At 56.7% G+C, this 57,671-nt stretch carries 53 protein-coding genes and 1 pseudogene (2 of these 54 only partly in view); 30 read left to right on the top strand and 24 right to left on the bottom strand.

The features are described from left to right. The 7 genes from K5Q35_RS05245 to K5Q35_RS05215 all read right to left on the bottom strand — a co-directional run. Positions 1-378 carry the 5' end (the start) of a DUF2182 domain-containing protein gene (locus tag K5Q35_RS05245; RefSeq protein ID WP_220798691.1) on the bottom strand. It extends 411 nt beyond the left edge of the window, so the window shows 378 of its 789 coding nt (coding positions 1-378); it begins with the start codon at positions 376-378; its stop codon lies off the left edge, out of view. Then, positions 375-728, bottom strand: coding sequence for a 2Fe-2S iron-sulfur cluster-binding protein (locus K5Q35_RS05240; protein ID WP_220798690.1), 354 nt, complete (start codon positions 726-728; stop codon positions 375-377). Before K5Q35_RS05240 ends, K5Q35_RS05245 begins: the two co-directional genes overlap by 4 nt. Before the next feature lie 60 nt (positions 729-788). Beyond that, the gene (locus K5Q35_RS05235) at positions 789-2,153 is read right to left on the bottom strand and encodes a selenium-binding family protein (RefSeq protein ID WP_013961992.1); all 1,365 of its coding nucleotides are present in this window, start codon (positions 2,151-2,153) and stop codon (positions 789-791) included. Positions 2,154-2,165: 12 nt separating this feature from the next. Then, positions 2,166-2,990, bottom strand: coding sequence for an IclR family transcriptional regulator (locus tag K5Q35_RS05230; RefSeq protein ID WP_220798689.1), 825 nt, complete (start codon positions 2,988-2,990; stop codon positions 2,166-2,168). A gap of 293 nt (positions 2,991-3,283) precedes the next feature. Continuing rightward, positions 3,284-4,324, bottom strand: coding sequence for a substrate-binding domain-containing protein (locus K5Q35_RS05225; RefSeq protein WP_220798688.1), 1,041 nt, complete (start codon positions 4,322-4,324; stop codon positions 3,284-3,286). Positions 4,325-4,349: 25 nt separating this feature from the next. Further along, positions 4,350-5,360 carry an ABC transporter permease gene (locus K5Q35_RS05220; RefSeq protein WP_220798687.1) on the bottom strand — a complete coding sequence of 337 codons (1,011 nt, stop codon included), beginning with the start codon at positions 5,358-5,360 and terminating at the stop codon, positions 4,350-4,352. Continuing rightward, positions 5,357-6,874: a sugar ABC transporter ATP-binding protein gene (locus tag K5Q35_RS05215; protein WP_220798686.1), complete on the bottom strand. Its 1,518-nt coding sequence runs from the start codon at positions 6,872-6,874 to the stop codon at positions 5,357-5,359. Before K5Q35_RS05215 ends, K5Q35_RS05220 begins: the two co-directional genes overlap by 4 nt. 132 nt (positions 6,875-7,006) lie before the next feature. Here K5Q35_RS05215 and mtnK point away from each other — a divergent pair, with 132 nt between their 5' ends. From mtnK to K5Q35_RS05200, 3 genes are read left to right on the top strand one after another with little or no spacing between them, the layout of a single operon-like run. Next, a complete protein-coding gene (gene mtnK / locus K5Q35_RS05210) occupies positions 7,007-8,266 on the top strand; it encodes an S-methyl-5-thioribose kinase (RefSeq protein ID WP_220798685.1) in 1,260 nt (419 codons plus the stop codon). Beyond that, positions 8,263-9,366: an S-methyl-5-thioribose-1-phosphate isomerase gene (gene mtnA, locus K5Q35_RS05205; RefSeq protein ID WP_220798684.1), complete on the top strand. Its 1,104-nt coding sequence runs from the start codon at positions 8,263-8,265 to the stop codon at positions 9,364-9,366. The genes mtnK and mtnA overlap by 4 nt, the downstream gene beginning before the upstream one ends. Positions 9,367-9,369: 3 nt before the next feature. Beyond that, positions 9,370-10,383, top strand: coding sequence for a sugar-binding transcriptional regulator (locus tag K5Q35_RS05200; RefSeq protein ID WP_220798683.1), 1,014 nt, complete (start codon positions 9,370-9,372; stop codon positions 10,381-10,383). 347 nt (positions 10,384-10,730) lie between these two features. On the opposite strand, the gene K5Q35_RS05195 is transcribed toward K5Q35_RS05200, so the two are convergent. From K5Q35_RS05195 to K5Q35_RS05170, 6 genes are all read right to left on the bottom strand, one after another. After that, positions 10,731-11,684, bottom strand: a complete 954-nt coding sequence (locus tag K5Q35_RS05195; RefSeq protein WP_220798682.1) for an ABC transporter ATP-binding protein — start codon at positions 11,682-11,684, stop codon at positions 10,731-10,733. Further along, positions 11,681-12,631: an ABC transporter ATP-binding protein gene (locus K5Q35_RS05190; RefSeq protein ID WP_013961983.1), complete on the bottom strand. Its 951-nt coding sequence runs from the start codon at positions 12,629-12,631 to the stop codon at positions 11,681-11,683. The genes K5Q35_RS05195 and K5Q35_RS05190 overlap by 4 nt, the downstream gene beginning before the upstream one ends. Positions 12,632-12,633: 2 nt before the next feature. Continuing rightward, positions 12,634-13,518: an ABC transporter permease gene (locus K5Q35_RS05185; RefSeq protein WP_013961982.1), complete on the bottom strand. Its 885-nt coding sequence runs from the start codon at positions 13,516-13,518 to the stop codon at positions 12,634-12,636. Then, the gene (locus tag K5Q35_RS05180; protein WP_220798681.1) at positions 13,515-14,444 is read right to left on the bottom strand and encodes an ABC transporter permease; all 930 of its coding nucleotides are present in this window, start codon (positions 14,442-14,444) and stop codon (positions 13,515-13,517) included. The genes K5Q35_RS05185 and K5Q35_RS05180 overlap by 4 nt, the downstream gene beginning before the upstream one ends. A 68-nt stretch (positions 14,445-14,512) precedes the next feature. Beyond that, positions 14,513-16,090 carry an ABC transporter substrate-binding protein gene (locus tag K5Q35_RS05175; protein ID WP_220798680.1) on the bottom strand — a complete coding sequence of 526 codons (1,578 nt, stop codon included), beginning with the start codon at positions 16,088-16,090 and terminating at the stop codon, positions 14,513-14,515. 33 nt (positions 16,091-16,123) lie between these two features. After that, complete coding sequence (locus K5Q35_RS05170) at positions 16,124-17,020, bottom strand: MurR/RpiR family transcriptional regulator (protein ID WP_013961979.1); 897 nt, start codon at positions 17,018-17,020, stop codon at positions 16,124-16,126. Positions 17,021-17,171: 151 nt separating this feature from the next. Between K5Q35_RS05170 and K5Q35_RS05165 the strand changes: the two genes are divergently transcribed. The 3 genes from K5Q35_RS05165 (at position 17,172) to K5Q35_RS05155 (ending at position 21,161) form a co-directional block, all read left to right on the top strand. Then, entirely contained in the window at positions 17,172-18,311 is a 1,140-nt protein-coding gene (locus tag K5Q35_RS05165; RefSeq protein ID WP_220798679.1) for an FAD-binding oxidoreductase, read from the top strand. Between the two features lie 285 nt (positions 18,312-18,596). Continuing rightward, the gene (locus K5Q35_RS05160; RefSeq protein WP_220798678.1) at positions 18,597-19,463 is read left to right on the top strand and encodes a DUF302 domain-containing protein; all 867 of its coding nucleotides are present in this window, start codon (positions 18,597-18,599) and stop codon (positions 19,461-19,463) included. 120 nt (positions 19,464-19,583) lie between these two features. Further along, on the top strand, positions 19,584-21,161 hold the full coding sequence (locus tag K5Q35_RS05155) for an arylsulfatase (protein ID WP_220798677.1): 1,578 nt from the start codon (positions 19,584-19,586) through the stop codon (positions 21,159-21,161). A gap of 1,110 nt (positions 21,162-22,271) precedes the next feature. Here the strand turns inward: K5Q35_RS05155 and K5Q35_RS05150 are convergent. Genes K5Q35_RS05150 through K5Q35_RS05140 form a run of 3 tightly spaced genes read right to left on the bottom strand, consistent with a single transcriptional unit; the run spans position 22,272 to position 23,452 of the window. Continuing rightward, the gene (locus tag K5Q35_RS05150) at positions 22,272-22,523 is read right to left on the bottom strand and encodes a DUF2274 domain-containing protein (protein ID WP_220798676.1); all 252 of its coding nucleotides are present in this window, start codon (positions 22,521-22,523) and stop codon (positions 22,272-22,274) included. Beyond that, positions 22,523-23,275, bottom strand: coding sequence for a TrbI/VirB10 family protein (locus K5Q35_RS05145; RefSeq protein ID WP_259650466.1), 753 nt, complete (start codon positions 23,273-23,275; stop codon positions 22,523-22,525). The genes K5Q35_RS05150 and K5Q35_RS05145 overlap by 1 nt, the downstream gene beginning before the upstream one ends. Then, a complete protein-coding gene (locus tag K5Q35_RS05140) occupies positions 23,276-23,452 on the bottom strand; it encodes a hypothetical protein (RefSeq protein ID WP_220798675.1) in 177 nt (58 codons plus the stop codon). Here K5Q35_RS05140 and K5Q35_RS05135 point away from each other — a divergent pair. After that, positions 23,451-24,041 (top strand): transposase, encoded by a 591-nt coding sequence (locus K5Q35_RS05135; RefSeq protein WP_220798674.1) that lies wholly within the window; start codon positions 23,451-23,453, stop codon positions 24,039-24,041. The two genes, K5Q35_RS05140 and K5Q35_RS05135, sit on opposite strands and share 2 nt — an antisense overlap. Before the next feature lie 171 nt (positions 24,042-24,212). Here K5Q35_RS05135 and K5Q35_RS05130 read toward each other — a convergent pair whose 3' ends face one another. Then, positions 24,213-25,016 carry a YHYH protein gene (locus K5Q35_RS05130; RefSeq protein WP_259650465.1) on the bottom strand — a complete coding sequence of 268 codons (804 nt, stop codon included), beginning with the start codon at positions 25,014-25,016 and terminating at the stop codon, positions 24,213-24,215. 507 nt (positions 25,017-25,523) lie between these two features. Between K5Q35_RS05130 and K5Q35_RS05125 the strand changes: the two genes are divergently transcribed. Both K5Q35_RS05125 and K5Q35_RS05120 read left to right on the top strand, forming a co-directional pair. Continuing rightward, positions 25,524-26,753, top strand: coding sequence for an efflux RND transporter periplasmic adaptor subunit (locus tag K5Q35_RS05125; protein ID WP_220798672.1), 1,230 nt, complete (start codon positions 25,524-25,526; stop codon positions 26,751-26,753). After that, complete coding sequence (locus K5Q35_RS05120; RefSeq protein ID WP_220798671.1) at positions 26,750-29,857, top strand: efflux RND transporter permease subunit; 3,108 nt, start codon at positions 26,750-26,752, stop codon at positions 29,855-29,857. Before K5Q35_RS05125 ends, K5Q35_RS05120 begins: the two co-directional genes overlap by 4 nt. 416 nt (positions 29,858-30,273) lie before the next feature. Here K5Q35_RS05120 and K5Q35_RS05115 read toward each other — a convergent pair whose 3' ends face one another. Beyond that, a complete protein-coding gene (locus tag K5Q35_RS05115) occupies positions 30,274-31,008 on the bottom strand; it encodes an NAD(P)H-dependent oxidoreductase (RefSeq protein WP_220798670.1) in 735 nt (244 codons plus the stop codon). A 120-nt stretch (positions 31,009-31,128) separates the two neighbouring features. Between K5Q35_RS05115 and K5Q35_RS22905 the strand changes: the two are divergent. The 14 genes and pseudogenes from K5Q35_RS22905 to K5Q35_RS05045 all read left to right on the top strand — a co-directional run. Continuing rightward, positions 31,129-31,284, top strand: a pseudogene (locus K5Q35_RS22905) (LysR family transcriptional regulator); the annotation flags it as partial. Positions 31,285-31,311: 27 nt separating this feature from the next. Further along, on the top strand, positions 31,312-31,980 hold the full coding sequence (locus K5Q35_RS05105) for a LysR family transcriptional regulator (protein WP_220798669.1): 669 nt from the start codon (positions 31,312-31,314) through the stop codon (positions 31,978-31,980). Between the two features lie 915 nt (positions 31,981-32,895). Then, a complete protein-coding gene (locus K5Q35_RS05100; RefSeq protein WP_220798765.1) occupies positions 32,896-34,014 on the top strand; it encodes an MHYT domain-containing protein in 1,119 nt (372 codons plus the stop codon). A 135-nt stretch (positions 34,015-34,149) separates the two neighbouring features. Beyond that, on the top strand, positions 34,150-35,004 hold the full coding sequence (locus K5Q35_RS05095; protein ID WP_220798668.1) for a xanthine dehydrogenase family protein subunit M: 855 nt from the start codon (positions 34,150-34,152) through the stop codon (positions 35,002-35,004). Positions 35,005-35,017: 13 nt separating this feature from the next. Beyond that, positions 35,018-35,512 carry a (2Fe-2S)-binding protein gene (locus K5Q35_RS05090; RefSeq protein WP_013961671.1) on the top strand — a complete coding sequence of 165 codons (495 nt, stop codon included), beginning with the start codon at positions 35,018-35,020 and terminating at the stop codon, positions 35,510-35,512. After that, a complete protein-coding gene (locus K5Q35_RS05085; protein ID WP_220798667.1) occupies positions 35,509-37,935 on the top strand; it encodes an aerobic carbon-monoxide dehydrogenase large subunit in 2,427 nt (808 codons plus the stop codon). The genes K5Q35_RS05090 and K5Q35_RS05085 overlap by 4 nt, the downstream gene beginning before the upstream one ends. A 51-nt stretch (positions 37,936-37,986) precedes the next feature. Next, entirely contained in the window at positions 37,987-38,862 is an 876-nt protein-coding gene (locus K5Q35_RS05080; protein WP_220798666.1) for a MoxR family ATPase, read from the top strand. Then, complete coding sequence (locus K5Q35_RS05075) at positions 38,859-40,046, top strand: VWA domain-containing protein (RefSeq protein WP_220798665.1); 1,188 nt, start codon at positions 38,859-38,861, stop codon at positions 40,044-40,046. Before K5Q35_RS05080 ends, K5Q35_RS05075 begins: the two co-directional genes overlap by 4 nt. Next, positions 40,043-40,822 (top strand): XdhC family protein, encoded by a 780-nt coding sequence (locus K5Q35_RS05070; RefSeq protein WP_220798664.1) that lies wholly within the window; start codon positions 40,043-40,045, stop codon positions 40,820-40,822. Before K5Q35_RS05075 ends, K5Q35_RS05070 begins: the two co-directional genes overlap by 4 nt. Further along, positions 40,815-41,426: an NTP transferase domain-containing protein gene (locus tag K5Q35_RS05065; RefSeq protein ID WP_013961676.1), complete on the top strand. Its 612-nt coding sequence runs from the start codon at positions 40,815-40,817 to the stop codon at positions 41,424-41,426. Before K5Q35_RS05070 ends, K5Q35_RS05065 begins: the two co-directional genes overlap by 8 nt. A gap of 110 nt (positions 41,427-41,536) precedes the next feature. After that, positions 41,537-41,989 carry a CoxG family protein gene (locus tag K5Q35_RS05060; RefSeq protein WP_013961677.1) on the top strand — a complete coding sequence of 151 codons (453 nt, stop codon included), beginning with the start codon at positions 41,537-41,539 and terminating at the stop codon, positions 41,987-41,989. Further along, on the top strand, positions 41,982-42,956 hold the full coding sequence (locus K5Q35_RS05055; protein WP_259650464.1) for an XdhC family protein: 975 nt from the start codon (positions 41,982-41,984) through the stop codon (positions 42,954-42,956). Before K5Q35_RS05060 ends, K5Q35_RS05055 begins: the two co-directional genes overlap by 8 nt. Positions 42,957-43,289: 333 nt before the next feature. Beyond that, the gene (locus K5Q35_RS05050; protein ID WP_259650463.1) at positions 43,290-43,946 is read left to right on the top strand and encodes a DUF6088 family protein; all 657 of its coding nucleotides are present in this window, start codon (positions 43,290-43,292) and stop codon (positions 43,944-43,946) included. A gap of 74 nt (positions 43,947-44,020) precedes the next feature. Beyond that, positions 44,021-45,022, top strand: a complete 1,002-nt coding sequence (locus K5Q35_RS05045; protein WP_259650462.1) for a nucleotidyl transferase AbiEii/AbiGii toxin family protein — start codon at positions 44,021-44,023, stop codon at positions 45,020-45,022. A gap of 540 nt (positions 45,023-45,562) precedes the next feature. Here the strand turns inward: K5Q35_RS05045 and K5Q35_RS05040 are convergent. From K5Q35_RS05040 to K5Q35_RS05030, 3 genes are read right to left on the bottom strand one after another with little or no spacing between them, the layout of a single operon-like run. Beyond that, on the bottom strand, positions 45,563-46,117 hold the full coding sequence (locus tag K5Q35_RS05040; protein WP_220798661.1) for a YbhB/YbcL family Raf kinase inhibitor-like protein: 555 nt from the start codon (positions 46,115-46,117) through the stop codon (positions 45,563-45,565). Further along, the gene (locus K5Q35_RS05035) at positions 46,114-47,076 is read right to left on the bottom strand and encodes a YHYH protein (protein WP_220798660.1); all 963 of its coding nucleotides are present in this window, start codon (positions 47,074-47,076) and stop codon (positions 46,114-46,116) included. The genes K5Q35_RS05040 and K5Q35_RS05035 overlap by 4 nt, the downstream gene beginning before the upstream one ends. 22 nt (positions 47,077-47,098) lie before the next feature. After that, positions 47,099-47,740: a PEBP family protein gene (locus tag K5Q35_RS05030; RefSeq protein ID WP_220798659.1), complete on the bottom strand. Its 642-nt coding sequence runs from the start codon at positions 47,738-47,740 to the stop codon at positions 47,099-47,101. 293 nt (positions 47,741-48,033) lie between these two features. Between K5Q35_RS05030 and K5Q35_RS05025 the strand changes: the two genes are divergently transcribed. The 4 genes from K5Q35_RS05025 to K5Q35_RS05010 all read left to right on the top strand — a co-directional run bounded on the left by K5Q35_RS05025 (position 48,034) and on the right by K5Q35_RS05010 (position 51,618). Continuing rightward, positions 48,034-49,065 (top strand): amino acid ABC transporter substrate-binding protein, encoded by a 1,032-nt coding sequence (locus K5Q35_RS05025; RefSeq protein WP_220798658.1) that lies wholly within the window; start codon positions 48,034-48,036, stop codon positions 49,063-49,065. A 74-nt stretch (positions 49,066-49,139) separates the two neighbouring features. Beyond that, a complete protein-coding gene (locus K5Q35_RS05020; RefSeq protein ID WP_220798657.1) occupies positions 49,140-50,276 on the top strand; it encodes an ABC transporter permease subunit in 1,137 nt (378 codons plus the stop codon). Then, positions 50,277-51,356: an amino acid ABC transporter permease gene (locus tag K5Q35_RS05015; RefSeq protein ID WP_220798656.1), complete on the top strand. Its 1,080-nt coding sequence runs from the start codon at positions 50,277-50,279 to the stop codon at positions 51,354-51,356. Between the two features lie 46 nt (positions 51,357-51,402). After that, positions 51,403-51,618, top strand: coding sequence for a DUF6552 family protein (locus tag K5Q35_RS05010; RefSeq protein WP_220798655.1), 216 nt, complete (start codon positions 51,403-51,405; stop codon positions 51,616-51,618). Positions 51,619-51,667: 49 nt separating this feature from the next. Here K5Q35_RS05010 and K5Q35_RS05005 read toward each other — a convergent pair whose 3' ends face one another. Continuing rightward, positions 51,668-52,306: a VOC family protein gene (locus K5Q35_RS05005; RefSeq protein ID WP_220798654.1), complete on the bottom strand. Its 639-nt coding sequence runs from the start codon at positions 52,304-52,306 to the stop codon at positions 51,668-51,670. A 3-nt stretch (positions 52,307-52,309) separates the two neighbouring features. Continuing rightward, positions 52,310-53,494: a cystathionine beta-lyase gene (metC, locus tag K5Q35_RS05000; RefSeq protein WP_220798653.1), complete on the bottom strand. Its 1,185-nt coding sequence runs from the start codon at positions 53,492-53,494 to the stop codon at positions 52,310-52,312. Between the two features lie 109 nt (positions 53,495-53,603). Here metC and K5Q35_RS04995 point away from each other — a divergent pair, with 109 nt between their 5' ends. Beyond that, positions 53,604-55,898, top strand: a complete 2,295-nt coding sequence (locus K5Q35_RS04995) for a molybdopterin-dependent oxidoreductase (RefSeq protein WP_259650461.1) — start codon at positions 53,604-53,606, stop codon at positions 55,896-55,898. A 16-nt stretch (positions 55,899-55,914) separates the two neighbouring features. Continuing rightward, the gene (locus tag K5Q35_RS04990; protein WP_220798651.1) at positions 55,915-56,703 is read left to right on the top strand and encodes an IclR family transcriptional regulator; all 789 of its coding nucleotides are present in this window, start codon (positions 55,915-55,917) and stop codon (positions 56,701-56,703) included. On the opposite strand, the gene K5Q35_RS04985 is transcribed toward K5Q35_RS04990, so the two are convergent. After that, on the bottom strand, positions 56,700-57,104 hold the full coding sequence (locus tag K5Q35_RS04985) for a rhodanese-like domain-containing protein (protein WP_220798650.1): 405 nt from the start codon (positions 57,102-57,104) through the stop codon (positions 56,700-56,702). The two genes, K5Q35_RS04990 and K5Q35_RS04985, sit on opposite strands and share 4 nt — an antisense overlap. A 111-nt stretch (positions 57,105-57,215) precedes the next feature. Here K5Q35_RS04985 and K5Q35_RS04980 point away from each other — a divergent pair, with 111 nt between their 5' ends. Beyond that, positions 57,216-57,671, top strand: partial view of an FAD-binding oxidoreductase gene (locus K5Q35_RS04980; protein ID WP_220798649.1) — the 5' portion only. It continues 819 nt past the right edge of the window; 456 of the gene's 1,275 nt are visible here — the first part of the coding sequence; it begins with the start codon at positions 57,216-57,218; its stop codon lies beyond the right edge, outside the window.

Below are 57,671 nucleotides of genomic sequence, written 5' to 3'. Positions count from 1 at the left end.
ATAGCCCGCAACTCCCGAACATCTGTGCGGATGGCTCGCCGAGGGGCCGCGCACAAGAAGAACCGGCACCATCATGGCACAGATCATGCCCAGCCACATGGCTGCCGCCTTGAGGACATCATGAACGCCCCAGTTACCGGTGCTGGCAGCGCAGAAGGAAAGCGCGGTTTCAAAAGCAAATGGGTCGCCAAACAACTGTGCCTTGATATGGGCGAAAACCGCCATCCCCGGACCGGCCTGCGCGAGCGATCCGGGCGTGTCCAGCGTCAGCACCTGCGCCAGTGCATAGATCCAGCCAAGTGCGATCAGAGCAAAGATCAGCCTCTCCGACCGGCGCCCGGCATGAATGCCGATGGGGATGTCTGGCAGCGTTGTCATTCTGTGTTTGCGCGGGCCAATTGACTGGCTGCCGCAGCACTGGCGAATGGGTTTTGATAGAGCGTTGTATGGCTTTCAACACCGACGTCAAACACGCAATCCGCCGTCGGGCGCGCCACACAAAGCAGCACATAACCCGCCTCTGACTGACGTTTGTTCAGCGCGGTGCCTTTTGGTTGGCGCACAGAGCCAGAGATCATCCGTGCAGCACAGGTGATACAGCCGCCGTACCGGCAGGCGATAGGCAGCACATGGCCTGCGGCCTCCACAACGTCGATGATCGCCTCGTCTTCGCCCACCTCAAAAGACAGGTTATCGCGGTTTCGCAATGTTACCTTGTGTTTTCGCATGAGCCCCCCCGCTGAGACCCCGGCCCAAAGTGTCAGGCCGGGGCAGGTGTCATCGCTGGGTCAGACCCAGATGTCAGATGAGCAATCACCGCCGGGATAGCGCGTTTCATGCGCGCGGGCAGGGCCGTGCGGCTCGTCATTGAAATCGACGATGAAGTCGTCGCGGATCGTCATGCCGCCATTTTCATTGTCGCAATCCACAATCAGCATGATCCCGCCCTTGTCTTTCATCGAGGGGTAGAACTGGTTGTCCCATGTCGAGAACAGCGAGGTGGTGACATAGAGCCGTTTGCCATCCAGCGACAACTGGATCATCTGCGGCGCGCCATCCACGGTGCGTCCGTTGACCTCGGGTGCCTTGCCCAAAAGCCCGCCGATCCAGACTTGACCGGTCAGTTTGGGGTTGGCCGGATCAGAGATGTCATATTGCCTCAAATCCCCGTGCAGCCAGTTGGAGAAGTAGAGGTATTTATCATCCATCGACACCAGAATATCGGTGATCAGGCTGGGCATCGGGACGGGGAAACCTTCGACATCCACGGTGGGCACGTCGATGATCTTGTTGATCTCGATCTTGCCGTTGTCCTTGTGATAATGAAAGATATTCGAAGCCAGCGCCGCGCCGACAAAGCCATGGGTGCTGTCGGGATTGTGATGAAAACGCGCCTCCAGCGGGATCATGCCTTCGGGCCCCAGATCAATGCTCTGCTCGACCTTGCGGTTCTCGAAGTCCCAGAAATGGACGTGCTGGCCGTAATTGCCACGGGCCACATCCTCAAGGTCAAACCCCGGCATGAAGGTGTTGGGTGAGCCCCATTCGGTCGAAATCATCATGTTGTGGCGCGGTTGATACCAGAAATCATAGTTGTATTTCATGTCACCCAGATCGTTTTCCCAACGTCCGATGATGTTGAATTCCTTGTCCAGATGCAGGAAGCCACCCGGTCCGTTGCCATCGGCATCGCCCAGCATCGACACGATGATATCCGCGCCAAGACAATGCACCGTGTGGGGTGCAGACAGGTTGGTCTTGGCCTTGATCTCCTCGCCATCAATCGTCTTGAACAGCGTTGGTTTGCGCGGGTCGGTTGCGGTGTCTACGATGTAGAAATTCGTCGTGCGCACGCCCGGAATGATCAGATATTTCCGCTCCATGCTGCCGTCGGTGTTGCAGGACGAACAGGCGTTCCAACCCATGTGGTGAAGCTCATCACCGATCACGGGCATTTCCGTGCGGTGAATGACCTCGCCGTAGGTCGGGCTGTCTTCGTCCACATCAATGGTGGCAAGGTAGTCGGGTTTCTCGATCCCCGTACCGGTGTAAATGCAAATCGTATAGACGACCTTTTCGCGTGGTGCCTTTATGGCGTCTTCTGGTGATGCATAGCCGGGGCCTGCACAGCAGCTTCCGTTTGTCTCTGTCATGGTCTCGCTCCCTTAGTGGTGGTTTGGCAGTTGTTTTGCCTTCTGTTGTGGTTCTGTTGGTCTTGGCATGTCTGCACTCTCACCCTGCGACACAGCACATAGCTGGATCGCGGCACCGAGTTTTGCAGAAATAGCGATGAGGTCTTCGCCCAACCTCTTGCGGTATTGCTTTGTGAAGCGGCGCACGGGGCCGACAGCGCCCACGCTGAATGTCGTGCCAATCTTGCCCACGAGCACGGGGGCCGCGACGCTGGAAACACCGATGTCGATTTCCTCGTGGCATTCAGCATAGCCTTGCTGCACAATTCTGGCGAACTCCGTTTCGAGCTGTGCCCGCGTTGTTTTTGTGTGCGGCGTGTAAGCGTTAAACATACCCGAGAGTATGTTTTCCTGAAAGCTCTCCTTGGCAAAGGCGGCAATCGCCTTGGAGCAGGAGCAGGCATGCATCGGGCGGACGCCAAACCCGGGATGGATGAAACCGCGTGTGGAGTTGCTCGGGGTCTCGACGTGGATGATTTCAACATCGCTGCTGCGCAACCGTGCAAGAAACACGCTGTCTTCAAGGTTCAACGCAGCTTCACGCAGCACAGGCGCGCACACACGCCGGACGTCGATGTCAGATTGCCCAAGCAATGCGATCCCGATCAAACGTTCACCGATCACATAGCGCGAAGACCCCTCCGGATCGTCGATCAACCTGTTTTCAGCGAGGGTCTGCAATAGCCGATAGCACGTTGGCCTTGGCAATCCAGTCGCTTTCTGCACCTCAACCGCCGTGAGGCCACGGCCTGCCATCGCGATGAGTTCAAGAATTGTAACAAGGCGGTCCAGATGCAATTTTGTCTCGTATTCTGTGATTCTGTCTCATTATACGAACATTCCTGAGCGTATGGATACATTTTTCAACTGGCCACGGATTTGGGCGGTATCAGGCTATCAAGAATGCCGCCAGCACAAGCACCCAACGTGGGAACAATGCGTGCTACCAAGCATATTATATACAGTAATGTCAGAGGTTTAGATTCGGATGACAATGATCCGGTTGTGCGCAGGGCTTTGCCGATTTGGCGGGCGCGCTTTTGTCTTGTAAGTCTCCCGGCCCCAAGGTGATGGGGCCGGGAGGATCAGCTTTACCGCGCGGGCAGGGGCATCCAGTCGGACATCGCCACATCTGCGTGCTGGAACTGGGGCATCTTCACGCCCAGATCTTCCATATTGCGGATGTTGTTGTCGTTCAGGAAAGACTGCGTGATCAGGGTCGGCGGCACGATGACCGAAGCGCCGGGATCTTCGCCCACCAGCATCAGGGCCAGCGCGCGCACTGAAACTTCGCCGACCACGGCAGGGTTCGTGGCCACGGTGGCTTTCCACGCGCTGTCGGCTTCGCGCATCAGGGCAATGTCGGCCGTTGAGATATCGGCAGAATAGATGGACATGTTCGTGCTGACGCCCAATTCGTCCGCGGCAATCTTAACGCCTTTTGCGAACTCGTTGTAAGGTGCAAAAAAGACCGAAATACCGGGGTTGGCCTGAAGCGCCGCGCGCGCCTGATTGGCGTTGGCATTGGCAATCGGGTTGTCGAGCGTGCCGATGCGTGCGGCCTCGGTAATGCCGGAATTTGCGGCCTTCACCTCTTCCCAGGCGACGTGACGACGATCAAGCGGCGCGATTCCCGGCACATAGACGTAGCCTGCGGAGAAGCTGTCGCCATTGTCCTTGATCGCCTGTTCCAGCGCCAGTTTGCCCAGCAGGTAATCGGATTGCTCAATCTGCGGAATGGCATCGTTTTCGACATTCACGTCAAAGGCAACCACCTTGATGCCAGCATCCACAGCCCGCTGTGCCGCCTCGCGCATGGATTCCGTCAACCCGTGCTGGATGATGATGCCGTCCACACCAAGGGCGATGGCTTGTTCCACCATATCGGCCTGAAGCGCAGCGTCCTGACGGCTGTCGAGCACGCGCAGATTGACGCCAAGGGCGGCGGCCTGCGTTTCGACACCGGACAGATAGGCCTGAAAGAAATCCCCCGTGGAGAGATAGCGCACAAGTGCGATTGTAACGTCCTCTGGATTGTCCAGAGGGGCAGGGGCGTCCTGCGCCCCGGCGACGCCCGCGCCAAGCGCGAGACCTGCCACGCTTGCAAGGGCCATGAAGTGACGTTTCAGCATATATAGTCCTCCCTATTGCTGATGATCAATGCCCCGTGCCGGTGCGGCGCGAGGATAGGTAAAATGTGAACACAAGGGCTGCGACCAGAACGGCGCCCTTGACGAAATCCTGCGTGTAATAGGGCGCGTTCATCATCGTCATGCCCTGCAGCAAGATGCCGACAAAGAGCGCGCCCATGGCGGTGCCAAAAGCGTTCGGCCGCGCGGCGCCCAGCACGGCAAACCCGATCAGTGCTGCTGCAACACTGTCCAGCAACAGGTTGTTTCCACTGGCGATATCCCCGCGCCCCAGCCGCGCGGCCAACAGGATTCCGCCGACAGAGGCCGTGACGCCGGATATCATATAGGCGATGACCTTATACCGGTTGACGGGCGTGCCTACGAGGCTGGCGGCGCGCGCGTTCGAGCCAATGGCATACATCAGCCGTCCGTGACGGGTAAATCCGAGGAACAGCCAGATCAGAACTGCGATCACCACGAAAATCACCACAGGCATGGGCAACAGGCGTTCGATGATCACATCAAAGCGGTGACGACCCAGCCAGAGGAAAGCGGCGGAAAAAGTGCCCTCCGCCACGGTGCCGCCTGACAGCGTCATACCGGTTGAGATTGAATTGCCCTGCGTCGGGATGCGTTGCAGACCGATGAGCAAAAACATCATGCCCAGCGTCGCCAACAGATCCGGCACGCGGAACTTTACGATCAGCAGCCCGTTTATCAAACCCACGAGCGCGCCCATGACGAGACACAGTGCCACCGCAACGATCGCGGGATGTTCGAGGATCACCATGGAATAGGCCGACAGCATCAGCGCCGATGTGGCCACAGCACCGATTGACAGATCAAACCCGCCCACAACCAGCGTGCAGGTCACGCCAAGCGCAAGGATGCCCGTGATGGCAACCGATTGCAGCACAAAGGCCGCCGACAAGGGGCCAAAAAACCCCGGTGCGGCGAGGCTGAAATAGACGATCAGCCCGACAAGAAGGATCAAAAAGCCATACCGAATGGCAAAGTCGAGAATGCGGTCGTTCATGCGGATATGCCTGTTGCCTTTGATGTTGTTCCTGTGACGTCTGCGATCAGCGCGGCAAGGTCGACATCCTTGTTCACATGTTCGCCAACAAGGGTGCCCTCGCTCATCACGAGAATACGGTCGGCGATCTCCAGCGCTTCGTCGATCTCGGCGAGGAACACCAGTGTCGCGCGCCCTTTCGCCGTGCTGCGGATATGCCGCCCGATGTCGCGCCGCGCGCCGATATCCACGCCCTGAAACGGCTCATCCAGCAAGAGCACCTTCGCAGGTTCCAGCAGCCAACGCGCGATCATGACCTTTTGCTGGTTGCCGCCCGACAGGGTGCCAATGCCGTCATTTGCCGATTGGCAGACAATGCCCAATTGATCCACCATGTGATCGGTGCGGTTTCGCTGTGCGCGCGATTTCAGGAAGGGTCCGGCGCTCAGACCCCGCAGAAAGGGCAGGGTCATATTATCGGCGATGTCAAAGGCAGGGATCACCGCATTACTGCTGCGATCCTTGGGCGACATGAACACGCCCTGTGCCACCGCATCCTCAACGGAACGGGGGGTGTAGGTGTCTCCATTTATGCGGATCTGGCCCTGCGCGGGGTGTGCGATGCCAAAAAGGATATCGGCCAATCGGCTTTTGCCGCTGCCCAGAAGGCCCACGAGTGCGACGACTTCCCCGTCCCGCACGGTCAGATTGAAAGGGTCTGTCCCTTCAGAAAGGCAAAGATCGGACACGTCCAGCACCGGCGCGGTCCCGGTTTGAACGGTGACATCCACATCCGTCATGCGGTGCCCCAGCATGGCGGTGACGGCGGCGTTGTAATCAAGCGGCGCGCTTTCAAAAAGCCCGGAAATCGCGCCGTCCCGCATCACCACAATCCGGTCCGCAATGCGTCGGATATCGGACATGCGGTGCGAGATATACAGGATCGCGACACCTTGGGCGCGCAGCCGATCAATCAGATCAAAGAGCCGCTCGGCCTCCGAGGCGGAAAGCGAGGATGTCGGCTCGTCCAGGATCAGCACTTTGGGCGCGCGCGCCATGGCCCGGGCGATGGCGATCATCTGGCGGTCGGCAACCGACAGATCCGACACCCGTGCGCGCAGATCGACATGAATGCCCATGGCGGCAGCGACTTTGGCGGCCTCGGCGCGCAGGTGGCGTTCGCGGACGAAAAACCCGTGGCCGCGTTCGACCAAACGGTCCAGCATAAGGTTGTTGGCCACGTCCAGATCGGGAATGACGCCGTCATTGATGGATTGGTGCACGGTCACCACCCCCTTGCGGATGGCGTCTGCCTCGTCCACAGGATCAAAAGGCGTTCCGGTCAGGGTCACCGTGCCACCATCCGCGGGGTGATGGCCGCAAATCACCTTGACCAGCGTGGATTTCCCGGCGCCATTCGCCCCCATCAGAACCGTCACGGACCCCGGTGACAGGGTCAGGTCAATGCCGCGTAAGACGTTATTTTTGCCGAACGATTTTTGCAGACCGTTCACGTTGAGCGCGTCGCCAGCCACTCACTTCCTCCCCTTGGTGGCCTGACGATAGGCAGGGTGAAATACTTTTGTCAAACAGTTTGACATAAGTATAAATCGCCAAGTATGTCATTGAGGCAAAGCGCTGCTTTGAGCATGAGAGGGAGGCTAGGCATGAATTCAAACACGTCGTATGAGGCCCTGAGCGTCGATACGCTGCCGCAGCGGTTGAAAGATGTGCCTGCGCTTGTGCAACACGTCGGACCGGATGCGTCGGGATGGCACGTGCAGGAGGTCGGGGACGGCAATCTCAACCTCGTCTTCATCGTGAGTGGATCGGTCGGCAAGGTCATCGTCAAACAGGCTTTGCCTTATGTGCGCCTCGTGGGGGACAGTTGGCCCTTGCCGCTTTACCGCGCGTTTTATGAGTATCACGCGCTGACCCGTCAGGCTGCGCGCGATCCCGGCGCGGTGCCGGAGATTTACCATTTTGACGAAGCGCAGGCGCTGATCGTGATGGCGTTCCTCGCGCCTCATGTGATCTTGCGCCGCAAACTGATCGCCGGGGAAAAGGTCGCAGGGCTGGCCGATTTTCTGGGCCGGTTCTGCGCGCGGACGGCCTTTCGTGGGTCCGAGCTTTCGATGCCAAGCCCCGACAAGAAAGCGGATGTGGCGCTTTTTGCAGGTAACGTCGAAATCCCCGCGATCACCGAGGCGCTGGTTTTCACCGACCCTTACTTTGATGCGGAGATGAACAGCCACACCGATGGATTAGGGCCTGTCATTGCCCAATTGCGCGGGGATGCGGCGCTGAAAATCAAGGTGCAGAAGATGCTGCAACGCTTTGTGTCTAATACGGAAACCATGGTGCACGGCGATCTGCATTCCGGCTCCATCATGTCGACGGAGAGCGACAGCAGGGTGATTGACCCGGAATTCGTTCAATATGGCCCGATGGGTTTTGACATCGGCATGCTCTGTGCGAACTTCCTGATGGCCTATTTCAGCCAGCCTGCGCATCGCGGTGCGGATCTGTCTGGGTATCAGGAGTGGATACTGCAGGTCATCGCAGACACCGCGCGCAGCTTTGAGGCAGAGTTTCGCCATCTGTGGGCAACCGAGCGGACGGGCATCCTGTACCCGGCGTCCCTGTTCGAGGATCAGGGCCACGACAGCGCTGCCGCCTGCGATGCGGTTCTGGCCGGGATTTGGCATGATGCATGGGCGGTCTGCGGGATCGAGATGCACCGGCGGTGTCTGTCCCTCGCGCACAACGCGGATTTCGAAGAGATCGCGGATGTCGCTCTGCGCGCGCGGCTTGAGGCGCGAAACCTGAGCATGGGCGCGGAATTGATCCACACCTCCGACACAATTGCGGATGCGCAGGCGGTTTGCGCGCTCGCGCGGAATTTTAACCGAAAGGACGTTCTATGAAGATCGACGGCACGCACTACCGATCCTTATGGTGGAACAGCGAAAACAACGTTCTGGAGATCATCGACCAACGCTGGTTGCCGCATGAATTTCGCGTCATCCCCGTGGCGGCGATGCAGGATTTTGCCGATGCCATCTATGAGATGCGGGTGCGCGGTGCGCCCTTGATCGGGGCCACGGCGGCCTATGGTATGGCATTGGCGATGGCCGAGGATGCATCGGACGCAAATATGGATGCGGCCTGGACCTTTCTGGAAAAAACCCGCCCGACTGCGATCAACCTGCGGTGGGCGCTGGATCGGTGCCGCGCGGCATTGCGCCCCTTGCCGGAAGCTGACCGCGCCGCTGCTGCCCTGACGCTGGCCCATGAGATCGCTGACGAGGACGTGGAGATCAACCGCCGCATCGGCGAGAATGGTCTGGCGCTGATCCGCGAAATCGCGGCGCGCAAACCGGCGGGCGAACCTGTCCGATTGCTTACGCATTGCAACGCCGGGTGGCTGGCGACCGTCGATTGGGGCACCGCGACCAGCCCGATGTATCACGCACAGGACGCGGGCATCCCGCTGCACGTCTGGGTGGATGAGACGCGCCCGCGCAATCAGGGTGCCCTGACCGCGTGGGAGTTGGGCAAGCACGGCGTGCCCCACACCTATATTACTGACAATGCGGGCGGGCATCTGATGCAGCACGGCATGGTCGATATGGTCATCACCGGAACCGACCGCACGACGCGGCGCGGTGATGTGTGCAACAAGATCGGCACGTACCTCAAGGCGTTGGCCGCGCATGATAATGGCGTGCCGTTCTACGTCGCACTGCCATCCCCGACCATTGACTGGACGGTGAGCGATGGCGTGGCTGAAATCCCCATCGAGGAACGTGATGCGCGAGAAGTCACCCATGTGCAGGGGCTGACCGACGGTGGTGGGTTTGGCACCGTGCAGGTCACGCCGACGGGGACGCAAGGGGGCAACCCGGCCTTTGATGTGACGCCGAACCGACTGGTTACGGGTCTGATCACCGAACGCGGGGTTTGCGATGCCTCTGAGGCCGGGTTGTCCGACCTGTTTCCCGACTTTGCGAAGGCGGCAGAATAGAACGTGTCGCTGCCGGCAGGGTCCACGGGCAAGGCCAAAAGTGCCGCACCTGATCTGGCGCGGTTCCCCGCGCGCGATGACGCGCTTTATGTTGAGGCCGCGTGGCTTTATTACCACGACGGGTTGAACCAGAACGAGATTGCGGCGCGCATGCGGATCAGCCGTGCGTCGGTGGTGAACTACCTCAATGAGGTGCGCGCGCGGGACTGGGTCCGGGTGCATCTGGATAGTGACGTATTTCGGGGGCATCGCTTGGCGGCGCAACTCTGCGCCAAATACGGGCTGGCCGAGGCTTTGGTGGTGCCTGAGGGCTCGCCCGATCACGACGCGGCTGCCGCGAGCGTCGCGCGGGTGACACGGGCTGCTGCGGATTGGTTGCCCCGCTTGCTGGAACCGGGCGACAGCTTGGGCGTGTCCTGGGGCGCAACCGTCTATCAAATGGCCCAGCAGGTCCCTTACACGCCAGTGCCGGATCTGACGGTGATCCAGCTGTTGGGGTCGCGCCCCGCCGCACTCGGTTTCGAGGCGGAGGCCTGTACGTCGATGCTGGCGCATCGTCTGGATGGGCAGTGCATAAACCTGCATGTGCCACTGGTGCTGTCGAGCAAAAAACTGCGCGATGCGCTCTGCGAGGAACCGGTGGTGCGTGACCAGCTTGGGGCATTGGCGACCTGCAACAAGACCGTCTTGGCCTGTGGCACCTGCGACGCGGATGCCCATGTCGTGCGCAGCGGCATCCTGAGCGCGGAGAGTATCGCCAGATATCGCGAAAAAGGGGCGGCGGGCGTGATTTGCGGCCGCCTGATTGATGCCGAGGGGCGGCCCATGGTCGCCGATGTCGAAGAGCGGATGATCGGCGTCTCGCTGAACCAGATGCGGGGTAAAGATATGGCGCTTCTGGTTGCTGCCGGGTCCGGGCGCGCGGGACCAGCGCAGGCCGCGATCAAGGGGGGATTCGTGACCCATCTTGCGACCAGCACGCGGGTTGCAAAAGAGCTGCTGGCAATGAGTGCGTAGCGCCTGCAAGCCTACGTCCAGATACGATCAGGACCGTGCCGAGCGTTGATGGACGTCAGCCCTGATCGTATAAGCACCCTTGCGAGCTTCAAGAGCATGCGCCACATCGGGCCAATGTCAGTGCCCCGAGCAATCGCGCGTCGCGAAAGGGGTGATGGGCACGGGTGTGATGTCGCGCGTAATGCTGTGATCGCAATTCAGCAGTGTGCTGGCCAATTGTGCGGAGTTCCACATGCGGCTGGACCATCCGATACAAAAAGTAATTGATACCAGTCGGGTGCATGCTGAGCGCATAGCTTTTGGTCGAAGTTTCTGCGGACAGAAGATGAAAGGCCACTGGCTTGTCTCTACAATGGATTGTGGCAGGCCACCGCATGGCCGCCGCGTGCAGACAGGACAGGTGTCTCACTGGTGCAAATGGCCGTCGCATGCGGACAGCGATCGACAAAGGCGCAACCGGGTGGCAGATCAAACGGGCTGGGAACCTCACCTTCCAAAGGGGTAATGACACGGCGCTGGTTGGGGGTCGGGGCAAAGGTGCTGTCCATCAGCGTCTTGGTATAGGGGTGGCGCGCTGGCTGATCCGTATCAGGCAAGGCTTCGACGACGCGGCCCAGATACATCACCATGATTTCGTCGCAGAAATATCGCACAAGGCTCAGGTCGTGGCTGATGAACAGATAGGTCAGCCCAAGATCATCACGCAGTTGTTCCAGAAGGCTGATAATTTGCGCTTGCACAGATACATCCAGCGATGCAGTCGGTTCATCCAGAACCAGCAACGATGGGCGAAGCGCCAAGGCGCGTGCAATCCCGACCCGTTGCTTTTGACCACCCGAAATCTGATGCGGGAAACTCCCGGCAAGTCCAGCATTCATCCCGACCATTTCCAGCAATTCCGCAATGACGCTTTCGCGCGTCCCGGCATGTTCGCGCCCCTGAACATCGAACGGCTCCATCACGGCGCGGGCCACGGTATAGCGTGGATCAATCGCGGAGTAGGGGTCTTGAAACACCATCTGCATGTCAGCACGCAGCTTGCGCATTTCGGCGGATGTTTTTGCCAACAGATCATCCCCGTCAAACCTCAGCGTTCCTGAACTCGGTTCGATCAGCCGCAGAATAAGACGCGCCAGCGTGGACTTGCCACAGCCGCTCTCACCGACAACGCCGATCACGCGCCCCTTGGGAAGATCAAAAGACACATCGTTGACCGCGTGCATCGCGCGTGCCTTGCGGAACGGGCCGCCAGGGCTTGTGAAAACCTTGGACAGGTTGCGCACTTCAAGAAGGTTGCTCATGTGGCGGCCCCCGCAAAATGGCAGGCAGCAGCGCCACCACCCTGGGCGACAAAGGCTGGCCTGTCGATGGTGCAAACATCCTGCGCGCGTTCACACCGTGGATGAAACGGACAGCCCTTGGGGTAGTTCAATACGGTGGGAACCGTGCCGGGGATCCCGGTCAGATGCTCGTCGGCACCAAGCCCCCTCGGGATGCAGCCGATCAGCGCCTGTGTGTAGGGATGTTGTGGCGCATCAAAAATCGCGTTGACAGGCCCGTGTTCAATTACGCGGCCAGCATACATCACCACGACCTTGTCGCAGCTCTGGGCAACGACGCTCATGTCATGGGTGATCAGCACCAGCGCCAGATCGCGGTCCTTGACCAGATCATCCAGCAATCGAATGATCTGCGCCTGCACGGTCACGTCGAGCGCCGTGGTCGGCTCATCAGCGACCAGAACATCAGGATCGGCGGCCAGTGCCATGGCGATGACGATCCGCTGTTTCATGCCGCCAGACATCTGGTGCGGATAGCGGTTACAAATCAGCGCCGGTTCGGGAATACGCAACGTGCCCAGAATTTCGACGGTGCGCGCGCGGGCCTGTGTGGCCGTCATGCCCAGATGCAAAACGGCGACTGCATCAACCTGCGGGCCGATCTTTTGCAACGGGTCCAGTGACGTCATCGGGTTCTGGGTAATCAGGCCAATGCGCCCGCCGCGCAGTTTGCGATACGCAGGCTCCGCCAGTTGTGTGAGTTCCTGACCGTCGAAAACGATCGATCCCGCAGTGATCCGCCCCCCCGACAAGGGCAGCAGGCCCATCACGCTCATCGCGGTAAGGGATTTGCCTGATCCGCTTTCGCCCACGATGCCAAGCGTTTCTCCCTTGGCCAGTGAAAAGCTGACACCTGACAAGGGGGCGACAGGACCGAACGCCACTTCGAGATCGCGAACCTCCAGCATGCTCATGTCCCTCTGATCCGGTCGCGGATATTCAAGGCGCGGATCAATTCATCCCCGAACAGGTTCACTGCAATGACCGTGACGGCGACGACGACACCGGGAAAGATGATGACCCAGGGCGACAGGAACAGCTGCGCGGTGCCGCTGGACATCATCGCGCCCCAGCTTGGGGTTGGCGGCTGCGCGCCAAGGCCGAAGAAGCCCAGCGTCGCCTCCAGCACGATGCCGTCGCCGATGGCCAGCATACCAACGACGATGACAGGGGCGATGGCGTTGGGCAGCAGATGTCGAAGCAGGATATGGTGCGGTTTTGCCCCAAGGTTGATGGTCGCCTCAATGAACGTTTCGCGCTTGAGCCGGACAATCTGCGCCCGCGTGAGCCGGGTGAACTGCGCCAGATATGCAATGGCGATGGCGAAGGTGGTCGAAGTCAGGCCGGGACCGATGATGGCGACAAAGATCAAGGCAATCAGAATGTCGGGGAAAGACCACGTGAGATCGACCACGGTCATGACCGCGCGTTCGAATAATCCGCCGAAATATCCTGCTGCGGCACCCAATGTCATGCCTGCAGTGATTGAAATGGCAATCGCCGTGGCACTGACCGACAGCGACGTGCGCGCGCCGTAGATGACCCGGCTCAGAACATCGCGGCCGAACTGATCGGTGCCCAGCAGATGCGGCCACCCGGGAGGCGCGTTGCCGTTCGTCAAATCCTGAGCGGCATAGTCAAACGGCGTAATCCAAGGCGCAAAGATCGCCGTCAGAACCAGAAGAACCAAGAATCCGCCGGCAATTTTGCCAAGCCACGACCCGAAGGCGCGCCCCACGGAGGTATTGCCGAAACCGGCCATCATGCGGGCAGCGGTGCCTGTCATACTTGTCATTTTTTTGCCTCTCGGATGCGGGGGTCCATCGCGGCTTGCGCCACATCACCGATCAGCGTTCCCAGCATCACGGCAAGGGCGAGCATCAGCAAACACCCCTGAACAACAGGATAATCACGCTGCCCCAAAGCGCGGATCAGCAACGATCCGAGCCCGGGGCGGCCAAAGACGAATTCGACGGTAACGGCGCCACCCAGTATCCACCCGATCCGCAGGGCCAGGATTGTAACAACCGGCAGCATCGCATGTGGCATCAGGTGGCGGAACAGAATGGTGCGCGATGACAGACCCTTCGCATGCAGAAGCATGACAAAGTCCTCGCGGCGCACATCCAACAGGGCCACGCGTGTCACGCGGGCCACGAGCGCAACGCCCCCAAAGCCGATCGTCAGAACCGGTAGGACCAGCGATTCCCAGCTGCGCGCACCCGATACGGGGAACCACTGCAATTGCACAGCAAAGAACAGGATCATCAACAGCGCCAGCCAGAAACCCGGCACGGTTGAACCCAGCAGGATGAACCCCCGCACAATCTGTTCGACAATCGCTGACCGGGTCGTGGCGGAGATCGTACCGAGGATGATGCCTACCGTGCTCGAAAATATGAACGCGAGCGCACCTAGTTGCAGGCTATAAGGCAGGTTCTGCCCGATCAGATCGGCGACGGGGCGGCGCAGCACGATGGCCTCTCCGAAGTCGCCCTGAAACATGGCACCGACCCATCGAAAGTACTGGACAAACAAGGGCTGATCCAACCCGTATTTGACGACCAGCGCCGCGCGGTCTTCCGGCGAGGATCCAACGCGGATCAGGTTGTCTATCGGGTCACCGGGCAGCAAGTGAACGATCATGAAGATCACAACCGAGATCGAGATCGATACCGGGATCAGCATCAATGCACGAAGGAAAATGTATCGCAGCAGCATGTCAAACGTCTCCGGTTGCGCGGTGGTTGCCCACCCCCAGCGCGGGGATGGGCGATGTCGCTGGACGTTTATTCGACGACAGTCATGTCCTGCACTGTCTGCGAGCGAAACCGCGTGCCGCGCACAGGGTCAGGGACGTTCACACGGTCCGAATTATAGGCGATGTTCTGTGTCGGCTGATAGATCGGCACGAACAGATGCTGCGACAGGACGTATTCATGGTAGGCCGTGAAATTGGCGATCCGTTGGTCGGAATTCAGGCTTTCTTTCATCGCAACGTCATTCAGGCGCTGGCCTTCGACGTCACTCCACATGGACACATTCGGATAGCCCAGACGTTCACCCGAAAAGAACCAATCCAGAATGTCGGAATTGTTCCAGTCGTACCCGCGCACGGCGAGCTGGTGGCGGTTTTCCTTGTATTCGTCACGAATGGTCGAACTGTCGAACACGGTGATCACCGCCTCCATGCCGATCTCGGCCAGTTGTGCCTGCACCACTTGGGTCAAGGCTGTGAATTCTGTGCCGTTCTGGGTGAACAGCTTCACGGACAATGGCTCCCCGTCTTTCGTACGCACACCGCCATCGTCCATGATCCAACCGGCTTCATCCAGAAGCGCCATTGCGCGGTCAGGATCGTAGCTCACGTTCAGGGCCGGATCGACCTGCGCCTCGGGCAGTGACGAAATCAGAAAGTTATGCGCAGGTGCCCCGACACCATTATAGATGGATGCAACAATGGCTTCCTGATTGATCGCAAGTCCCGTCGCTTGCCGCACGAGGATATCATCAAAGGGTGGTGCGGTAACGTTAATTGGCATGTAGTTGATGCCGGTGCCGGGCATTTGTATGACCGCAATGTTGGCTTCAACCGCCAGAATTTGCAGGAAATCCGTCGGAACACCCAACAAAAGATCAATGCCGCCTGTCTTCAGTTCCAGAAAAGCAGTTGATTGATCAGGGACTTCGCGAAACGTGATTTGCGCTATATGCGCAGGGCCTTGGTTTTCGGACAGGTTCGATGCCCATGCGTAGTCGTCATTGCGCGTCAGCACCGTTTGCAGACCGATCGTAAAGCTCTCCATCCTGAAAGGTCCGGTCCCAACCGCGCCTGTCACACCAAAATCATCGCCCAATTCGTCAAACGCAGCCTGTCCCGGAATGCCCATAAATGACGACGACAGGTTGAACAGAAAGTTTGGCTCGGGACGAGACATGACGAATTTCACCGTCAGCTCATCAATCACTTCGACGGAGGCGACAGCGCCCACAAGATAGGCGTTTTCGGTGTCCGCGAAATCCGGAATCCAATCCGCGACGGATTGCGCGTTGAACGCAGTCCCGTCATGGAATGTCACGCCGTCCTTGAGCTGGAAGGTCCATGACAAACCGTCAGCGGCTTCTTCCCATGAGGTTGCCAGATGGGGATGATAGGACTGGTCTGCATCCTGCTCGACCAAGCGGTCGTAGATCAGCGATGTCGCCGAATTGAGGTTGCTTGACGTCACTGGATTATACGATGTGGCCCCCAGTTCATCCGCGGAAAAAGCGATGATGATATCTTGCGCCATTGCGGCGTTTGCAAAGAAACTGGCGGCGAGAATTGCCGTTCCTGACAGAAGTCTCGTCTTTGTCGCATAGCGCATCGGTTTCGTCCTCTAATGTGAAAATGGATCGTTTCAGCTTCGTTTCTTCGTCTCCGTCTTTCGGGTTGGGGCGCTGCCCACATGACCTGTGAATTGACCGTAGAGGACCGAAATCCGGTTCATTCGGTCTTCGACTTCGGGGCCCAACTCCATGAACACGCCGCCAACAAGCAGGTTGGCGAGGCTGGCCATCTGGGCGGTGGATTCCCAAAACAGGTTGAATTCCGTGGGGACCACGAACATCTCGGTCGCAACGTCCCGGCCCCAGTCGCAATAAGGATCGGTGATCAATGTGACGGGAATTCCAGCGGCCTTTGCCGCAACCGCCAAATCGCGCGCCAGACGGGAATACCGCCGCGCTTCAAATATCACGAGGGCTGCATCCGTCTCGTCGCGCGCCAGTACCTGCGCAAAATTACCACCGGCAAGGTCCAGAAGTTCGACACCGTCGCGCAGGTATTGCAGTTGATTGACGAAAATCTGCGCCATGCCGCGTTCCGTCTGGAACCCTGTGGCAAACACGGCTTTAGCCGTTGCCAGACGTTTCACGACAGCGGCCCATTCATCGGTGTGAGCCAGTTCGTAAACCGACACCAGCGCCGCCATCTCAAGCTCCAGTCCGCGGACAAGCTGATCTTCGCCCGCACGGTTTCGCGCCTGCAAATCCCGCAACCGGTCGCCGATAAGCCACGGCTGGTCACCCATGTCCTGACGCAAATGCGCCTTGAGGTCCTTGAAACTTCTGTATCCCAGCGTCCGGCAAAACCGCCCCACGGTCGGCTCGCTCACCGCGACCTTTTCCGCAAGGCTGGCGGCTGTCTCAAAAGGGAGCGTTGCAATCTGTGCCAACATGTAACCTGCCAACGTACGGTCGGCCTTGGATGCAGATTGGCTTGCCTCTGAAAGGCGCGTTCGCAATGGATCTGTCACGTGACTCTCCCGGTCGCAGATAATGAATTTTGTAAGAAAACTTTCATTATGTCAAATCTTTAATGTAAACTTGCAAGTGTCCCCGGTTCGGCGTTGTGTGGTGGGACCAAGCGGCGCATCGCGCGCAGCAGTGCACAAAAGGCGTCACGCGATGGTTTATGATTTTATCGTGATGGGGGCCGGGATGGCGGGCGTATCCGCCGCCTACGAGCTTTCACAAAGCGCCAGCGTCTTGATCATCGAAGCAGAAAGGCAGCCCGGTTATCATAGCAGCGGGCGATCAGCGGCCTTGTTCACCCGTAACTACGGCACAGCACTTGTGCGCAAGATCAATGCGCTCAGCGAACCGTTTTTCCAAACTCCGCCCGAAGGCTTTGCCGACGGCCCACTGCTGCGGCCGCGCGGGGCGCTGGCGGTTGCAGGGGCGAACCATGGCGACAAGATTGATGCTGTTCTTGCAGCCGCGACACCGGACCATCCGGTTCATCAAGTCACGTCGCGCGAAGCTGTGAAAATGGTTCCATTCCTGCGTCTTGAATACATCGCTCGCGCGGCGTTCGAACCCGGCGTCAGTGACATCGAAGTTTCGACATTGCTCTGGGCCTATCTGAAGGGCTTCAAGCGTCGCGGTGGTCAGATCAAAACCGGAGAACCGGTAACAGCCCTCAACCAAATTGCCAAAAATTGGGCAGTCACGACCTGCAGGGAAACCTATTACGCCAAGACGATTATCAATGCATGTGGCGCATGGGCCGATGAAGTCGGGACGCTGGCCGGGGCTGCACGCATCGGGCTGGTCGCCAAGCGGCGCACGGCGATCATCGTTGATGCCACGCCGGGATATGATGTTGCTGCCTTGCCTTGCGTCGATTTTGCCGAGAATGACGCCTACATCAAGCCCGATGCAGGCAAACTGATGGTGTCCCCGGGAGATGCGACTGCGACACCGCCGCAAGATGCGCAACCTGACGAGATGGATGTCGCTATGCTGACGGACTGGCTGGAACGTCAGACACTGATTCCCGTGCGACGTATCGCGCACAGTTGGGCGGGGCTGCGTTCTTTCGTGCCCGACGAAAACCCTGTTGTCGGCTTTGACCCGTTGGTGCCCCGATTTATTTGGCACGCCGGACAGGGCGGTTATGGCATCATGATGGCGCCAGCACTGGCAAGGGCCGTCGCATCGCTCGCACAGGACGCGAGGTTGCCCAGTGATTTTCAGGCGTACCATGTGACGTCTGATGACCTTGGACCGGTACGGTTGGCGGTCCAGCCTGACAGTACGATTTAGCATCATTGGCAACTTGCGATATACATGTGTGATGGTCAGGACAGGGCAAGAACCAGCGCCATAAGTAGAAATTGGGTGCTGCACGCGCTGCTGAGCCCCTCAATCTGGTGCTCGCACAGCTTGCATTTTCTGAACCCTGGTGGTTACTGAGCCAGCAATGGCGAAGGAAACACTGGAATGATCACCTGCCGTTCTTTCGTCCTGGTGGTGGTGATGTGCAAAATCTGTGCGCTGTGATCGCGTTGCTTGCGGTCCGGAAACAAGCATGAAGTGGATGGGAAACACATGGGGCAAGTTTGGCGTTCAATGATGCTGGTGGCGACCGTGATGTGGGCGGGTGTGGCCGCCCGCGCCGATGACGTTCAGCAGGCCGCAGTCGATCAGTCCTTCGAGGCGGTGAAAACCGCCGCTGCTGCCGCAGGGCTGACAGAGGTCATTCAGATTGATCACGCAAGGTTGGCTGCCGCCGAGGGCGTAACAATGCCACCCGCCCGGGTTCAACTGTTTTCCGATCCTGCTCTCAATGCGGTCGTCTTGGCGGACAACATCCGAGCAGGTCTGGATTTGCCATTCCGTGTATTGTCTTTTGATGACCGGGGAACGTCTGCTTTGTCCTATACGTCGTCTGCGTTTCTGGCGCAGCGTCATGGCTTAACCACGGCCTCCGCCCTTGTTGATTTCGACGACAGGCTGAATGATGTTCTATCGCAATTGACAGTGACGTCGCCACAAGCAGTCACAACAAAGGGCGTCGAGCCTGATTTTGCGGTCCTTGAGATCAAATCCAAGTATGGGGTCGATGTATCTGTCGAACGCCTCAAGCAAGCGGTCACCGCGCAATCGGATACAATCTGGTTTGGTGATATCGACTTTCAGGCAGAAGCAGCAAGCCACAATGTCTCTTTGAGGCCTGCGAGGTTGCTTTTGTTTGGCGGTCCAGCACCGGGGGGTGTGGCGATGGCAGAATTCCCGGCCATCGGTTTGGACGCATTTTGCCAGAAACTGTTGGTTTATGAAGGCGAGGATGGAAACGCCGTTTTGATATTCAACGACATAGCGGCACTCGCGCGACTTCACTATGGCCGCTCGATAGAGCCTCATGACCTGCTCAACCAAAGACTGTTCGCGACCTTTCGCGGTGCTGTGGAGTGAGGCCCGGCAGGGTTTATCCGCTGACCCAACAAAGTTAACAACGCTTTAACCTAAAGTTTCTAAATCTTGAAAAACTCTGAACGTACGCATGGAGTTGAAACGTCTGCAAAGGAGATACTGTTGCAAATTCCTTCAAGAACAGCCGGCCCACTGATTGGTGCATTGGTGACAACGATCGTCGGGATGTCTGCGGCCATAGCGCAGGAAGACCGCCCGAACATCCTCGTGATCATGGCCGACGACGTTGGATGGGCGAGCCTTGGCAGCTATCATCAGGGTATCAAGAGCATTGAAACGCCCAACCTCGACCAATTGGCAAGCGACGGCATGCGCCTGACCGACTATTATGCGGAGCCCTCCTGCACGGCCGGACGGTCTGCCTTTTTGACAGGTCAGTTTCCGGTGCGTGTCGGAATGCACACTGTCGGATTGCCCGGCGACCCAGTTGGATTGAGCGATGAGGATCCGACGATTGCCGATATGCTGAAGTCCTTGGGATATACCACAGGGCAGTTTGGCAAAAACCACCTTGGCGATCAGAACCAGTTCCTGCCCACCACAAAGGGTTTCGACGAATACTGGGGATGGCTCTATCATCTGAACGCGATGGAATACGCGTCAGACCCCGACTGGCCGGATGATCCTGAGTTCGAGGCGGAATTCGGACCGCGCAATATCATTCATTCCTATGCAATTGACGAAGCCGATGAAACCGTTGATCCGCGTTGGGGTCCTGTTGGCAAACAGCGTATCGTGGATGATGGTCCCGCCCCGCCGGAACGGCAAAAAACTCTGGACAACGAAGTCACGGCAAAGACGATTGATTTCATTGATCGCGCCGTGGAAGGAGACACACCGTTCTTTGTCTGGATGGCGCCGGCGCGTGCGCATGTCTGGACGCATTTGAGCCCCGAATACGAGGCTATGCTTGGCAACGGCCGCGGCTTGCAGGACGTTGTTATGAAAGAGCTTGACGACAATGTCGGCAAAGTTCTGGCGCGTCTGGACGAACTGGGGCAACGCGACAACACGATTGTTGTTTTCACATCAGACAATGGCCCTGAGACGATGACGTGGCCGGACGGTGGCACGACGCCATTTCGTGGTGAGAAAGGGACGACCTGGGAAGGTGGCTTCCGCGTGCCCGCGATCATCAGATGGCCGGGCAAAGTGCCCGAAGGTCGGGTTGGAAACGGTATTTTCTCAGGAATGGACTGGATGCCGACGCTTGTCGCGGCTGCCGGTGGGCCTGACAATCTGCCCGAAGAACTCCTGACGGGTTTCGAGGGTTACAGGGTGCATCTGGATGGGTACAATCAGCTCTCCTACCTGACCGGTGGCGAAGAGAGCAACCGTGATGAAATCATATATTATGAAGGCACCAACCTGCAGGCCATTCGATACAAAGACTGGAAAGCGCATTTCGTGGTTCAGCATCATGGATGGGGAGGGCCGAAAGACGAGATGAACGCGCCCTTGCTGATTAACCTGCGCCGCGATCCATATGAAAAAGCATTTGATGAGTCGGGGATGTATGTAAACTGGATGGGCAAAAAGATGTGGGCCTTTGGGCCTGCTGCGCGGCTGGTTCAAAGACACCTGAAGAGCTTTGAGGAATTTCCGCCACGTGGGTCTGTTGTGGCCAACCAAGCCGCTGTTGAAAAACAAATCTCCAGCGAAGGCGGTATGTCGCAATAAGCCTACATTCGAAAAAGCAGGCTGGTCGCGCAAAATCTGTGGGGCCAGTTTCGCCTGATGCATCGAAATGCCGGGCGGTAATTTTGTACCGAAAACGGTCGCCAGCCTTTTTCTCGGTGCGTGATACAAAGGCAATTTCATATTCGACTGCGCGTGTTCGTGCTGCTTGCGGCAGTGTTTGAACATCAAGCCCTCTGGCGACATATGTGCGCCAATCAGCGAAAAGGGCTTTTGGACTGATGTTGGTAAAAATGTCAGAGGGTATCCTGCTCTTTGAAGGGCAGCTCAAACAATCAGCCTAGTCAGGAAAGCGTTCTACCGAGTCGCGCACCCTCATCGAAGACTGGCCCAGTTGCAGGGAAAGGAATGCCGCAGGGACGACAACGAAGCGCACCCGGAAAGCGCAATCGAAAACAACCCGTTGATCTTGCTGACGAAACGCTCGAATGATGGGGAAAAAGCGACCAAGTGCCTGCGCAATCATGCTTAAAACGCCAGAAACCGTTGCATGACCAAGTCACGTCAACCGGTCGTATGCTTCGCCTCGAAGTGCAGTATTTGCGCCCCGGTCGTTGGCGAAACGCCCTTCTATGCCGAAACGTCGCGGCAAGGCTTGGTCGATCATCGCCGCGAAATACCCAGTGGTTTGTGCCTATCTAAAACACAGGCTAGTTCCTCGCGAAGCGGGCACTCAGGTGCTTTAACTTCGGGGAATTATTTCCATTCGGTTATCAACGGATCTTTTATGAATCTGATATTAACAGACAAATATATTTTTCCATTCACATTTACCGTCAAAGAGGCCGTCAAACGAGACAGCTTTTGAAATCATTGGATTTTTCGTCTTGTTCTCGAGCACGCCACGTTCTGGAACTATTGGTAAGCAACACGAGTCATCGAGTTGCGAGAGTGAAGTGCAACATGAACTGAAGTTGCCAACAAAATAACTGGCCAAAGGACAAACTGGGCGACGGAAAACGATACGCCAACTGAAATGAGACTTTAATTCAGCCCGATTGATCGTTGTCTTTGGGTGCGGATGCCATGGTGCAGCACAATCCGATGCCTGTTAACTTGCTGATGACGTGAATGCGCAAGATGTCGTTTGATCTATTCGCCCTTTCCAGGCGGTGAACTACCACTTGTTCCTTGGTGTCGCAGCTTCGCGAAGCATCGATCCGTTGCCATGAAGCGTTCAACCATCGGTACGATCAGTTTTGCCGGTTCTGCAATCGTCTGGCCGTTTTGTCGCTCCAGCACTTTCGCGTAGGCGACAAGGTCGCGGTGGATTTGAGCAGGCAATGCCACTGTCAGTTTAACCGGTTTATCGTCCGACAATGCGCCCAGTTTCAATTTGGTCATCAGTGTTCTCCCTGTGGGTCGAGGATCAGATCGCGGGTCACGATCACGCGCACCGGAAACCCTGGCCAGATCATCAGGGTTGGCGAGATATCATTCTGACGACACACGATCTCGCGGCCTGCATCACCGATGGTGTCCAGTCCGCCGTCGCGGATGGCAGTGGCCATGGGGTTGTCATCATCAGCCCCCAGTTCGGCACCGATGTTGAGCAGTGTAGAAAGAAGTGCCGCCCTCAATACACCGCCCCAATGGTGATCGACACCGTCCTCGAGACCTGCATAGCCTGTGCTATCCGCTCCGGGCTGTCTTTCCAGGACAATGGATTGGCCATCGGGCAGGATGGTCCGGGTCCAGACAAGCAGGATGCGGTGTTGGCCGAAACCGACGCCATTGTCATATTCGCCGATGAGGCGGGATCCTTGCGGCTGCAGGAGATAGCGTCCCGATGGGCTGTCATAGATGTTCTGGGTCACTTGAGCCACGATCTGGCCGGGGACGTCAGAGCGAATGCCAGTGACGAGGGCGGCGGGAATGATGGACCCGGCCTGAAGGACATAAGGCGGGGCAGGCTGTGTGACCCTGTCGGGCGCGAAGATGCGTCGGTTGACGGCGGCATTGAAGAAAGCGAGTTGGCTGTCTTGGTCCGTCTGTGCGCCACCGCCGGATTGTGGCGTGATGAAGCCACCTGGAGCTGCGAGACTTGGTGCAGCGAAGCCCGATGGAACGGTCGGTGATTGGGTTGCGAAGAGCACTTAGCTTGTGCGGGCGGCCTCTTCTTCGGCCATGCGGCGCAGCTCGTCGGTCGTGGGGCGGTTTTCCGTGGTGAAGAGCTCGCCAGGGCGGTCCCGGGCGGGGCGGTCTTGCAAGGCAAAGATCAGCGCGCCGCCGATGCCGATAGCCGTGATGACGGCGAGGACTTTGCAGGACATGATACCGGACAAGCTCGTTGGCGATACTGGTTACGGATCAGCAGCGATCTTGGGTTGGTTGGTAGAAGAGCGCGGCATCGCCCCACACATTCAGGTCTGGGACAAACCCATGCGAACCGATGGCACATTCTCACGCGATGACTTCGTCTACGACCCCGCAGCCGATAGCTACACATGCCCCGGCAAGAAGGAACTGCGGACATACCGCCGGAACTCCTCCCAACCGCGAAAACCCAACGGCGGTAAAGACGGATTCATCCGATACCGCGCATCAAAACATGACTGCGATCCTTACACGCTCAAGCCGCAATGCTGCCCCGGGGACCCTGGCCGACGCGTGATGCGATCAGTTCACGAAGCGGCTCGGGACGTCGCCCGCGATACCCGCAAAACGGATGCTTACATGACTTCGTTCATTCAGAGATGGAAAGTCGAAATGCTGTTTGCTCACCTGAAGCGATACATCGGCCTGCCGATGATGCGGTTCCGAGGACCAAAAGGCGCATACGAACAGTTTCAGCTCACAGCCAAAGCCCAGAACCTCAGAAAACTTGCAAAACCGGTTCCGCAATCGGAACCAACAGGCTGACAGAAACAGCCCAGCTAATCTGGGCTTCGCCCATTGGCAGTTCCAACGTCGACTTTTTCAACACTATCCGGACTCTCCCGACATTCGTTTTCACGCCTTTGCTGACGCATCATATGCATGCTGCTGGATCCAACTCATCATTGAACGCAGTGCCCCGGTTGGCAGTTTCTTTCAGCCGTCGTCACCCCGTGGAGGTCGGTCGCCATCCGGCGGGGGCCGATCGCCATCTCGCAACGGCCGATCGCCGCGCCCCCCGATAAAGTCGCTCGACACCGAGCCTTTGAAACAGCGTGGAAAGAACGGGTAGGTATCGGTCGCGAAATAGACATACTGCCCATCGCGCACTGCGCCGTTGCATTCATCCAAAGTTCCGGAGCCCGCAACGAATTCGTAATCCTGCACGTAGGTGCCATCATGTGCGCCACCTGGACCAGACTCGCGCTCCCCGCTTTTCAGTTGCCAGGATGATTGCGCTTGGTCGCCCACGTAGTGGATTTCGAACCCATCTGCGGCAAAGCCAAAGAGGGTACTATCCAGCGCGTCTGTTACTGCAGAGGGAATGCCGTGATAGTGGTACATGCCCTGACCGTCCACATGGGCGTTCTGTGCGTCCATAACGAGCCCGCCCATGCCTTCAACATTCCATCCTGAGGACCGGTCGCGGGAATAGCCGCGCTCTGACGTGGGATCATAGTATTCCGCGGTGCCCGGACGCAGTGGAATCCCGGTCAGCGTAATACCCGAGATACGAGCGCGCCGGGTGATGGTATCCGTAAGCTCGGGCGTTGCATCCATACAAAACCTATGGTTCTGCTCTTCCACCGTCGCCCCGGCTCGCCATGGGCCGGTTTCGTGATCGGGCACGCCATCGGATGCGATACAGCGCTGATCCCCATCCACAGTAATAGTCACATGCGCCTGAACCGCAGCGGCGGTCAAAAGCGTCAGCGCGAGCGTGGTGCTAAGTGTTTTCATGATACCCTCCAGATGCTTGGATAAAAGTTTAACGGGCACCAACGGAGTTTCCGTCGTTCTTTTTATCGGAGAGTATGGGCGCGCAATCAATCTCATGGACCATATGTCCCCTTAAGCCCCTGCCGATTGACCAAGATATATTGCAAGTTGGCATCCACCTCCCGGAAGCTGGCCTTCCTCGCACAACGGAAAATTGGCGGCGTGTGTTCGGAATGCTCTAGGGGAAAGTTTTGCGCTTGCGCACTATGTCGCTCGCTTCTGCGGAAACCAGCCATCCGCGCTGTCAAGCTCATCCAATCCTCCAAAGTAGAATGTACTGTTGACGAATTCCAAAAACAGTTGCGCAACAAAGGCTTTGAACTGGTTTCGCTTAGGTACTCGCCGGCGCGAAAAACCACCGCCATCAGGCGAGGCCCGCACCGTACTGAACAAACCGACTCCGCAGTTCGACGGAAAGTCATACTTCTAACGTTTAATGAACCAAATGACGAAAGGGTGCTTCCGCTGATGCGTATGTTCTTAACGCTTATTACTGCCGTCGGGATCTTGATGGGAGCTTACGTTTTAACGTTCGGCATACCTGCGCTTGCCACAGCGCTATTTGGCGTTGAGGTAGAAAATAGTGATGCTGCGGACGTGCTTCGGGGTGGTGCGCTCGGGGAAGGAAGAGGCCGACGCGGCAGTACCTCGACCACCGTCGTGACCGCACCGCTAACCATGATGCCCTACGAGAGCACCTTAAACGCTGTCGGTAGCGCAGAGGCCCTGCGTAGTGTGAGCGTGCTTTCAGATGCAGCGGGAGAAGTGATCGAAGCGCATCTGCCGTCCAATGGCGAGATCGAGGCAGGCGACGTTCTTGTGACCCTTGATGCGCGTACCGAAACGCTGAACTTGGAAATTGCGCAGGCCGAACTCGAGCAGGCCCGCGATACCGTAAACCGCTATGCGCGTTTGCAGGCAATCGGGAATTCAACAATCACGGCTGTGACACTTTCGGATGCCGTTGTCGCACAGCGATTGGCGCAAGCAAACGTTGGGCTGATGGAAGTGGCACTTGATGACCGTACGATCCGCGCCCCAATTTCAGGACGGCTGGGCTTAAGCGATGTCGAGGTCGGCGACGTTTTGGCGGCGGGAGCAGAGATCGTGACGATTGATGATGCCGACGCATTGTTGGTTTCATTTGAGTTACCGGAACGTGCGATTGGCATGTTGTCTGAGGTCGATACCGTTTTGGCGAGCACACCTTCGTTCACAGGGCGGATTTTTGATGGCAATATCGTCGCGTTTGACAGCCGCCTTGATAGTGTGACCCGCAGCGTGACCGTCGAAGCGCGTATCGAAAACCCCGGCGGCATGCTTTGGCCGGGCATGACGTTTGCGGTGCGTATCATTCACGAAAGCGCACCGATGGCTGCCGTACCCTCAACGGCGATAACATGGTCTCGCGAGGGATCGAAGGTTTGGATTGACGCTGACGGGATCGCCGAACCGGTTCCCGTCACGATCCTGTTTCGACGTGATGAGTTGGTCTGGATCGACGCTGATGTCGCTGAAGGCACGCTCGTTGTGACCGAAGGAGCGCAGAAATTGCGTGAAGGCGCTCGGATCGCAACAGTGGGTGACGATGCCCCAAAAAGGTCGCGAGACGGCGAAGAGGACGGTGGTGGCGCACCCGGGCGTAGTCCTGCGGCAGATGCGAATTCTGAAACCGAGCAAAGTCAGGCACCAACATGACCACCCCTCAGACGGCTCCCCTGAACCGAAAAACCGGCTTTGCTGATCTATTTGTTGCCCGCCCCGTTTTCGGGCTTGTTATCAACCTCTTAATTTTGATCACAGGGCTCGCGGCGATCGCGGCTGTAGATGTGCGTGAAATGCCGGACGTGGATCAGCCGGTATTATCGGTACGGACTGACTATGAAGGGGCGGTGCCAGCGACGGTTGAACAAGGAATCACACGGCCGCTTGAAGACGCATTGAGCGCGCTGGAGGGGCTTTCGTACATCGAATCCAGTTCGGAAACGGGTTCAAGCCGCATCACGATTGACCTGTCCGAAGGCACCGATGTTGATGTTGCAGCAAACGAGGCCCGCGAGATTGTATCGGCCACCCTCCGTCAGCTTCCAGATGATCTGGACGACGACCCCAGCGTGTCGAAAAGTGATAGCAACGCCGATGCCATCATCCGTTTGGCGATCTTGGGCGACGCCAGTTTTGACGAACTGACGGAGCTTGCTGAAGGCGTCATATATGACCGTTTGATGCTGATTGACGGTATCGCCGAGGTCACGGTGCGCGGCAATCGCGCAAATGAATTTCGCGTGACGCTTGATATGCCATCGCTGCTGAGCCGGGGATTGACGGTGTTTGATGTGTCGGACGCATTGGCTGCCTTGCGGGATGACACGCCACTTGGATCGCTGGAGACGTCGGCGCAATCGATTGCGCTTCGAGTTGGCAACGCCAACGTGACTACCGATACGGTTGGCCAGCTCTTGATTGATGAGACGACGCGGGTGTCTGATGTGGCCTTTGTGCAGTTAACACCGGAGGACAGCTCCGTTTTTGTCCGGGTCAATGGCGAAACTGCGGTTGGGCTGGACATCAGCCGGCAATCCGTTGGGAACACGCTCAAAATTTCCAGAGAGGTTGGCGTAGCGGTTGCTGATTTACAGGAATATTTGCCGGAAGGCGTGACGCTTCTCATTGTGTCTGACGATGGGGTGTTCATCGAAGGATCTATCAATGAGGTCGTAAAATCCATTGGACTTGCGACGATCATTGTCATTGCGGTCATCTTCGCTTTCCTGCGGTCGCCGCGCGCAACGATCATCCCTGCGGTCACGATACCGGTCGCGTTGGTTGGTACAGTTGGTGCGATCTGGTTGACGGATTTTTCTGTTAACACCATCAGCCTTTTGGCGTTGGTTTTGGCGACCGGAATGGTCGTAGATGACGCCATTGTTGTGATCGAAAACATCGTTCGCAAGCGCAAACAGGGTATGGGCGCCTTTGCCGCTGCTGCCGCCGGGACCAACGAGGTGTTTTTTGCTGTCATTTCGACCACCGCTACGCTGGCTGCGGTGTTCATTCCGATTTCGTTTTTACCTGGCCAAGCGGGCGGCGTGTTTAGCGAATTTGGATTTGTCCTGGCCTTTGCCGTGACCCTGTCATCGATGACCGCTCTGACCTTGGCGCCGGTGCTGGCCGCATTTTTGGACCCCGGAAAACCAAAAGCGGAAAGCGCGCCAGACACACCAGGCCGGCTTGTACGCACATTCGACTTCGTCATGGACCACGCACTCCGTGCACCTCTGATCGTATTGGCGATTGCGGGTGGGTTTGCAATAATTGCTGCCGGTGCCGCGAGCACCTTGTCGTCCAGCATCACACCCGAGGAAGATAGAGGCTTTTTCCTAATTCAAGCCCGGGGCGCGACCGATACGACGGTTGATTATCTCGATACGCAGGTGGTCTTGGTTGAAGACATTCTCACACCCTACCGCGCAACCGGTCAGATTGAGGTGGTGCAAAGCATCATCGGTGTTGGGGGAGGGAACGATGCTTTTATCATTGTGCGCTTGCCCGACTGGGCAGAGCGCGATTGGTCGCAGTCTGACCTGATCGCTGATTTGACGGACGAGCTTGCGTCTGTGCCCGGTGTTCAGGTCAGTACGCGGTTTACCAATAGCTTGAATATTCGGGGTGCAGGGCGCGGATTACAGTTTGCTGTGACCGGTACGAACCTTAAGGAAATAACCGCTGCTGCTGAAGATTTGATTGAGGTCATGTCAGCAGACAGCGTCTTTACCACACCGCAACTGTCTGGTGAAAGCGTCGAGGTTCAGTTTGAGGTGAAGGTCGATCCAGACATGGCCCGCGTTTTTGGACTGACGGAAGCAGAGATTACAGAGACGGTCAGTGCAATGGTGCAGGGGAACGTTGCCGTCACGGTCTTTGAAGATGACACGGAAACCGAGGTCATTGTGGTGCCCGGCGGGCGCCCGATCGATGATCCCTCCGACATCGACTCTATTTATCTACGTTTGCCTGGTGGAGCCTACGTTCCGCTTTCCTCTACTGCGACGCTTGAAGCGGTGGTCAGTCAATCCGTCATTGAACGTCAAGCCGGATCGCTTGCGGTTTCGGTCCAGAGCAATCTCAACGAAGGCGTTGATCTTGGCACGGCGATGACACGTCTGACCGAAATCGCGGACGAGACCTTGCCCGATGGTATGGGCATCACATTCACCGGTGAGGCCGCAAGCCTGACAAACAGTCAGACGGGAATGTATTTGGTCTTTGGCATAGCGTTTTTGATCGTATTCCTCGTGCTCGCGGCCCAATTCGAGAGCTTTGCCAGCGCGGTGGTCATCATGTTGACCGTGCCATTTGGATTGGCGGCGGCGTTGTTTGCGATCTCGCTGACAGGGGGATCGTTAAACTACTACAGCCAGATCGGTCTGGTGATGCTGACTGGTGTCATGGCAAAGAACGGAATCCTAATTGTCGAATTCGCAAACCAGTTGCGCGAGGCAGGCCAAGACATCGATACCGCAATCCGTGATGCGCTGCGCCTGCGGATCAGGCCCGTGATGATGACCATGGTATCGACCGTGTTTGGTGGTATACCGTTGGTTCTCACGTCTGGGGCAGGTGCCGAGGCGCGCATCGCAGTGGGATGGGTGATTGTTGGCGGCTTGGGCTTTGCCACGGTTTTCACACTCTTCCTTACCCCTGTTTTCTATCGATTGATTGCGGCTTGGGGGGCGGCACCGGGCATGGCATCAAAGCGGTTGCATCGCGAAAATACGCAGCAAATAGTGGGGGCCGAGTAACAATCGACTACTCTATTCAGTACGAGCGTCGATCTTGACGCTTTGTTGTTTGTTCCGTTGAGATCATTAAGCGCCAAAACCTGCGGCTGAAGTAGATAGGGGGCAAGTTTGGCCAAGCCCGCGACTTGATTGTTGCTTGTGCTCGAAGCGAATGGACGGTTCGGAACTACACGCTTCTGCCCCCATGAATGTCCGGTCAGGCAAAATCCGCAGAGCTACAAAACAAGCGACCCTGCGTGTGCGATGAAATGCTCCATCAGCAATGGCCGCTGCTCCCGCGAGATTGTAGCGTTGCCCGAGGTCGGCAGTTCGGGACTTTGCGTCATTTCGCTGGAGCTGCGCCCACGTCTGCTGGAGAGGGTTCAAAACGCACTAGCGCCGAGGAAATTGCGCAAGAAGCCTTATCGTTTTCTTTATTATTGAGAAACTCTCTTGGCTACGCCGAGTTCGTCCCAATCCTTCCATGTGGCGTACGCAATCGAATTGGTTGTAGGAATCGCCCGCAGCCGATCAATCAAGCTCTGTTTATGACCTTCTAAACGAAATTTATTCGTCTCTGCACCGTCCGTGGTATATCCATGCCCTTGAACGCTATCTGCCAGAAATGGAGGAAGAACGGAAAACCCCATGTAATGAAGGGAATACTGGGTCGACCAAAGGATCTGCTCTATGGTTCCACCCCGACCACCAGGTTGCATCACGATAGCAGGCGCGCCAATCGTCGCGGCGCACATCGCAACCTTGCCGCTGAAGTGACCCCGATCATACCGTTTGGTGCTGGTGTAAAGGCCGCCGCTCACAAACACACGATCGATCCACCCTTTCATCATTGCAGGAACGCTGTGCCACCAGATTGGGAACTGCAACAGCACAAAGTCGGCCTCTTCCAAAAGCGCTATTTGACGCTCCACATCCGTTGAAAGCCGACCAGTCTGAAATGCGTGCCGTTGCTCTCCCAGAACCGAAAATTCATCTGGATTTTCCCGGTGCAAAAAGTGCTTCTCAGACTCGACCGGGTCAAAGCCTTCTTGGTACAGATCGGTTATTCTCACTGTATAACCTTGCGCTTCGAGCGTTGCTTTCGCCAGTTCTGCCAGCGCGCCATTGAAAGATTTACGCTCTGGGTGGCAAAGGACGATCAGGGCTTTCATCAAAGTGATCCATTCGAAAGTTGCTTTCAAACAGAGATATCATGTACATTTGTGACGTGGTTAGGAAAAATATTGGCGAGTTGACTTACAAAAACGTACAATCGACTATCTTGGGACGACATATGCCTTATCCATGCAATTCGCTCGACAGAAACGTTAAGTGGCGCAGCACGTGCTTTAGGCGTTAGCCACCCAACCATTTACAGAAAACTCAATTTCATCGAAGACAAACTCGGCGCGGTGTTCTTTCAGCGGTCAAGGACAGGCTACACGCCGACTGCCGCGGCCATCGAAATTTGCGACTTGTTTGATAAGCTGCGGCACGAAGTCGATATCACGGAACGGCAGATAACCGGACAGGATTTTCGCCCTTTTGGCAGCGTACGGTTGACGACAACAGATTCACTGCTGTTCGGCTGGCTCAGCCCAGTTCTTGCCAGCTTCGGTAAGAAGTACCCCGATATCGATCTGTCAGTCGTGGTTTCGAACGACTTTCTAAACCTGACGAGACGAGAGGCAGACCTCGCGATAAGACCTTCAAGTACGTCCCCAAATTCAATGTCTGTTAAGAAAGTTGGAGTGATCAAGCAGGCCGTATATGCGTCACAAGACAAAGTGTCTCCCGACCTTGGCGATGTAGATCTTTCCCGTCTGGCGTGGATCGGACCCGATGACAGCATTCACTACCCCACGTTGCAGAACTGGATGCGTATCAATGGCTACGACCAGTTATGCCGGTATCGGAGCAATTCTGTTCTGGACATGTTTTGGGCGACGAAGTGGGGAGTTGGCGTATCAGTATTGCCATGCTACCTGGCGGATGAGTGTGAAGACCTGACTAGACACGGCACATTTCTTCCTGAACTTGCCACGGATCTCTGGCTTGTGACGCACCCAGACCTAAGGAAAACTGAACGAATTAGACTTTTGATCGATTGGATCAACGCAGCCGGTCAGGGTGTATTTCGATAAGAAACCGGCCTCTGTGGTTATACCTACCTCGATCTGCTCTCAATCGAATCACAACCAGAAGCCTCATGCAAACCTTGGTTCCAGCATCGCGAAAACACAAAAGCCGCCATTCATCCATCTTGCAGCATCTGGAAGAATGGGCTCGGACCAGGCATTTGCCACTGAGCAAACGAAGGTCCGGTTTTGGCAATGACTTCGAGTTGCACGTTGATCGGTGGATGGAGAAGCATAGCGAATCGAACGTTGCATAAAAATGTCAGTGATTGGGGTGAACACATCGACCCTTCGAGAGTCAGCTTCTTTTCTGGGATTTTTGAACGCCCAACACCGCAGCCACCGCGGCGGCGAGATTATCTTGTGCGCCCATGATGGATTGGACTGGTTCATTTTTAAATTCAATAACTTAAACGGCGTCGTGTGCACTATGTGTGCAACGTGAAGTCGCCTTCTGGCGTGCCCTACCGTACGTTTGGCAGTTAAGCGGATTTGGCAAGATTTAAGCGCGTTGGAACCGGAAGTTCCTTGGGACCTTAACTCACCAGCAACACGATATAACATAGCCATTTATCCCTTGCCACGCCGATTAAGGATTGAGTGAGTTGAAGGTCGCACTAGGGTTGGGACGACTCTAGCCCTTGCGCGTCGGTCTCGGATTACGTCTCGATTGTTGATTGATCCGGTCACCATTGAAAGCGGACCTTGTTTGCGCTCCATAACAGTAGAAATATCAGAGCAAGTCGTGTGTTCCACACGTTGGAGCAAACTTGGTTCTTTCCTTCTCAAAGGGGCAAAGCTGTTTTGACAGTTTGGCTTTGCCTCTGTAAAGAATCGCAGCCTTGACTTGGTCACGGAAGTGTTCTCTCTGGATTGATTTTACCAGTTTGATTTGTCCAAGAATTGATGTCATCAAACTACATGGTTTTCCTGAACGTTAGTCATAACACCGCTCTTGTTGCAGCTTCTGTGGTGATCGCGCTTGCGGCGGGCTTCACCGGTTTGACTTTGTCAAAAGACCTTTCAAAGCAAAGTATTTCCCGTCGAAAAATATCTGTTGCGGCGTCAGCGATTGCCTTGGGTGGTGGCATTTGGTCAATGCATTTTGTGGCGATGCTTGGGATTCAGATGCCCATCTTGTTTTACTATGATGCTGCTATCACGCTGGCGTCAGCGTTGCTTGCGATCCTTATTGTTGGAACCGCTTTGCTGCTTTTGCATTTTCGTGAACGGACACCTGCCACGGTGTCCGCTGCGGGGGCTTTGGTTGGGTGCGGTATACTTGCGATGCACTACATTGGTATGGCTGGACTGCAGTTGTGCCGTGCTGTCTATACACCGCTTGGGCTTGGTTTGTCGGCCATTTCAGCCATTGGTCTGTGCATCGCTGCGTTCTGGATCGCCTACGGTCAGCGAACCAATCGCAGCATCCTGCTTGGCACGCTTTGTTTCGGTTTTGCTGTCTGTGCAGTGCATTTTGTGGCAATTGCCAACACAAGGTTTGTTGCTGTTCCCACGTTAAATGAATTTGGTCCGGTCATGAGCAATGAAACGCTGGCCATCGGAGTCATCATTTCAAGCTTTGTTATCTTTGGTGGGTTCTTGTGGATGGGCGTGACTTTCTTTATCCCGCCTATTCCTTTGACGCATGACTTAGTGGTTGATGCCGCAGAACCCGCCGCAGATCCGGTTTCAAGACCTGCGCCTGTGGCACTCCGCATCCCGTGCGAGCAGAACGGCGTCACGCATCTGATTGACCCCGCGCAAGTCGCTTTTGTCCGCGCCGAAGGGCACTACACAAACGTCTATACAAAGAGCGGCCAACACTTCTGCGTTTGGCCGATCACCGAGGCAGTCAAACGGCTGGCAGAGGCTGGGTTTATCAGGACCCACCGCAGCTATCTGGTGAATCCAGTGAAGGTTGATCACTTCGAGCGCAACAAGGACAACGGCGTTTGCCATTTTGCCGAGAGCTGCATGCCCCCTGTGCCGGTCAGTCGGTCCAACCTGAAGGTCGTCCGCGATGCTCTGGGCCTATAGGCTTTCGCAGTTCGTGCAGGCATAGGCGCATTTCGTGAAAATCAGATGGCATCTCGCTAAATAACGCAAGCGTTGGCATGCGGCTGCGTACATTCTTTCCTCCCAACACATATCTGCGGATCGGGAGGAGAAGCAATGATACCAGCGGCGTTTGAGTACTATAGGCCTACAGACATGGCGGGCGTGATCGCCCTGCTTCAAGAGCATGGAGACGAAGCGCGCGTCATCGCAGGCGGGCACAGTCTGATACCCATGATGAAGCTGCGGATGGCAGAGGTGCCGCACCTGATCGACCTTCAGGGAATTGCGGGACTGAGTGAGATTACCGTCGCAGACGGAACGATCCGTATCGGCGCAATGACCACGCAGCACGACATCATTAACTCTGCGCTGCTCGTTGACGCTGCGCCAATCATGAAAGAGGCCGCACTGCAAATCGCGGATCCTCAGGTCCGCTATATGGGCACCGTAGGCGGCAATGTGGCGAACGGTGATCCGGGCAATGATATGCCCGGTCTGATGCAATGCCTAAATGCGCAATTCCACCTGACTGGCCCCGATGGGGACCGTAGTGTTGATGCACGTGATTTCTACGAGGCGGCCTACATGACCGACCGCGAGGATGAAGAGGTGCTGACTGCGGTTACGTTTGCCGCACCTGTCGGTGGCTACGCCTATGAAAAGCAAAAACGCAAGATCGGTGACTACGCCACCGCTGCTGCTGCCGTGCAGATCAGCAAAGCGGACGGCAAGGTGGCGACTGCGTCGATCGCGATGACGAACCTCAGCGACACACCGGTTTGGTCCGAAGCCGCCGCTGATGCGCTGATTGATACAGATTGCGGTGAGGCCGCGATCAAGGCTGCCGTGACTGCCATGCTGGATGATATCGACCCAACAGAAGACAACCGCGGTCCGGTCGCATTCAAACGCCACGCCGCGGGCATCGTTCTTGGCCGCGCCATCGCGCGCGCTTGGTCACGGGCTTAGGGAGGAATTTACAATGTCGAACAAGATGCACGTCAAACTGAATGTGAATGGTGAGGATCATGAATTCCTTGCCGAACCGCGTGAGCTGCTCATCTATGCGCTGCGCGAGAAGCTGAACATCACGGGACCGCACGTTGGCTGTGAGACATCACACTGCGGTGCCTGCACGGTGACAATGAACGGCAAGTCCGTGAAATCTTGCACTGTCTTTGTCGCCCAAGCCAATGGCGCCGAAGTCACCACAATTGAAGGACTTGGCAGCCCGGATGCGCTGCATGTCCTGCAAGAGAACTTCAAAGAACACCACGGCCTGCAATGTGGTTTCTGTACGCCAGGCATGATCACGCGCGCGGCGAAGCTGCTTGAGGAAAACCCAAACCCGACCGAAGAAGAGGTCCGCTTTGGCATCGCTGGCAACATTTGCCGCTGCACGGGATACCAGAACATCGTAAAATCCATTCTGTCAGCAGCGTCTGAACTGAATGCGGCCAAGGAGGCGGCACAATGAAAGACGAAGTCACACGCGAAGAACGGGTCGCTGGCCTGAAAGGCATGGGCTGTTCGCGCAAGCGGGTTGAAGATGCGCGCTTTACACAGGGCAAGGGCAACTATGTCGATGACATCAAGCTGCCGGGCATGTTGCACGGTGATTTCGTGCGCTCGCCCTACGCCCACGCGCGGATCAAGTCGATCAATATCGACGCAGCGATGGCGTTGCCCGGCGTAACGGCGGTTCTGACCGCCAAAGATCTTGAGCCACTTAACCTGCATTGGATGCCAACGCTCGCGGGTGATAAGCAGATGGTTCTTGCTGACGGTAAGGTACTCTTCCAAGGTCAAGAGGTTGCCTTCGTTGTTGCCTCCGACCGCTATGTCGCGGCTGATGCGGTGGAACTCGTTGAAGTGGAGTACGAAGAGCTTGAGGTTCTCGTTGATCCTTTCAAATCCCTGCAGTCCGATGTGGTTCTGCGCGAGGATCTGGTGGCAAAAGATGGCTCGATCCCCAACGGCGCGCATGGCCCACGCAAACATCACAACCATATATTTACGTGGGAAGCGGGTGAGGAAGAAGCGACCAATCAGGTCATCGACAATGCCGACGTCGTCGCCGAATCCGAAATGTATTACCACCGCACTCATCCATGCCCCCTAGAGACATGCGGCTCTGTCGCGTCGATGGATAAGGTGAACGGCAAACTGACCCTTTGGGGCACATTCCAAGCGCCGCATGTGGTGCGCACGGTTGCGTCTTTGTTGTCTGGGATCGAAGAGCATAACATTCGCGTCGTCTCACCCGATATTGGTGGTGGTTTCGGCAACAAAGTCGGAGTGTATCCGGGTTATGTTTGCTCGATTGTGGCCTCCATCGTGACAGGCGTTCCTGTGAAATGGGTTGAGGACCGGATGGAAAACCTGATGTCTACCGCTTTTGCCCGCGACTATTGGATGAAAGGCAAGATCAGTGCCACGAAAGAAGGCAAAATCACAGGCTTGCACTGCCATGTGACCGCCGACCATGGTGCGTTCGACGCTTGCGCGGACCCCACGAAGTTCCCGGCTGGCTTTATGAACATCTGCACGGGGTCCTATGACATCCCGGTTGCTTATCTGGGCGTTGACGGGGTCTACACGAACAAGGCACCCGGCGGTGTTTCCTATCGTTGTTCCTTCCGCGTCACGGAAGCTGTCTATTTCATCGAGCGGATGATCGAAGTCCTCGCGATTGAGTTGAACATGGACCCGGCCGAATTGCGGTCGATCAACTTTATCAAGAAAGAACAGTTCCCCTATACGGCCGCGCTTGGCTGGGAATACGACTCTGGTGATTACCAGACGGCGTGGGACAAGGCGCTGGAAGCTGTCGACTACAAAGGTCTGCGTGCCGAGCAGGCCGAGCGTGTCGAAGCCTTCAAACGCGGCGAAACCCGGAAGGTCATGGGGATCGGTCTGTCGTTCTTTACCGAGATCGTCGGCGCTGGCCCTGTCAAAAACTGCGACATCCTCGGCATGGGTATGTTCGATAGCTGCGAAATCCGTATTCACCCAACCGGGTCGGCGGTTGCACGGCTTGGCACGATTTCGCAAGGGCAGGGGCATGCAACGACGTTCGCGCAAATCCTTGCGACCGAGATTGGCCTATCTGCGGAAAGCATCACGATCGAAGAGGGCGATACCGATACGGCACCTTACGGTCTGGGCACTTACGGCTCTCGGTCCACGCCGGTTGCGGGTGCTGCCGCGGCGATGGCGGGACGCAAGATCCGTGCCAAGGCACAGATGATTGCGGCCTATCTGCTTGAGGTCCACGACAATGACGTGGAATTCGACGTGGACCGGTTTGTCGTCAAAGGTGCGCCTGAGCGGTTCAAGACCATGAAAGAGATCGCCTATGCTGCCTACAATCAGGCCATTCCCGGGCTAGAGCCGGGTCTGGAAGCGGTCAGCTATTACGATCCCCCCAACATGACCTATCCGTTTGGCGCCTATGTATGTGTGATGGACATTGATGTTGATACCGGTGTGCCTGAAATCCGCCGCTTTTACGCGTTGGACGACTGCGGTACGCGGATCAACCCGATGGTGATCGAAGGCCAGATCCACGGTGGCTTGACCGAGGCCCTTGCTGTCGCACTGGGCCAAGAGATTGCCTATGACGACATGGGCAATGTCAAGACAGGTACGTTGATGGACTTTTTCCTGCCAACGGCGTGGGAGGTTCCCAACTATGAAACGGACTTTACGGTCACACCCAGCCCGCATCACCCTATTGGGGCCAAGGGCGTAGGCGAAAGCCCGCATGTGGGTGGCGTGCCTTGTTTCTCAAACGCGGTACAAGATGCATTCCGGCCGTTCGGCAACCGTCACACCAATATGCCCCACGATCATTGGCGCATTTGGCAGACGGCCAACCAACTGGGCATGCACGATTAATAGACCGGGCGCGGGCCGAATTGCGCGGCCCGCGCCACCGGGAGGGATCAAATGACTTGGAAAACGCTGCAATCGGCGATGGCTGATCAGGGCTATATTGCGTCTGGTGATTTGGCGATGGCGCTGCATTTGTCGCTGTCGCTGGGGCGACCACTGCTGCTTGAAGGTGCTGCTGGCGTCGGAAAGACCGAAGTGGCGCGCGTTCTGGCCGCCGTCGAAGATACGCAGTTAATCCGTTTGCAGTGCTACGAAGGTCTGGATGCCGCCCAGGCAATTTACGAATGGAACTACCAGCGCCAGCTTTTGGCGATCCGTGCCGCATCAGAGGATGGTGAGACCGGAAAAAGCGTCGAGGCGCGCATATTCTCGGATGAATTCCTGTTGGAAAGGCCGTTGCTCAGGGCGATCCGCCAAGACAAAGCCCCTGTTCTGCTGATCGACGAGATTGATCGGGCGGATGAAGAGTTTGAGGCTTACCTGCTGGAAATCCTGTCGGAATTCCAGATCACAATTCCCGAAATGGGTACAATCATTGCCACAACACGCCCCATTGTCATCTTGACCGCCAATGGAACCCGTGACCTGAGCGACGCCTTGCGCCGCCGCTGTCTGTATGCGCATGTGCCCTATCCTGATCACGAGACAGAGCTGGCTATTCTGGTAACGCGCTACCCGGACATCACCGACAGGCTATGCGCTCAGATCGTCGGCTTTGTGCAGGCATTGCGCAAACAAGAGCTCGAAAAGAAACCCGGCATCGCTGAAATGCTTGATTTTTCCGCCGCCTTGATGGGTCTTGGTGTGGCTGATCTGACCGCTGATCCAGCGATATTGCAGGCGACCCTGACAACGCTGCTGAAAACACAAATGGATCGTGATGCGATCCCGACCGAGATCGCCCAACGGCTGGCGGGAAAAGCTGCATGAGCCGCGTGACCAAATTCGCCGCCCGCGATCCGGGGCCTGCAGCACGCATGGCTGGGTTTGTGGCGCATCTGCGCGACAATGGACTGCGCCTTGGCGTCGGTGAAACCGGCATTGCCTTGGACGCGCTGACCCATATTAACGCCGCAAACCCGCATGATGCGCGCCGCGCGCTGAAATCCGTCTTTACAGGATGCGCCGAAGAGGCTGCGCAGTTCGACGGCCTATTCAACAGTTTCTGGATGAACGGCGGACGGGTCAAAACCCGCGTGACACCAACGGCGACACCAAGCCAGAGCGAAAATGTCCACTCCTCGCGCGAGGCCGACGCAGAGGAAGACACCAGCGGGGGTGCCGGCGATATCAGCGCGCCAGACGGCGGTGAAGGCGAAGCGACAAGCGAAGGTGATGGCAAATTGGTTGCCACCGATGTGACCAACCTGTTCAAGAAGGACTTGCGCGATGTTGTGCGGCCTGAGGATATCGAGGCTGCGGAAAAAATTGCGTTGCGCTTGGGTGCTGCCCTGCGCGACCGCAGATCACGCCGCCGCAAAGCTGCCCGCAAAGGCGACCAGATTCATTTCCGCAAAGTCATGCGGCAAAGCCTTGCGACCGGGGGCGAGCCATTTGTGCTACCCAAACGCTATCGACCGGATCGTTCACTGCGGATAACGGCCATTTGCGACGTCTCCGGCTCAATGACGGTCTATTCGCGCATCTTTCTGGCCTTTCTGGCAGGGCTGATGCGGGCAGATTCCCGCGCGGATGCTTATCTTTTTCACACACGGTTGGTGCGGATCACCGAAGCTTTGCGCGACAAGGATGCGTTGCGCGCGTTGGCCCGGTTATCTTTGCTTGCCGATGGTTTCGCTGGGGGATCCAAGATTGGTGAAAGCCTTGGCAGCTTTGCGAACACCTATGGTCGCCGGTTTGTCGACAACCGCACCGTCGTCATGATCTTGTCTGACGGCTATGACACCGCATCTCCGGATGGGATTTCAGAGGCTTTAGTCCGTTTGAAGAAACGTGGTTGCAAAATCATCTGGCTCAATCCGCTTAAAGGATGGAACGGCTATGAGCCAACCGCGCGCGCCATGGCTGGGGCCCTGCCGCATCTTGATCTGTTCTGTGCGGCGAACACGTTGGCAGACCTCGCCGCACTAGAGCCGGAGTTGGCCCGGTTATGACGCCCAAACAGATCATGGAACACAGCCTGCAAGAGGGCGAAGATTATTTCGCCATTGCGACGATTGTACGGACCGCCGGGACGACAGCGGCCAAGCCGGGGGCCAAGGCGCTTTTGCGGGCAGACGGGACAATTCTTGAAGGGTGGCTTGGCGGCGGATGCGTGAAGGGTGCGATCAGGGAGGCAACGTTGCGCGCCTATACCACCGGTCAGCCGCAATTCATCTCGGTCGCGCCAGAGGAACATCTGGCCGAAAAGGGTGTGAAGGCGGGCGACGACGTGGACGGTGTCCGATTTGCGCGCAACGGTTGCCCGTCCAAAGGCACCATCGACATCTTCATTGAGCCGCATCTGCCAGAGCCTGATCTGTTGATCTTTGGCCAATCCCCAGTCGCCGTAAAACTGATGGAGCTGGCCCCCCAATTTGGCTGGACCGCCGCAGAGGCCGCAACTAACGCGCCTTTGCCAACTCGCTTGCCCGGTAGCGGACGGTATCTGGTGATCGCGACACAAGGCCAGGGTGACTTGGCCGCACTCCAGACAGGACTGGCCGAAAGTGCGGATTATGTTGCGTTTGTTGGCAGCGCAAAGAAGTTTGCCGCATTGTCGGACAAGCTTGTGGCGACAGGCGTCAATGCGGCGCAGATTGCGGATGTTCACGCACCTGCCGGTCTCAACATCGGCGCAGTGACCCCGGCTGAAATCGCCTTGTCGATCTTGGCCGAACTGACACAGGTGAAGCGCGAAGTCCTGGCGAAGGCTGCCCAAAATGGATAGGATTGGGGCGATCATACTGGCGGCGGGGCTGTCGCGCCGGATGAAAGAGCGCAACAAGCTATTGCTGCCCATTGGAGGCGTGCCAATGATCCGGCATGTCGTAGAAACCTACCTCGCTGCGATTGATGGCGAAGTCTGCGTCGTTACTGGATTTGAAGCGGTGCGGGTTGATGCGGCTCTTGCGGGGCTGCCTGTCCGACTTGTACACAATGAAGACTTCGAAAAGGGCCAGCCCTTTTCGGTTCGAGCGGGGCTTCTTGAAGCCCCAAATGCAACGCATTTTCTGATCGGGCTTGGCGACCAACCACAGATCAAGGCAGGCGACTTGCGCGCATTGATCAAGGCACATCTGAACGGAGACCCAGCAAAGATATCGATCCCTTATCAGGGAGGGTTGCGGGGCAATCCGATCATCGTGCCGTGGGGCATGCGGGCCCGGCTGCTGTCAGACAAAGCAAATCCGGGCTGTGGAAAATTCACCCGCGCCAACCCCGATTTGGTGCAGCATGTCCCCTTGTCGCAGCCCGGTTTTTTCAATGACATCGACACGCCTGCCGCCTTTGCCGCGTATCAAAAAATAGCTTCCGAAGGAGTCAGACCATGAGAAGATTACTTTAATACTTCAGAGCCTAGCGTCGAAAAGGGGCTCTTACCCCCGCGCAAGCCGAAACGCTTGCTACCATCAAACTTCCCTGTTGTTGAAAAGGTAAAATCATGGAACTCAAAGACGAAATCGTTATCAACGCCCCGAAGGAGCGTGTCTACGCGGCCCTGAACGATCCCGAAGTCTTGCGGCAATGCATTCCAGGCTGCGAAGAGCTGGTCCAACACTCCGACACAGAGCTTGAGGCCAAAATCCTTCTAAAGGTCGGGCCGGTCAAGGCAAGGTTCAGCGGTGATGTCCAACTGGATAAGAGCGGCGCACCTGATGCGTTCTCGCTGACTGGCCAAGGCAACGGTGGCACTGCCGGGCATGCGAAAGGTGGGGCAGATGTCACTCTGGTCGCGGACGGTGACACGACGATCCTGACCTATGACGCCAAAGCCCAGATCGGGGGCAAGCTGGCGCAACTGGGCAGTCGTCTCATCCAGAGCACAGCCAAAAAACTTGCCGCCAAGTTCTTCAAAAACTTCGCTGATGTGTTGGACGCGGAAGAAGTTGTCTAACCCCATTGCGTACCAGGACCATGCCGTCGACGTTCTGGCGCAGGTTGCAACCTACGTTGGAACGGGGCGGCTCTTTGCGCTGATTGCTTCGGTAGATATCAAAGGCGGCAGCGCGCGCGACGTCGGATCTTTGGCGGTCGTCTCAGACGCCGGCGAGATGACAGGCTATATGTCCAATGGTTGCATAGATCAGGACATTCTTTTCCATGCGATGGACTGCCTGCAATCCGGGACAGCCCGACTTTTGCAATATGGTGAGGGCTCACCGTTTCACGATCTCACGCTGCCCTGTGGTGGTGCGTTGTCGGTTTGGATTGATCCCAAACCTGACAAAGACGCGCTTGTGGCAGCGTACAGAAGCTTGTTGGCACGTCAGCCAGCGTTGCTGACATTCAGTCCACAACAAAAAAACTGTCAGTCGATCACAATTGCCTACCAACCCAAAGTGGCCCTGACCCTTGCAGGACGGGGTGCCATTTTCCGGGCAACAGCCAAGATCGCCCATGCGATTGGTTTCGATGTGTCCTGTTTTTCTCCGGACACTGATGATCTTGATGCAGTCGCGGGGTACTGCAAAAACACCCCGACGCATGTGCGGTCCAATAGCAGTATTGACGCGTTGAATTTGGACCCGACGAGCGGCTTTTTGACATTGTTCCACGATCACGACTGGGAACCGGCTTTTCTCGTCGCGGCGCTCGCCACATCTGTTGGGTTTGTCGGCGCACTCGGCAGTCAACGCACTCAAGAAGCCCGACTTGCGCATTTGGCCAAACTTGGCGTTTCAAACACCGATCTAAAGCGCATACATGGACCAATCGGCCTTGTTCCATCGCTACGCAATGCAAATCTCATCGCTGTGTCAGCGCTGTCTGAAGTTGCACAAACGTTTGCATATCAGCAACAAACAATCGTTGATGCGCAATTGGCGAGCCAACGGCCCCAGGGTGTCCCAGTAAAGATCTAGCTGCGCAGCTCGCATTCATCCAACCGCAAGGTAACAGACAATAGCCGGTCCGCAGAGCTACTTTCGCCCTTATCGTAAGCTCATCGACAAACCCATCGCAGAGAAGTGCTCAAACACTCACCATGCCCTTGTTCGATGCCGCCCCACCCAAACACCGCCGTTTACCTATCTCTATCTCCCGCGACGGGCGGTCAGGAGCCTCTCTCTCGACCTCCAAACCCGTCACGGGAACAGCCTCCACTCTCTCCCTCCGATGGTTTTGGGGATGAACGCTTCCTTTTGGAACTCTGTTGTTGAACCCAGATGTCCGATGCTTGTATACAAATTTCGGACATGGACCATGCATCAACAGATCTCAAAGGCGATATCCTGACACGGATCGCGAATGGAACGCCGCGTGGCGTGTGGACGCCGAGGGATTTTCTGGATCTCGGCGAACGTGATGCCGTGGACAAAGTGCTACAGCGACTGACGCGGGCAGGGGCTCTGCGTCGGGTGGATCGTGGCCTTTATGATCAACCGTCGACCAATCGCCTGACCCAGAAAGACAGCCCGGCAGATCCCCGCGAAGTGATTGATGCCATCGCACGCCGAGATCAGATACGCGTCCTTGTCGATGGGATGACGGCCGCAAACGATCTGGGTCTCACCAATGCTGTTCCGGCCAAGATCCTGGTGCATACGGATGCCCGGTTGAAATCAATCTCCCTTGGCCAGCTCGACATCGTGTTCAAACCGACAGCTGCCAGCAAGCTCTATTGGGCTGGCCGGCCGGCCATGCGCATTGTGCAAGCTCTGCATTGGTTGCGGGATACGATGGGGCAGGTTGACGAGGATCAGGTGCTGATCCGCCGCCTCACGGCTCTTCTCAATGATCCGACGAACGGCAAGCGCCTTCGCGACGATCTAGAGGACGGGCTGACGACATTGCCGAGTTGGATGCAAAGCTTGTTGCGCCCGATACTGGCAGAGCAGGCAGGTGCCACGTGAACCTTGCGTTCGACCGTATTATTTCGGCGGATGATGAGACGCGCCTTGGCCTTTTCACGACAACAGCATAGCGCTTGGGCACCACACCGCAGAATGTCGAAAAGGACTTTTGGGTCTGCTGGACCCTGGACGCGCTGTTCAATGGATTGCCGGACGGGCCAAGGCTTCTGTTCAAGGGTGGCACATCCCTGTCAAAAGGCTTTGGTCTGATCCGCCGGTTCTCGGAGGATATCGACGTCACAGTGTTCCGGGATGATCTCGGAGAAGCCGCAACCATAGAAGAGCTTGATGCCTTGAGCGGTAAGAAACGCGGCAAGGCGCTGGATGCGATCAAAGCGGCGTGCGAAACTTATATCCAGGGCCCGTTCTCTGGCGGGCTGAACGAGATTGTTTCGGACGTTGCCGGGCGAAACGGTCTTGATGTGGCTCGGTTCTTTATCGAGCCTGATCCAGAAGACAGCCAAGCGTTGTACCTGCGGTATCCAACCGCGACACCTGATGATGCCTACATCGCCAAGGCTGTGAAAATTGAGTCCGGTGCAAAATCCGCGCTTGATCCCAACTCTGTGCGCAGCATCAGTCCATACCTTGAGGAAGACGTTCCGGATATCGATCTGACTGTCGGGAATGTCACAATCGTCGACGCTGAGCGGACATTTTGGGACAAGATCGTGATCCTGCATGGCCTGCGTCGTTGGTTCGACGCACGCGGAGAACTCAAAGGGAGCGGTCAGCGCGTGTCGCGGCACTATTACGATACCTTTCAACTTCTGGGGTCGGACCTTGGCGAGAGGGCTTTGGCGGATCGCGCGCTTGGTGCCGACTGCGTCGCCCACGCGCTTATGTTTTTTAACCGCCCGGCCTTTGATCTCGTGACCGCAGTTGCGCCGACATTTTCCATCAGTCCCGTTGGAAAAATGCTCGATGACCTACGCCGCGACTACCGCGCGATGTCGGGCATGATCTTCGGGCAAGCGCCGCCTTTCGATGTCGTGATAGAGCGGGTTGCTGATTTTGAGAGAAAGCTCAACACAGCGCCGACGGGGTCGAAGGGCGCTTTGGATGGAAGTTCATGATATTTGCTTCAAAGTAGTAAGAGACCCGCAAAGCCGCTGTAGGCCGCGTAAATCTTAAGGTCCAATGTGCGAACAAACCCGACCTTCGATGATTTGCCAGGAATGGCTGCTCTACTCGTGCTGCTAGTGCAGCGAAGAACCGCAGGGCGGGATGCCGAGCGTCGCTGAGGTTGCGAGACGATTGGAGCGCTGCTGTCAGAGCGGACCTTGGCTATGCGCTTCTGGTGGGGGTTTCATTTAGAGATAACCGCCTGCGAAATATTCATGTAGGGCAAAAGATATCTCAAGCTCTTCTGCGAGATTCTGATAAGCTCAATTACGTCTGGCATTATAGCCATGGGTTCGCGCTGCGGTAATTGCGGAGCGGCGGTCGGCTTAGGCGGTTTTTGCTCGAAGCCTACGTGAAAGCACCTGCTGCTCTACTGGGCAGCTGAGAGCCTCGTACCGGCAATTGATGCGTCTTGCCGTCGATTTTGTTGAGAGCAACGTCTTCTTACTTACGCATGGCGAATTCGCTGTCATCACGTGAAAGAAACAACGCTAGTTCGAAAAGCTAACTTCTGCGCTTGCGATGATTTTGCCGTACATACCCGCCATTAAAGTTTCCCAATCGACAGACACGTCGTCGTATTCGGGCAGATTGGAAAGTGGAGCGTCGAGCGCGTAAACGGCAATCGCATATTCATGTACAGCACCTGCGGGCGAACAGGGCGGCGTGTAGCCCGTCTGTCGCGCGTCTTTGTCTGATCCTTCATTCCCGATGGAGTCCGGATTGCCACGTTCGATTGAACGCGTGTCGGCTGGGATGTTCCACAACAGCCAGTATTGGCTGGGTGTGTCCCGTCCGGCAACCGTCCCCTTAGGGTAGTGATACATGATAACGGCAAAGCTATCTGTGCCCTCTGGCACCTGTGACCACGCTAGTGGCGGCGAAACGCCATCGCCGCCGTCACGTGTGCATTTCAACGCGGCGGGGAGGCTGCCGCCATCCTTGATTTCAAGACTGGTCAGGGAAAAACCGTCTTGCGCGACGCTGGCAGTTGCCAGTGATGCGCAGATTGATGCCGTGGCGCAGAGTGCCCAATACCGGTTCATCGGCAAAACTCGCCTGTCATCAGCTCACCGCCATTCGTGACTGTTTGCGTGGTAAAAGTGTAGCATCCGTCGTCATCGGCGGGCTCATAGCGGATGAAAAAGGCGTCACCTTCATAGGTGTAATCCATGCTGCGGGACCCGTCTTCGTTTTGGGTAAACACAAGATTTTCGACGCCTCCGCGTGGTGGGCGACCGGGTTCGGTACCGCCACCGCTCGCGGCGGAAAGGGGACGCACACGCGGCAGCGCGTCAAAATCGGGCACTTCGCCCATCAGGCACTGTACGATGTAGGGGGCTTCGGGCGACGTGTGGTAGCGGTAGCCAAAGGTGTCATCGGCCTGACCGTTGCAAATATCCAGCGCCCCATCAGCGATCGCAGTCCCATCAGGGTTCGCATCGCCATAAATCGGGAACCCGTCAAAGGCCCAGCCGATGATCGCCGCGTCGCCTGCATTTGCCATCGCGTTGATCATACAGGTCGGGGAGGCGTGATAATGGTAATCGTCACCGCGCCCTGCGTGGCCGCCACAGACGTCCAATTGTCCGGTCTGGATCGTGTCATGCTGGGCCTGATGGTGGGCGAGGTCGGCTTCGCTCATTTCTCCGCCGCCAGTGTAGTCATAGATCGGGACACCGTTCACCGCGACGCCCAAGGCAGCATCGCGGGTCAGAGGGGTGTTGCCGAGGACCGGTGAAAGGATAACCGGCGCGCCGTAGTCTGCGGGTACGGGAATCTGTTCGTTTGTGCCGGTTATGCCCGTCATCATGTCATGGTCGGGATAGGTGTCTGATGTCAGGGTCGCGTGGCTGTCGCTGCACGTCACCGTGACGTCGGCGTCAAAACCAGCGTCAGAAACGGAATCTGCGACTGCGGCGCAATGATCTTCGTGCGCGACGGCAAACGTCGGGGCGGCGATCATCGAAAATGCGATGAGTGCAATGGGTTTGGTGAGGGTCATATTCAGACTTTCTTTTGACGGATTATTCGACAGTGATGCGGCATAGAACCGTGTTGCTTTGTTCAAGGTCGGGGCCCCAAATCAGTTCCGCAGAATCCACCCAGTTGATTTCGTCATAGCCGTCTTTCGGGTCGACCTCGCGGGCGGAATATACATCGGCCTGTGGCCAATCTGACGCGTCAAAGCCCGCCAAATCCCACCCGTCGGGCTCGTCGGATGCTTCAAACGTGCAGGCCCCTTCGCTCGCGACGGGGTTTGACGATCCTTCGCAAGATTTGTCCAGCGGTGCGGAATGGATGACCAAACACTGCCAGCTGTCATCACTTACGACGACAGTTTCCCCAGCAGCGTCAGTGATTTGCAGGATCACACCGCCATCGCCCATCTGCTGATTGCGTGCCCCGATGTATTCCAGCCCTGTGTCGTTTTCCTTAAAGTCCTTGGCGACCAGACCGATCACAAAGGGACGTTCTGCCTTGAAGGTGAAGCTTTCGGCGTTGAACGAACGTTCTGTTGTGATCGACACGCTGTCTTCGGCGACTTGCGCGCCGTCAATGCGCATTTCAAACCAGTTGTCGGCCCAGACATCCGCAGACAGGGTTTCGGCGGCAAGCGGGAGCGACGTTGAGGCGAGTAGTGCCAGAGTGGTGAGGAGGGGCTTCATAATACGTTCCTTTGTTCGGTCTTGGTCGTTATACGCAGGTGCCAACATTTTCCGTCGCACCTTCTGCGGGTCGTCAGATTGCGGCGGATAAGTGCCTTTGCCGGCTCCCTAAAAGGTCAACAGACCTCGATCCTGCACCGCGCCGCTACTTTTACAGCCAAATTGATTATCCTTTGGGCGTTTCGTTAGCCGCGATGAAAGACTGTGCAAAATGTGTTGACTCAGAATAACTTCATCATCATTCTAAATAACAGTACAGTCGTGCCGATATATAGAACAACAGGGAGACTAACATGAAAAATATTATCGTAGCTGGTGCAATTGCGGCGACCAGCGTTCTTGCCCCACAAATGGGTGCAGCGCAAAGCGCTACAGTTCAACAGATTATGGACCGGGGTACGATGCTCTGTTCTGGCCATAACGGCAGCTACTTCGGATTTATCGAAGTGAATGATCAAAACGAATGGAAAGGTCTTGATATCGACCTTTGCCGCGCTTTGACGACGGCGATCCTTGGTGATCCGGACGCAAACCAGATCGTTCCGCTCAGCTGGGCACAGCGTTTCCCTGCTTTGCAGTCGGGCGATGTGGATGTGATTATCAAAGCAACTGGCTGGACGATGGGCCGCGACACAGAGCTTGGGCTTCAATTTAGCTTGCCATACTTCTTTGGTGGCACACAGTTTATGGCGCATGGCGATCTCGGGATCACAGACGCGACGGGGCTTGAGGGCGGAACTGTCTGCGTCGAGGCTGGCACGACAATCGAACGTCTGGCTGCCAACCACATGGCGACCATCGGCGTTGAACACACCATGGTATCTTACGAAAGTCAGGCCGAACTTCGTTCGGCCTATCTTGCCAACCGCTGCGATGCGTTTGCGGGTTGGGGGCCGAACCTTGCCGTTCTTCGCGCCACTGAATTGGACAACCCCGACGCACATGTCATCCTGAACGATCAGTTGTCGAGCGAGCCAATCTCTGCGGCCATGCGCCAAGGCGACGAAGGTTTCGTTGATACTGTCAACTGGATGATCGCAGCGTTGTTGATTGCCGAAGAAGAAGGCATCACGTCCGCCAATGTCGACGAGATGGCTGCGACCCCGCCAAACCCACGCGTCGCACGTTTGTTGGGTGTTGAACCTGGCATGGGCGAGCGTTTGGGCATGCGCGATACATGGGCGCGCGAAATGATTGCTGCAGTTGGTAACTTTGCCGAAATCTATGACCGTAACCTCGGCAAAGACAGCCCTTATAACCTCGAGCGTGGCCTGAACAGCTTATGGAGTGATGGCGGTGTCTTGTACGCGCCAATCCTTGACTAAGACTAAATGACAAAACTGGATCGCCCCGCCCGCGGGGCGATCCTCCATTTCATTGCTTTCTAAGGGGCGTCATTATGTCGACAGCCAAGGAACTGCGCAGCCGTGCCAAGCGCCGCAGCCTGATCATACAATCCACCATTGTTGTTCTAAGCGTCCTTGTGGTTTGGGGTGCCGTATCAAATGCGCAGTACAACCTGACGCGATTGAACATGACGAGCGGCTTTTCGTTTCTGGAACGCGATACCGGCTGGGATTATTCGTTTTCCCTGATCGAACGGTCTATCAATGACCGCTATTACTACACTTTGTTTGTGGGGCTGCTGAACACGCTGTTTGTCGGATTTATCTGCATCATCACAACAACAATTTTCGGCTTTATCATCGGAACACTGCGCGATGCGCGCCATCCCGCGCTCAGCTTTGCTTCCAACGTCTATGTCCAGATATTTCGCAATATTCCACTGATCCTTCAGGCCATTTTCCTCTACGCCATCCTGATCCATCTGGGTGGTCCGCGTCAGGCGATCAACGTCGCAGATGTCGCGTTTCTTTCCGGTCGCGGGATGATGTTGCCGGGCCTTAATGTTGGTCCCGGCGTTGCTGTTGCCATGTTGTTGGCATCCGCGGCAATCGGGATCGGATTGATTGTCGCTAAGGTATCACTGTGGCGTGGCTTGGCGCTCTGGCTTGGCAGCACGGTTGTTGTGTGTCTGCTAGGGGCTGTTGTTTTGCGCCCCGAAGGTGAGGGTCTGTTCACCATTCCTGCGCTAAACGGGCTGAGGTTCACGGGCGGTATTTCCGTGCCCATCGAACTGCTGGCGCTCGTTGTTTCCATTACGCTGTATGGCAGTGCCTATATCGCGGAAATTGTGCGCGGCGGGCTTTCTCAGGTGCCGCGTGGACTGGTCGAGGCCGGGCAGGCGTTGGGCATGTCGCGCGTATCAATCTGGTCGCGTATCAAGGTGCCTATGGCGCTGCGCAGCATCATCCCGCCACTTGGCAACCAGTGGATTTTCATGATGAAGGCGACGACCATTGGTATCGCCATCGGGTTTAGTGACTTGTTCTATATCACCGTCAACTCGATCAGCCAGTCTGGGCAAACGCTCGAACTGATCTTGATCCTGATGTTGACCTTCCTCGCCATCAATTACTCCATCGCGTTCTTCACCAATTGGCTGAACGCCCACTTGCAGCTGAAGGAACATTAGATGGCAATCACGGACATCACCCCGCCAAGCCGATTGGGCGAAGCACGCAAACGGTTCATCCGCACCGGTTTCGGATCACCCTTGGCTGCCGTCATCTCGATTATCGTTTTTAGCCTGCTGGCCTATATTGCATGGACATTTCTGGATTGGGCGGTGTTTCGTGCCATTTGGTCAAAGGAAAATTCGGATCTGTGTGACGGGCACGGGGCGTGTTGGTCCGTCATCGATGCGCGACATCGTCTGATCCTGTTCGGTACGTACCCTTACGACGAACACTGGCGCTCGACCCTTGCTGCAATCGCAATTGTTGTCACGGTGCTGTTGTCTTGCCTGCCCGCGATGTGGACGGGTCTGCGCCTTGCCGGATTGTGGATCATAGGGTTCGCCGCCTATTATTTCCTGATGGAAGGCAGCCTTTTTGGTCTTCAACAGGTCACGACCGACGGTTGGGGCGGCTTGTCGCTGACATTGTTCCTGTTTGCGGCGGTGGTATTGCTCGGAATGCCGATGGGTCTTGGCCTTGCGCTGATGCGCCGTTCCGAAATGCCTGTGGTGCGCTGGTTTGCGATGATCATAATCGACACGGTGCGCTCTTTGCCACTGGTCACGACGCTGTTTACCGCCGCCGTGGTTGTCCCACTGTTTCTACCAACTTGGCTGGAAGGCGATAAAATTTGGCGGGTGATTATCGCCTTTGCGCTGTTCTTTGCTGCCTATCAGGCCGAGGTGTTTCGCGGTGGGTTTCAGGCAATTCCGAAAGGCCAGTTCGAAGCGGGCAAAGCCCTTGGTATCAGCTATTGGAGCATTCTGGGCCGCATCGTGTTGCCACAGGTGTTTCGCCATGCGCTGCCCAGCACCATAAACATGGTGGTGGTGACGTTCAAAGAAACCGCGATTGTGACGATCATCGGGTTCTTTGATATTCTGGCATCCGGCAAAACCGCCTTTGGTACAGCCGAATGGGCCCCGTATTATATCGAGGTGTTCCTGTTCGTGGCTGGGATCTATTGGATATTCATTTTTTCGCTCGGTCAATACGGCGAATACCTGAAAGATCGCATGACGATTTCGGAGCATTGATTCATTTCTTACGAGCCAAGTTGATGACGTGATGGATGGAAATCGAATGAAGCCCGTCGATGTTCTGAAATGGGTCGCGACAGTGATTCAGCTCATGGGATATGGCCTCACAGGGCTGGGTATCACACCGTGGAACATCTTTGCCTTTATTGTCGGCATTATCTTATGGTTTTTGGTTGGTGTCCTTTGGAAAGATCGCGCGATCATGGTTGTTCACCTCGGCGCATTTATCGCCATTGTTGCAGGCTACCTCAGTTCGTAGGGCTGGAGTCAAAAATGGGGAAGCCTATTCGCTTCCCCATGCCACAACACTAATCGAGAACAACTGCACCTTTTGGTGTGTTCAGTGCAAAGGACAGCGCAGCATCGCCTTGCGTCACCGAACAGAGGTGATCGACATGAAGCGCCTTCAAAACAAGTGATAATTCGTCCGGTTCGGGATGGGACAAGCGCACCTTGTCCAAGGTCACACCAAGGTCTTGTTGGCCTGTGCTGGGATGCGGGCCGGGGGACCATTCGATGAACGCAGGCAGCAAACCATCCATGGGCAGATGACCGTCCTTTGGCACTGTAAGCCGCCATGACCGCTCGCCGCGTGTGAACAAAACCACTTCGCCCAGATCGACGGGGCTGGCGGCAATCACGCCGTCCAGATCATCGGTGCCTACCACCCAACACAGGGCGCGCGGGCGATCCGCCAGACGGGCTTGCGTTGCTGGATCATCAAGCGTGAACCAGCGCACGCGGCCCGGATCGGCGGGGGCGTCGGGGTCAATCGCGATCAACTCGAAGAAGCTCCCATTGCCCGACTGCATGACGCAATTGTGGGTGGACATGGCGTCGTGTTTGCCGCCGCGTGGCACGGTGACGCCAAGCGCGGTTTCCATCGCGGCAACGCCTTGGTCCAATGTGTCTGCGCCAGTGGCGAAATGATCGATCTTGTTGTGCATGGGTTACTCCGCTGCGGTGTTAAGATTCGGTAGGGCGGCTGCTAAATCTGCCTTAAGGCTGTCTAGGTCTTCGAGGCCGATATTGAACCGGACAAGCTGGCCGGTTTCGGCCCAAGTGTCCGCACTGCGCTGCGGCTTCACCGGCAGCACAAGGCTTTCGTACCCGCCCCAACTCACCCCGATTCCAAAATGATGAAGGGCATCGACGAAACCGCGCACTCGTTCATCGCTACACGGTTGAAACACCACGCTGAATAATCCAGCGGCGCCGCTGAAATCGCGCGCCCAGTGTGCATGACCCGGGCAACTTTCAAAGGCCGGATGCAGGATAGTTTTCACTTGTGGTTGCGTCAAAAGCCACGAGGCCATGTCCCGTCCTGCGCGATCAAAATACTCCATCCGCATCTTAAGGGTTCGAAGACCACGCAGGGCCAGAAACACCTCTTGGCCGCCGGTTTTGTCACCAAATGCAAACGTCGTTTTGCGAATTTTTGCGGTGTGCTCAGCAATGCAGGCAATCATCCCCATCATACAATCGGAATGCCCGCTCAGGTATTTCGACATCGACGCGACAACGATATCCACGCCAAGCGCTATTGGCTGGCAAAAGATCGGGGTCGCCCACGTACTGTCAAGAATGGTGGGCACGCCTGCTGTCTTGGCAGCTTTGGTAATCATTGGAATATCGGGGACTTCAAATGTGCCAGAGCCCGGTGCTTCGAACATAATGGCACAGGTGTTGTCGCGGATCAGATCAGCAACACCGGCACCAATCATCGGATCAAAATAGGAAATTTCAACGCCCATAGTCGTCAACACGCCTTCGCAAAATGCGCGGGTGTTGCCATAGACATGATCAGCAACAAGCAGATGCGTGTTCGGCCGTGCAAAGGCCATGAGCGCCATGGTAATCGCAGCGACGCCCGAAGATGTCAGCGTGACGTTGTCCGCGCCTTCTAGTTTGGCAAGCATCGCTTCCAGCTTAAAGCTCGCTGCGTTGCCGTAGCGGCCGTAATACATGGTGCCGCTGCTATATCGCGCATCACGGGCCGCCTCAAAAGCGGCCAAAGTGTCGAACACGTTGGTCGACCCAAGTTCGAGCGGCATGTTGACGTGGCGACCTTCCACGCGGTCGGGTCGGCCCAATTGGACAAGATTATCGGCGGTTTTTGGATGGGATGGCGGCATAGCATACTCGCAGTATTGTGTTTTCAAACGATGACAGTCACAGTGTTTCGTGTCAATATTTGGCATGAGTATTTTATATATTAGAACATGTAGGTAAGTGGATGAAAATGTGAAAAAGTTGACGGCAAGCCATTGGGGCATCGGTGTTGCGACGATCAAGGGGGGCCGAGTGGTCGCTGTTGACGGGCACGATAGGGATCCGGCGGCGTCCCAGATCAATAGCAACATCGCGGGCAGCTTGCATGGGAAGGCTCGGGTTTTACGCCCTGCCATCCGCAAAAGCTGGCTCGCGGGAACGCCGGGCGCCGTAGCACGCGGGCGTGACATCTTTGTCGAGGTCAGTTGGGACGTGGCGTTGGATGCGGTTGCCAAGGAATTGACGCGCGTGCGCAAAATGCACGGCAACACATCGATTTTCGCAGGCTCCTACGGCTGGTCCAGCGCGGGGCGGTTTCACCACGCGCAAAGCCAGCTGAAACGATTTTTGAATACACAGGGCGGGTTTGTGCGATCCGAAGGCAACTACAGTTATAATGCCGCCCTTGGACTGATGCCCCATATCGTGGGGCCGTTTCGGGATCACGTGGCTCAAGCGACCCGATGGTCCGTCATCGCCGAACATAGTGACCTGGTGGTGATGTTTGGCGGCATGGCCCTGCGCAACACCCAAGTCAGTGATGGCGGCGTTGGCAAACACCGTATGTCTGACAACCTTGATACCTGTGTGAAGGCGGGTGTGCAATTCGTCAACATCAGCCCATTGCGCAGCGATGCCGCCGATGTTTTGCAGGCAGACTGGATGCCCGCATTGCCGGGCACTGACACAGCCCTGATGATGGGCCTGGCGCATACGCTTTTGGTCGAAGATTTGTGTGACGCGGGCTTTCTGGCCACGTACACGGTCGGGTTTGACGCGATCAAAGCATATCTTTTGGGCGAGGCTGAAGGGCAGCCGAAAGATGCTGCATGGGCGGCTGATTTGACGGGTCTTGATGCGGATGTGGTCCGCGCCCTCGCGCGGCGCATGGCCGCTGGGCGCACGATGATCAACGTGGCCGCAGGTGTGCAGCGCGCCGATTTCGGCGAACAACCCATGTGGATGGCCGTGACCCTTGCCGCGATGCTAGGGCAAATCGGGCTGCCAGGCGGGGGATATACTGTCGGGTATGGCGTCAATGCGAACATCGGTAATATTGAGCGCCCGTTTCGATGGGGCACACTGGCGCAAGGGAAAAATCCTGTCGAGGATTTCATCCCTGTCGCCATGATCAGTGAGATGCTGCTCAACCCGAAGGGTGCCTATCAATACCAAGGCGAAACGCGGACCCTCCCGGATGCGCGGCTGGTCTGGTGGGCGGGCGGCAATCCGTTTCACCACCATCAAGACCTCAACCGTTTGCATGATGCCTTCCAGACGCCAGAAACGATTATCGTGAACGAGATGAACTGGACCGCGACAGCGCGCCATGCAGATATCGTTCTGCCCGTGGCGGCCCCACAAGAACGTACCGATTTTGGTGCCGGTAAATCAGACAATGCACTGATGCCGATGCCTCGCCTTGTACCGCCACCCGGCGATGCGCGGGTTGAATACGATATCTATGCAGATCTGGCCACGCGGTTGGGCCACGCGGAGGCCTTCACGGAAGGAAAAACCAGCGATGATTGGCTGCGCGACATTTGGCAAACCACCCGTAAGCGTGCAGAAGGAAGCGATGTCATGCTGCCCGATTGGGACGCCTTTATAGAGGGCGACGTGATTGATCTGCCTGACCCAAGCCCCGATCAGGTTTTCCTGTCCAGTTTCCGCGCGGACCCTGTCGCGGCGGCATTGCCCACGCCAAGCGGTAAGATCGAATTGTTCTCTGACACGATTGCGGGATTTGACCTAGCTGATTGTGCGGGACATCCTGCGTGGTACGCACCACGGGATCGGGCGCGCGACGTCGACGGCGCGTTTCCATTGGCGATGCTGTCCGGTCAACCCAAAACGCGACTTCACAGCCAGCTTGATAACGGGGCCTATAGTCTCAGCCACAAGATTGCGGGCCGCGAACCAGTGATGATCCATCCCGATGACGCGCAGGCGCGAGGGATCAATGATGGCGATGTGGTTGAAGTGTTCAATCAACGCGGGCGCTGTCTGGCGGGTGCTAAAGTCACGGACGAGGTTATGCCGGGTTGTATTTTTCTGTGGACAGGTGCGTGGTTTGATCCTGATTTTGACGCCCCCCAAAACCGTGATCGTCACGGCAACCCGAATGTTTTGACGCATGATGTGCGGACATCATCGCTGACCCAGTCACCCGCCGCGCATTCCGCTATGGTCGAGGTGCGCCCTTTTGATGGGCCCGTACCGGCCATCACAGTGCATAATTCGCCACCTTTCGAACCTGAAATTTAACTGGTAGCAATCATTTATGAGTACACCTGATCAGCCCATCGAATCCCCGCCCAAAGAACCCAAGGTTGATTCCACCTTGTCCAAGGGGCTGGCGATCCTCGAAAATCTGGTCGGCGCGCAAACGGGCAAAGGCGTGACAGAATTGTCCAAAGAATTGGGCCTTACGAAGTCCAACACATTCCGCCTGCTGCAAACGTTGACGACGCTTGGATATGTGCAGCACAGGCCGGACAAATCTTATGCAGCGACATTAAAAACATGGCGTGTTGGACGGGCCTCGGTAGAGAATCTGAACCTGCGCGAACTTGCGGCACCCGAACTGTCGTTTCTATCAAACGAGACCGGTGAGGCCGTTTACCTGGCCGTGCGTGAAAACCTAAATGTCGTCTACATCGACAAGGTCGACAGCCAAAAACCGATCCGATCGTGGAATGCCATTGGTGGTATTGCGCCGCTGCATTGCGTCGGGACGGGTAAGGCGATGTTGGCCGCGGACTTCGCCAAGTTGCGCGATCAGATCAGCGGAGCGTTGACGCATCACACGGACAAAACTTTGACCGATATGGCCGCGCTCGAGCTCGATGTCGCGTTAACGCTGAAACGCGGATACGCTTACGATTCAGGCGAATTCCGCGACCGTATCATTAGCTTTGGCGCGGCCATCATTTTGCCTGGTGGTGAAGCGGTTGGTGCACTGGGAATTTCTTTGCCGGATATCAATTTACCCGATGACGGGATTAAGCGGTTTGGCAGCTTGGTGTCCCACGCTGCCAATAGCGTGTCCGCTAAGCTGGTGCGCAGCTAGGCTTTTGGTTCTGGAAATTCGACGGGTCCGCCTTGTTTTTCCCACGTCGAAAAGCCTTCTTTCAGGTGGGCCGCGTCAAACCCCATGTCTTGCAACGTGGCTGTGGTTATCCCGGACCGCCAGCCTGACGCGCAATGGAAGACGAACATTTTGTCGTCCTGTGCAAAGATGTCCTTGAAATAGGGACTGTCGGGATCAACCCAGAACTCGATCATGCCGCGCGGTGCATGAAAGCTGCCGGGAATGTAGCCGCTGCGCTGACGTTCGCGGATGTCACGGATGTCGACGATGACGACATTGGGGTCGTCCAGCATGGCAATAAGATCGGGTGTTTCGATCTCTTTGATCCGCGCGCGCGCGTTTGCGACCATCTGGGCAGAGGACAGTTTTAACTTGGTCATGGATTAGCCTTTGTGTTGATATATGGAACGCATATTTCGAATGTTGACACGACAGGGATGGTGGTGCAACCTTTTTGAGTTAGCCAAAGTCACCCTGCGAGGAATCAGGTCATGGATCAGAACGACGCGATATCGCTTTGGGATGCCTCAGCCAAAGAACAAGATTACCACGCCCCGATGGAGGCAGACAGGATCGTTGATGTGGCGATTGTTGGCGGTGGTTTTACGGGTCTGTCGACAGCGCTACACTGTGCTGAAAAAGGTTTGTCCGCGCATGTTCTTGAGGCGAAGCAGATCGGCTTTGGTGGGTCAGGGCGCAATTGCGGATTGGTCAACGCCGCCCTTTGGTTGCCTCCGCAAAAAGTGCGTGAAAAGTTAGGCGCGACCTATGGGCCGCGGTTCATCAAGAAGTTCGGCAGCGGGCCGGAGTATGTGTTTTCACTGATTGAAAAGCACCAAATGCAATGCGAGGTCACGCGCACAGGCACGATCCACGCTGCCCACGGACCGAGCGGGTTTGCCGAGCTGAAAGAGCGTCATAAAGAATGGCAGCGCCTTGGCGAACCT

Origin of the sequence: Roseobacter sp. OBYS 0001, assembly GCF_019654895.1 — a bacterium.
Classification (GTDB): Bacteria; Pseudomonadota; Alphaproteobacteria; order Rhodobacterales; family Rhodobacteraceae; genus Roseobacter; species Roseobacter litoralis.
Note: the sequence above shows the minus strand (reverse complement) of the source record. Positions and strands in the feature narration are given on the sequence as shown.

Coding starts and splice junctions, on each gene's coding strand:
- K5Q35_RS05240 (WP_220798690.1), bottom strand. CDS start 728: ATGCGAAAACACAAGGTAACATTGCGAAACCGCGATAACCTGTCTTTT.
- K5Q35_RS05235 (WP_013961992.1), bottom strand. CDS start 2,153: ATGACAGAGACAAACGGAAGCTGCTGTGCAGGCCCCGGCTATGCATCA.
- K5Q35_RS05225 (WP_220798688.1), bottom strand. CDS start 4,324: ATGCTGAAACGTCACTTCATGGCCCTTGCAAGCGTGGCAGGTCTCGCG.
- K5Q35_RS05220 (WP_220798687.1), bottom strand. CDS start 5,360: ATGAACGACCGCATTCTCGACTTTGCCATTCGGTATGGCTTTTTGATC.
- mtnK (WP_220798685.1), top strand. CDS start 7,007: ATGAATTCAAACACGTCGTATGAGGCCCTGAGCGTCGATACGCTGCCG.
- mtnA (WP_220798684.1), top strand. CDS start 8,263: ATGAAGATCGACGGCACGCACTACCGATCCTTATGGTGGAACAGCGAA.
- K5Q35_RS05195 (WP_220798682.1), bottom strand. CDS start 11,684: ATGAGCAACCTTCTTGAAGTGCGCAACCTGTCCAAGGTTTTCACAAGC.
- K5Q35_RS05190 (WP_013961983.1), bottom strand. CDS start 12,631: ATGCTGGAGGTTCGCGATCTCGAAGTGGCGTTCGGTCCTGTCGCCCCC.
- K5Q35_RS05185 (WP_013961982.1), bottom strand. CDS start 13,518: ATGACAAGTATGACAGGCACCGCTGCCCGCATGATGGCCGGTTTCGGC.
- K5Q35_RS05180 (WP_220798681.1), bottom strand. CDS start 14,444: ATGCTGCTGCGATACATTTTCCTTCGTGCATTGATGCTGATCCCGGTA.
- K5Q35_RS05175 (WP_220798680.1), bottom strand. CDS start 16,090: ATGCGCTATGCGACAAAGACGAGACTTCTGTCAGGAACGGCAATTCTC.
- K5Q35_RS05165 (WP_220798679.1), top strand. CDS start 17,172: ATGGTTTATGATTTTATCGTGATGGGGGCCGGGATGGCGGGCGTATCC.
- K5Q35_RS05160 (WP_220798678.1), top strand. CDS start 18,597: ATGGGGCAAGTTTGGCGTTCAATGATGCTGGTGGCGACCGTGATGTGG.
- K5Q35_RS05150 (WP_220798676.1), bottom strand. CDS start 22,523: ATGACCAAATTGAAACTGGGCGCATTGTCGGACGATAAACCGGTTAAA.
- K5Q35_RS05135 (WP_220798674.1), top strand. CDS start 23,451: ATGATACCGGACAAGCTCGTTGGCGATACTGGTTACGGATCAGCAGCG.
- K5Q35_RS05140 (WP_220798675.1), bottom strand. CDS start 23,452: ATGTCCTGCAAAGTCCTCGCCGTCATCACGGCTATCGGCATCGGCGGC.
- K5Q35_RS05130 (WP_259650465.1), bottom strand. CDS start 25,016: ATGAAAACACTTAGCACCACGCTCGCGCTGACGCTTTTGACCGCCGCT.
- K5Q35_RS05125 (WP_220798672.1), top strand. CDS start 25,524: ATGCGTATGTTCTTAACGCTTATTACTGCCGTCGGGATCTTGATGGGA.
- K5Q35_RS05120 (WP_220798671.1), top strand. CDS start 26,750: ATGACCACCCCTCAGACGGCTCCCCTGAACCGAAAAACCGGCTTTGCT.
- K5Q35_RS05115 (WP_220798670.1), bottom strand. CDS start 31,008: ATGAAAGCCCTGATCGTCCTTTGCCACCCAGAGCGTAAATCTTTCAAT.
- K5Q35_RS05100 (WP_220798765.1), top strand. CDS start 32,896: ATGGTTTTCCTGAACGTTAGTCATAACACCGCTCTTGTTGCAGCTTCT.
- K5Q35_RS05095 (WP_220798668.1), top strand. CDS start 34,150: ATGATACCAGCGGCGTTTGAGTACTATAGGCCTACAGACATGGCGGGC.
- K5Q35_RS05090 (WP_013961671.1), top strand. CDS start 35,018: ATGTCGAACAAGATGCACGTCAAACTGAATGTGAATGGTGAGGATCAT.
- K5Q35_RS05085 (WP_220798667.1), top strand. CDS start 35,509: ATGAAAGACGAAGTCACACGCGAAGAACGGGTCGCTGGCCTGAAAGGC.
- K5Q35_RS05080 (WP_220798666.1), top strand. CDS start 37,987: ATGACTTGGAAAACGCTGCAATCGGCGATGGCTGATCAGGGCTATATT.
- K5Q35_RS05075 (WP_220798665.1), top strand. CDS start 38,859: ATGAGCCGCGTGACCAAATTCGCCGCCCGCGATCCGGGGCCTGCAGCA.
- K5Q35_RS05070 (WP_220798664.1), top strand. CDS start 40,043: ATGACGCCCAAACAGATCATGGAACACAGCCTGCAAGAGGGCGAAGAT.
- K5Q35_RS05065 (WP_013961676.1), top strand. CDS start 40,815: ATGGATAGGATTGGGGCGATCATACTGGCGGCGGGGCTGTCGCGCCGG.
- K5Q35_RS05060 (WP_013961677.1), top strand. CDS start 41,537: ATGGAACTCAAAGACGAAATCGTTATCAACGCCCCGAAGGAGCGTGTC.
- K5Q35_RS05050 (WP_259650463.1), top strand. CDS start 43,290: ATGGACCATGCATCAACAGATCTCAAAGGCGATATCCTGACACGGATC.
- K5Q35_RS05040 (WP_220798661.1), bottom strand. CDS start 46,117: ATGAACCGGTATTGGGCACTCTGCGCCACGGCATCAATCTGCGCATCA.
- K5Q35_RS05035 (WP_220798660.1), bottom strand. CDS start 47,076: ATGACCCTCACCAAACCCATTGCACTCATCGCATTTTCGATGATCGCC.
- K5Q35_RS05030 (WP_220798659.1), bottom strand. CDS start 47,740: ATGAAGCCCCTCCTCACCACTCTGGCACTACTCGCCTCAACGTCGCTC.
- K5Q35_RS05025 (WP_220798658.1), top strand. CDS start 48,034: ATGAAAAATATTATCGTAGCTGGTGCAATTGCGGCGACCAGCGTTCTT.
- K5Q35_RS05020 (WP_220798657.1), top strand. CDS start 49,140: ATGTCGACAGCCAAGGAACTGCGCAGCCGTGCCAAGCGCCGCAGCCTG.
- K5Q35_RS05015 (WP_220798656.1), top strand. CDS start 50,277: ATGGCAATCACGGACATCACCCCGCCAAGCCGATTGGGCGAAGCACGC.
- K5Q35_RS05010 (WP_220798655.1), top strand. CDS start 51,403: ATGAAGCCCGTCGATGTTCTGAAATGGGTCGCGACAGTGATTCAGCTC.
- K5Q35_RS05005 (WP_220798654.1), bottom strand. CDS start 52,306: ATGCACAACAAGATCGATCATTTCGCCACTGGCGCAGACACATTGGAC.
- metC (WP_220798653.1), bottom strand. CDS start 53,494: ATGCCGCCATCCCATCCAAAAACCGCCGATAATCTTGTCCAATTGGGC.
- K5Q35_RS04990 (WP_220798651.1), top strand. CDS start 55,915: ATGAGTACACCTGATCAGCCCATCGAATCCCCGCCCAAAGAACCCAAG.
- K5Q35_RS04985 (WP_220798650.1), bottom strand. CDS start 57,104: ATGACCAAGTTAAAACTGTCCTCTGCCCAGATGGTCGCAAACGCGCGC.